Genomic DNA, 57,161 nt, shown 5'->3' on the forward strand with positions numbered 1-57,161 from the left:
CAGGTCGGATACCCGGGTGTGCACATCCAGCACGGTATTGACCGCGCTCAGCATGTACTCCCGCGGATTCTCGATGTAATCGACGAAAGTCTGTGGCAATTCGCGCTCATCGCGAGCGGAGCAATCGACCTCGACGCTGGAGGCGTCTTTCACCTTGTTCAGGCGATAGATACCCGACTCCACCGGCACCCATTGCAGCAAATGGGTCAGCCAGCGCGGCGTGATGGACGACATCTGCGGTACGGTGCGCGTCGCGATCGCAAGCTGACGTGCTGCTACGTCGCCAAGGGCGGTGTTCACTTCTGGTTTGCTGGCCATTTACATTTCCTGTGATCGAAAGTTGAGGGAAAAATCAGTCGTTGCGCATTTGCGCTTGCGAGACATTGCTGCCAGCCGCGACGCTGCGGGTCAACCAGACGTTGCCGCCTATGGTCGAGCCTTTGCCGATGGTGACGCGGCCGAGCACGGTAGCGCCGGCATAGATGACCACATCGTCTTCGACGATTGGATGGCGCTCATTGCCTTTGATCAGGCTGCCGTCTTCATCGGTCGGAAAGCGTTTGGCGCCGAGCGTTACAGCCTGGTACAGACGTACCCGCTCGCCAATGATGGTGGTTTCGCCAATCACCACCCCGGTACCGTGATCGATGAAAAAGCTGCCGCCGATTTGTGCCGCCGGGTGAATATCGATACCAGTGACGGAATGGGCGATATCGGCGATTAGACGCGCCAGCAGCGGCGATCCAAGACGGTGCAAGGCATGCGCCAGACGGTGGTAAATGATGGCAGTGGTGCCAGGGTAGCAAAGCAGTATTTCTGAAATGCTGGTGGCTGCAGGATCGCCGCTGAAAGCGGCCAGGATATCGCTTGCCAGAACATCGCGGATATCCGGCAGGCTGGCCGCGAAACGCCGGGTAATTTCGGCGGCCTGGCGGCTGACATCGGCCTCCGGCGTATTTTCCTCAAGCACGAACAGCAAGCCTCTGCGTACTTGCTCGGCCAGGATATGCAGGGTAAAACTGAGCGTGTTGCCGACAAAATAATCGATGGTTTCATCGTTCAGGTCGGTGCGGCCATAGTGGGTAGGAAAGAGCGCCGCCGATAGTCCCTGCAGCACTTCGGCCAATGCATCGCGCGAAGGCAGTTCGCGGATATCGCCCCGATGGCGGATCTTGTTGGTGACTTCGCGCGAGACGCGCAAGCCGGCGACCACTGCATCAAGCCCGAGGTTGGAGCTATCTATCAAAGCCTGTTGTTCAAACGAATTCCGAATGCTCATACGTGACAATGCTCATTGAAAAACTTCGATATCGGTGAGGCGGCGAAAGCAGAGTGAAGCGTCGCAAGTCCAGCCATTCTGGCCGCTGAGCCTGCGACTGACTACGAATTTTTATGTCGAAAAACAAATAAGCTAATTCGATAATCAAATATGAGGATCGTGTCCTGCTCTCGCGCCGCGTTGCTATTTCTATAGTTATTGCTGGTAACTCGGCTTAACAAATCCCTTGAAGTATTTATCCGTTACATCCTTGAATTCCTTTGACTGGTAGGCGGCCGCGATATCTTTTACATACTGCTTGTCCTTGTCCTCGGTACGCACCGCTACCAGGTTTTGATATTGCGCAGTGGTGTCCTCCAACGCCAGCGCTTGCGTCAGTTTCAGGCCGGACGCCAGCGCAAAATTGCCATTGATGAAGGAGTAGTCGGTGTCATCCAGTGAACGCGGCAACTGTGCAGCTTCCAGCGGAATGAACTTGATCTTGCGCAGATTGACCTCGATATCCTTCTCCGATGCGCGGATCGGATCGTAGCCAGGCTTGAACTTGATCCAACCGAATTTTTCCGCCAGCAGGAAGGCGCGCGCCTGGTTGGTCGGATCGTTCGGTAACGCCACCGTCGAGCCTTCCTTGGCTTCGCTCAATGATTTGTGTTTGTTGCTGTAGATCGCAATCGGTGCAGTCGGCACCTTGACCAATTCGCTCAGCTTCAGATTATTCTCTTTGGCAAATTTGGTCAGATAGATAATGTGCTGGAATGCATTGGCATCCAGCGCGCCTTGCGCCAGGGCGAAATTGGGTTGGATGTAATCGTTGAATTCGACGATCTTGACCTTGTACCCCTTCTTTTCCAGGATCGGCTTGATTCCCAGCTTGATCTGGTCGCTGTATGGGCCGGCGGTGGCGCCGAATACCAGTTCCTTCTTCTCCGCGTCAATCGCCCAGGCCTGGCTGGCCACCAGGCTGGCAACGCTTGCCAGCAGCACAAGCCGGCGCACGCCGGAAGTCAAAAATTTATTTGATGCCATGATTTATCCTTAACGTTTGTCTATGAGGCGGGAAATTTTATTGCCGGTGATTTGTATGATTTGCACCAACACCACAAGCAACGCGACGGTGGCGATCATGACGTCGGTCTGGAAGCGGTAGTAGCCATAGCGTATGGTCAGGTCACCAATGCCACCGCCACCGACTACGCCAGCCATCGCTGAATAGGAGAGGAAACTGATCGCCAGCACGGTCAAAGCCTGCACCAGGCCGGAACGCGCCTCGACCAGCAATACACGGAAAATGATCTGCAATTCCGACGCGCCCATCGCATGCGCCGCTTCGATCACGCCGCGCGGCACCTCCCGCAAGCATTGTTCGACCAGCCGCGCAAAATAGGGAATGGCGGCAAATGACAGCGGCACCGCGGCCGCCAGCGGACCGATCGATGTGCCCGCCAGGAAGCGCGTAATCGGCACCAGCGCGACCAAAAGAATAATGAACGGGAAGGAACGTACTGTGCTCACCAACCAGTCGAGTACGGAGAACAGCAGCGGATGCGCCAGCGACTGGCCTTTGCCGCTGAGGAACAACAGGATGCCGAGCGGACCGCCAAGCGCTAGTGCAGCCGTAACGGCGATCCCCAGCATCAGGAAGGTTTCGCCGACAGCCGTACGAATTTCCGGCAACAGGCTGATAACGTTATCAAGCATAGGCAACCTCGCGGGCCAACGGTGTTTGCAGGTCTCCCGGCGCGGTATCTACCGAGAACTGCTCAATAATCTTGCCCGCATCCATCACGGCTACCTGGCGGCAAATTGAGCGTACGACGGCCATTTCATGCGTGACGATAACAATCGTCACGCCGTAGCGAAGATTGATCTCTTTCAGCACATCCAGCACAGAACGCGTAGTTTCCGGATCGAGCGCAGAAGTCGGCTCATCGCACAGCAACACCGCCGGCCGGTTGGCGAGTGCGCGGGCAATGGCGACGCGCTGCTTCTGGCCGCCGCTCAATTGCGCAGGATAACTACCTGCCTTCTCGCTCAAGCCGACAACCTCCAGGCACTCAAGCACGCGCGCCTGGATTTCCTTGCGTGCTGCATGGTGGAGCCGTAACGGCAGGGCCACATTGTCTGCAACCGTCAGGTTCTGCAACAAGTTAAATTGCTGAAAAATCATGCCGATATGCTGACGCGCAGAGCGTAGCGCCACTTTCGATAATCCAGTCAGCTCTTGACCGGCAACGAACACCTGCCCGGCATCAGGCCGCTCCAGCAGATTGATAATGCGTAGCAAGCTCGACTTCCCGGCTCCGCTCTTGCCGATGATGCCGAATACTTCGCCACTGCGAATATGCAACGACACACCGTCGATCGCATGCAAGGAACCGGAGGAAGTGACGAACGATTTTCTGATCTGATCGAGCCGGATGATCGGCTCAATGGAGTGAATGGGATTCATGGCGCAGATCAGGTTATGAAGCCAGCGCGGCCATGGCGTCGGCACGTTTGTTCCTGATCTCGGCCCTGTCCGGGCATGGATTCAATGCGCTGCGTTTTGTGGATTTTGTGGATAGAGGTACTAAGCTCGCGTGATGGTCGATATGCAATTCGCGCCGAGCGTCGCGAGACGGCCTGCCATCGATAACGGTACTCATATCATCTTCCTTGATCAGCGGTTGTCAACAATATGCCTGCACGGCGCAACCACCGGCATTGCTCTGATCCGAGCTTAATGATGAGATGAGATTAAACAAACGAATAAATTCTTGTTCCTATAGTTGGAATTCAAATAAGCCGATTCCACCGAATCCGCATAAAAAAAAGCCCCCGGAGCAGACGCGCCGGGGGCAAAATCCTTTACCTTAGGGAGTGTAGGATGAGACAGATCGAAGCATAGCCGGCCCATGTGACCCGGTTGTGACATGCGTCTTCCCTACAACAAAATCCTTCGTCTTCAAATAAATATCGGTTCCGGCTCCAGCGCCACGCCAAACCTTGTCATTACATCACTCTGTACAGCCTGTGCCAGGTGCACCACATCCTGCCCACTGGCGCCGCCGCGATTGACCAGCACCAGCGCCTGTTTTTCATAGACCCCGGCATTCCCCAGGTTCTTTCCTTTCCATCCGCATTGGTCGATCAGCCAGCCGGCTGCCAGCTTGTAGCTACCATCGGCCTGTAGATAACTCACCAGTTGCGGATGCTGCGCCAGTAATGCGTCGCGCTGGGCGACAGGAATAATCGGATTCTTGAAGAAGCTGCCGGCGTTGCCCAGCAATAGCGGATCGGGCAGCTTGCGGGTACGGATCGCGATCACGGCATCGCTGATGTCGCGGGCAGTCGGATTGTCCAGGCCGCGCGCCGCCAGTTCTTGTGCGACATCGGCGTAGCGCAGATTCGGCTGCCAATCCTTGGGCAAGGCAAACGTCACATCCAGCACTACCGCCCGATCGCGCAGGCTTTGCTTGAAGATGCTATCGCGATAGGCAAATGCACAAGCCTCGCGGTCCAACTGCAATATCTCGCCGCTACCCATGTCGAGCGCGGTCAGGCTATGGAAACGATCCTGCAGCTCGCAGCCGTAGGCGCCGATATTCTGGATCGGCGCGGCGCCGACGCTGCCGGGGATCAAGGACAGGTTTTCCAGTCCGCCGAATCCTTGCGCCAGGGTCCATTGCACGAAATCGTGCCAGTTTTCACCGGCGGCAGCGCGCACATAGACAGCTTGCTCATCCGAGCCGACTATTTCCCGACCGCGATTACACATGTGCAACACCAACCCGGCGAAATCCTGAGTCAGCACCAGGTTGCTGCCGCCGCCCAACACCAGGCGCGGCATGCGAACAGCATCGGCATCGGACCGGAGCGCCTGCAGTGTCGCGAGCGAAGCCACGGGCAGATAGGCATGGGCGCGGGCATCGATACCGAAAGTATTATGCGAACGCAGCGAAAAGTCGTATTGGAGCGGCAGATTGGAGGTGTTGGAAGTCATAGCACCGGAATTATAGACGTAACTGCCTGCGGCGACCGTTTATGGCGGCTGCTGCTGGACCCGGAAATTATCCGGATTGCATGAAAATAGACCGCGGCGACCGACACCTCGGGTTTTTTGTCCGATAGAATGCGCATTAACCGAGGGCAGCGCCACATTGGGCTGCTGCCTGGATTTGATTGAACAAAGTAAAGGAATAGCAACATGCCATCATTCGACACCGTATCGGAAGCCAATCTGGTTGAAGTCAAGAATGCCAACGACCAGGCCAACAAGGAAATCACGACACGCTTTGACTTCAAGGGCAGCGACGCCCGCATCGAACTGAAGGAACGCGATCTGACCGCCTACGCCGACTCCGAATTCCAGCTCGGCCAGGTGCGCGATGTGCTGACCTCCAAGCTGGTCAAGCGCAACGTCGACGTGCGTTTCCTCGACATCGGCAAGATCGAGAAAATCGGCGGCGACAAGGTCAAGCAAGTCATCAAGATCAAGAACGGCATCGAATCCGAAGCCGCCAAGAAGATCGTGCGTATCGTCAAGGACAGCAAGATGAAGGTCCAGGCCAGCATCCAGGGCGACGCCGTGCGCATTACAGGCGCCAAGCGTGACGACCTGCAGGCTGCGATGGCGATGCTGCGCAAGGAAGTCGCTGACCTGCCACTGGAATTCAATAACTTCCGCGATTAAATCCCGCAATTAAATTGTGCCACGGCAACCTGTAGGGTTATCATTCAGCCACTGTTGCCGGCGGCCCATCAAACCAGCAGCGCCCTCTTCAACTCCTGCCACGAAAGTCGGATAACCATGCGCCTGCTTGCATTAACCCCTAGCCTGTTGTTGTTTGCTGCGCTTGCAGCCCAAGCTTCCGATATCGGCGTGGTCGGCCTGTTTCCGGGCAAAGCAGTGCTGGTGATTGACGGTTCCGCACCGAAGACATTCTCGGTCGGCAGCAAAGTGACGGATGACGTCAAGCTGGTGGAAGCCAACGGCTCGAGCGCTACGCTGGAGGTCAAAGGCAAGCGGCAAGTGATCGGCATCGGCGACTACGTCAGTCGCAGTGCGCCGGGAGCCACATCCAGCGTCACCTTGAAAGTCAATCCGCAAGGCCACTTTGTGGCGCAGGCCCAGATCAACGGCAGCATGGTCACCATGCTGGTCGATACCGGCGCCACCATGATCGCGCTGCCGGCGTCGGAAGCGACCCGGCTTGGCGTCGATTATAAAAAGGGCCAGATGACCATGGTCAGCACCGCCAACGGCGCTGCACCGGCGTATCGGGTCAAACTCAATACGGTCAAGCTGGGTGATATCGAAATGAATCAGGTCGATGCACTGGTTCAGGAAGGCGGACTGCCGTTTGCACTGCTAGGCATGTCGTTCCTGAACCGTACCGAGATGCGCCGCGAAGGCGAGATGATGGTGTTGACCAAGCGCTTCTGAGCGCTTGATCAATGGCCAATGGCCGGGAGGTTGATCCTCCGGCCTGCAGGGACCGACTCAGGCCGGGCTGCTGTTCAGCAAGCGGCGCTGTTTGACCGACTCGGCCAATCCTTCCAACACTGCCACGCTTTCTTCCCAATTGATGCAACCGTCAGTTACCGACTGGCCGTAAGTCAACTCCTTGCCAGGCACCAGATCCTGGCGTCCGCCGATCAAATGCGATTCCACCATGACGCCAACGATGCGGTCGTCGCCGGCGGCAATCTGGCGGCCGATGTCGGCGCAAACAGGAATCTGGTTTTCCGGCTTCTTCGAGCTGTTGGCGTGCGATGCATCGATCATCAGGCGCGAAGCCAGGCCACTGCTGGCGATATCCTTGCAAGCCGCATCAACGCTGGCCGCATCATAGTTCGGCGCCTTGCCGCCGCGCAGGATGATATGGCAATCTTCATTGCCGTTGGTCGAGACGATCGCCGAGTGGCCGCCCTTGGTCACCGACAGGAAATGATGCGGCTGCGAAGCGGCCTTGATCGCGTCAACTGCAATCTTGATGTTGCCGTCAGTGCCGTTCTTGAAACCGACCGGGCACGACAGGCCGGATGCCAACTCGCGATGCACCTGTGATTCAGTGGTGCGGGCGCCGATTGCACCCCAGCTGATCAGGTCGGCAATGTATTGCGGGCTGATCACATCGAGGAATTCGGTGCCGGCCGGCAGGCCCAGCTCGTTGATGTTGAGCAGCAGTTCGCGCGCCATGCGCAGGCCGTCGTTGATGCGGAAGCTGTTATCCATGTACGGATCGTTGATCAGGCCCTTCCAGCCGACCGTGGTGCGCGGCTTTTCGAAATAGACACGCATCACGATTTCCAGTTCACCCTTGAAACGATCGCGTTCACCGACCAGGCGACGCGCGTATTCCATCGCGGCCTTGGTGTCGTGGATCGAGCAAGGTCCGATGACAACCATCAAGCGGTCATCCTGGCCGTGCAGAATGCGATGCAGCGCAATCCGGGAATTGGCGGCGGTATCAGCCACTTTCTCGGAGCAGCCGAATTCGCGGATCAAATGTGATGGTGGGACTAATTCTTTCATTTCTCGTATGCGCAGATCGTCGGTGCGTAGCATGTTTTTCTCCTGGCTCAAAAGTGACTGGGTATAAAAAAACCGCCATCGCTGGCGGTTTTTTAGAAAATTTCGGTTTGGTTTCTACTTACGAACGCTTACCGCTTTTCACCGCCGTGGGGCTGGAATAGCTAAAGTAAAAAAAGAAGTAAGCGCGTGCGAAGGACATGTATTTAAGCTAAGTATGATTAAAACCAAGGCCAATAGTGCAGCAATTCCGGCGGTTTGGCAAGGCCAGTATTACCACATTATTCATATGCAACAAATCAACATTGCCCGTTTGCAAATTCAATGTCCGGCCACCGCATGTTGAGGACGCGCCAGCGGCGAGATGCCATCGCGCTGGTCCAAACGTCCTGCAAGCGATGTCAAACCCAGTGCCGCCAGCACCACGATGGCGCCGATCCACGGTGTCGCCATCAACCCCAGATGGCTGACGATCAAACCGCCGCCCCAGGCGCCAAGCGCAATGCCGACGTTGAAAGCGGCGATATTCAAGCCGGACGCCACATCTACTGCTTGCGGCGCATGCCGTTCCGCCTGTTGCACCACGTACACCTGCAATCCCGGCACATTGCCGAAAGCGAACGCGCCCCAAGCCAGTACAGTCAACACAGCCAGCCACGGATTCGAAGCCGTAAAGGTCAACACAAACAATACTAACGCCAACAACGCAAACACGATCTGCAGGGCGCGAATCGGGCCCTTCTTGTCGGCCAGCTTGCCACCCCAGATATTGCCGAAGGCGACCGAGACGCCGTACACCAGCATCACCAGGCTGACAGTAGAGGCCGAGAAGCCGGTGATTTCCTGCAGGATCGGCGCCAGATAAGTGAACGCGATAAATGAACCGCCATAGCCGAGCGCCGTGATCGCATAGACCAGCAGCAGGCGCGGCTTCTTCAACACCGCAGCTTGCGTCAGCAGCGAAGCAGGCTTGCTGCCTGCGATGTCATGCGGCACCAGCATCCAGCTGCCGATAAAGGCAACTACGCCCAGCAGCGACACCGCCAGGAAAGTCGACTGCCAGCCCCACATCTGGCCGATCCAGGTCCCCAGCGGCACGCCGGTCACCAGCGCTACGGTGAGCCCGGTAAACATGATGGCAATCGCGCTAGCCGCTTTTTCTTTCGGCACCAGGCTGGTAGCAATGGTGGAGCCGATCGAGAAGAACACGCCGTGCGCCAATCCGGTCAGCACGCGCGCCGCCATCAAGGCTTCGTACCCCGGCGCCATCCAGGCCACCAGGTTACCGACCGTGAACAGCGCCATCAGGCCCAGCAGCAAGGCCTTGCGCGGCACTCGCGCGGTCAACGCCGTCAGCACCGGCGCGGCAACCGCAACCCCCAGCGCATAAAGACTAACCAACAACCCAGCCGAAGGAACCGAAACTCCCAGGCTGGAAGCAATAGTCGGGATCAGCCCGACAATGACGAACTCCGTCGTCCCGATAGCAAAAGCGCTGAGCGTCAGCGCCCAAAGTGCGAGTGGCATGATGTTTTCCTATTCAATTAAACGCCACGCAGTTTGACCGCCCCGGCGCCAAAGAAAAACCGCTCTGCCCACAATACATATTTGACTTGAAATCACAAATTCATAGAATTTAGTACAAATTTTGCACAAAACATTCAAAAACACTCTAGTTCCTGTGTGTGCTCCGTGGTCCGTTAAATGGGGTCAGAGTAATTTTCGCGAAAAGCCGCGAAAAAAAACTCCGACCCCATTTAACTGCGCGGGGTTGGTTTTGACGTTGTTGTTGGTTTTGATGTTGGTTTTGTTGTTGGTTTTGTTGTTGGTTTTGATGTTGGTTTTGATGTTGCTTTTGAACTGGCTTTTGACGTTGCCGCTGCTTTTGACTTTTCGCATGCTGACGTTGCCAAATGAGACGGGTGACAGTCGGGAATTATGGGACACATGTTTGAGCGCAGCGAGTTTGTGTCCCATCCGACTGGCGCGCGTCTCATTTGGGAACCCGCCAACGGCGGGCAACGGCTGTGCGATCGCCTTCTTTTGGTTACTTTTCTTGGCGAAGCAAGAAAAGTGACTAGCTGCCGGGCTACCCCCGGCAAGCACCCACGGAGTAGCAACCGTTTTAAGTAACGTCAGACGAACAAGACTGATGCGCCACCGCACACACTCCGTAGTCCGTTAAAAGGGGTCAGAGTAATTTTCGCAAAAGACCGCGAAAAAAAACTCCGACCCCATTTAACTGCGCGGGGTTGGTTTTGACGTTGTTGTTGGTTTTGAACTGGCCTTTGACGTTGCCGCTGCTTTTGACTTTTCGCATGCTGACGTTGCCAAATGGGACGGGCGACAGTCGGGAATTATGGGACACATGTTTGAGCGCAGCGAGTTTGTGTCCCATCCGACTGGCGCGCGGCTCATTTGGGAACCCGCCAACGGCGGGCAACGGCTGTGCGATCGCCTTTCTTTGCTTACTTTCGGGCGCCCGGCTAGGGGCGAAGCAAAGAAAGTGAGTAGCTGCCGGGCTACCCCCGGCTAGCTTCCACGGAGTAGTAACCGTGTTAAGTAACGACATCCGCTCATTGCAGGTGCGCCACTAAACTCACTCCGTAGCCCGTTAAAAGGGGTCAGAGTAATTTTCGGCAAAACCCCGCCGAAAAAAAACTCCGACCCCATTTAACTACTGTCCCATTTAACTACCGCTCCATTTAACTACTACGCTCATTTAGCCACTGCACTCATTTAGCTACTGCCGCCCCTCTTTTTACTGCGTGACGCTGTAACTGAATTTGACCGCAAGACCCGGAGTGCGGCACCTCAGCACGATACCTAAACTGGAAGCCGTCAACATCCCCTCTCCGGAGAACTCATGAACACCTCGCACAACACAAGCACCACAAAACTCCATCTGCGCCAATCCGATGCAACAATAACGGACACGATCGAATACGCCATCGGCAACAACCCACTAGGAAATTTCCTGGTAGCCCAAACCACCCACGGCATCTGCGCCATCCTGTTCGGCGATGATCAGAAAACCATGGAAGCAGAACTGAAGCAACACTTCCCGCAAGCCAAACTCGCCGACAACACCAACACCCTTGGCGCATTACTCGAACAAGTCAACACCCTGATCGACTCACCCCAACAAGGCATCGATCAAAAGCTAGACCTCGGCGGCACCGCATTCCAACAGCAAGTATGGCAAGCCCTGCTCACCATCCCCGCAGGCAGCACCGCCAGCTACACCGACATCGCCAAGCGCCTGGGCCAACCCGACGCCGTGCGCGCAGTAGCCGGTGCTTGCGCCGCCAACATCGTCGCGCTGGCCATTCCCTGCCACCGCGTGATCAAACTCGACGGCACGCTGTCCGGCTATCGCTGGGGCGTAGAACGCAAGCGGACACTACTGCAACGCGAGGCGCAGGCATGAACGCGCGAACGCCTATGCAGCTTGCCGCAACAATCGAGGACCGTTTGCGGAATATCGTCTGGCCTGATGTGCAAGAAAACCTGGACAGCTACGGCAGTGCAATACTGCCCAGGCTGCTCACTCCGGATGAATGCGACACGCTGACGGCCATGTATCCGCGCAACGACATCTTCCGCAGCCGCGTCGTGATGGAACGCCACGGCTTCGGTCGCGGCGAATACAAATACTTCAGCTACCCGCTGCCAGATCTGATCGGCGACTTGCGCAGCGCGTTCTATCCGCGCCTGGCGCCGCTCGCCAACCGCTGGCACGACATGATGAATATCGATACCCGCTTCCCGCCACAGCACGCCGACTTCATCGCCCGCTGCCACGCCGCCGGCCAATTGCGACCGACGCCATTGCTGCTGCAGTACGGCGTCGGCGACTACAACTGCCTGCACCAGGACCTGTACGGCGAACACGTTTTCCCGCTGCAGGTGGCGATCCTGCTGTCTGAACCAGGCCGCGATTTCAGCGGTGGCGAATTCGTGATGACCGAGCAGCGGCCACGCATGCAATCGCGTCCCGAAGTGCTGCCGTTGACGCAAGGCGACGCGCTGGTGTTCGCGGTCCATCATCGTCCGGTACAAGGCCAGCGCGGCACTTATAGGGTAAATTTACGGCATGGCGTCAGCCGCATCCGATCCGGGGCGCGGCACACGCTAGGCGTGATTTTCCACGATGCCCAATGAAGAGTACTGCATGAACCTGGATTTGTTCGATACGCTGGAGCCAAGCGACAATCGTCAGCAGCAGCTGGCGCAAGATGCATTCGTATTGCGCGGCTTCGCCATTCCGTATGTGCCTGAACTGCTGCCGGCGCTGGCAGCCATCCAGCAAGCCGCACCGTTCCGGCATCTGGTGACACCCGGCGGCTTGCGCATGTCGGTGGCGCTTACCAATTGCGGCCGGCTCGGCTGGACCAGCGACCGCCACGGCTATCGCTATACCGCAACCGATCCCGACAGCGGCCGCCCGTGGCCAGCCATGCCGGCGGTGTTCCTGCGCCTGGCGCAAGCGGCAGCGGCACAAGCCGGCTTTGACGCATTCATGCCCGATGCCTGCCTGGTGAATCGCTATGAACCCGGCACCAAACTGTCGCTGCATCAGGACAAGGATGAGCAGGACTACAACGCGCCCATCGTTTCTGTCTCGCTCGGCATCCCCGCACTGTTCCAGTTCGGCGGCCATGCGCGCAGCGACAAGGCAGAGCGCGTACCGCTGTTCCATGGCGATGTGGTGGTGTGGGGCGGCGTCGACCGGCTGCGCTACCACGGCGTGCTGCCACTGAAGGAAGGCCAGCATCCGCTGCTGGGCCGGCAACGCATCAATTTCACATTTCGCAAGGCAGGTTAAATGCCTACATCAAGCAAGATCGCCGCGGATATTTCCGCAAAATCCTATCGCCGTGCCGAAGCTTTCCTGTCCGCACTGGACAATGACTGGGCGCGCCATATCGCCAACATCGGCCCTTGCCGCCACGCCGCCAAACCGGAGCGCGAACCATATCAGGCGTTAGTGCGCGCGATCGCCTACCAGCAGTTGCACGCACGCGCCGGCGACGCCATCCTGGGCCGCATGCTGGCGCTCTATGCCGATGCCGACTTCCCCAGCCCTCAGCAATTGCTGGATACCGAAGTCGCCACCTTGCGCGCCTGCGGCTTCTCCGCCACCAAGATCGCCACCATCCACGGCATTGCGCAAGCCGCGCTGGACGGCGTCATTCCGCTGCGCGCCACTGCACTAAAAATGCACGACGCGGATCTCATCGAGCGATTGGTGACGCTACGCGGCGTCGGCCGCTGGACCGTGGAAATGCTGCTGATTTATACGCTGGAGCGTTCCGACATCCTGCCTGCCGACGACTTTGGCGTGCGCGAAGGCTATCGCCGCCTGAAGCAATTGGAGCAGGCGCCGACCAGGAGGCAGATGGAACAAATCGGCCTGGCCTGGAGCCCCTACCGCACTGTGGCAGCCTGGTATTTGTGGCGCATGCCGAAAGAGCAAGTGCAGTAAGTGCAATGGCAAAGCGGGTATGATCGAAAATGATCGGAATTTGAAAGCAAGAGCCGGAGTGTCAACCGCAGCAAGCCGCAGTAAGGTGGATGCCAAGACCAACCATTGGAAGCAGATATGCGAACGCTGACGCAACACCAGCAAACCGACAAGCAAGCGGCGCAAAGCGATCCGCGCTGGGCCATGGTGCAGGCGCGCGATCCAGCTGCGGACACCTTGTTCGTGTATGCGGTCAAAACCACCGGCGTGTACTGCCGGCCAAGCAGCCCGACGCGCCTGCCGCGTCCGGAAAATGTTGAATTCTTCGATACCCCGGCAGCAGCGGAGGCCGCCGGCTACCGCGCCAGCAAACGTGCGGCCGACCAGACCTCGATCGCCGCCCAGCATGCCGCGCTCGTCGCCAAGGCCTGCCGTCACATCGAAAGCGCTGAGGAGTTGCCCAGCCTGGAAATGCTGGCGGCCGAAGCCGGCCTCAGCCTGTACCATTTCCATCGCGTATTCAAGGCCGTCGCCGGACTGACGCCGAAAGGCTACGCCGACGCCCATCGCGCCAAAAAAATCCGCGCCGGCCTCGACCGCAATCATTCGGTGACCGAAGCCATCTACGACGCCGGCTTCAACTCCAACAGCCGCTTCTATGAAGCTTCAGGCAAGGTACTGGGGATGACGCCGAGCGATTACCGCGCCGGCGGCGCCAACACCGAGATCCGCTTTGCGATTGGCGAATGTTCGCTGGGTGCGATCCTGGTGGCGCAAAGCGAACGCGGCGTGTGCGCAATCCTGCTGGGCGACGATCCAGACAAACTGGCGCATGACCTGCAGGATAAATTCCCGCGCGCCAGCCTGATCGGCGGCGACCGCCATTTCGAGCAACTGGTGGCGCAAGTGGTCGGCTTCATCGAAGCGCCGGCGCTGGGTCTGGACCTGCCGCTGGATGTGCGCGGCACTGCGTTCCAGGAGCGCGTGTGGCAGGCGCTGCGCGAAATTCCTATCGGCAGTACGGCAAGCTATGCGGAAATCGCCGCCCGCATCGGCGCGCCCAAAGCGGTGCGCGCGGTTGCCCAGGCTTGCGGCGCAAACTCGCTGGCGGTGGCAATTCCCTGCCACCGTGTAGTGCGCAGTGATGGCGCACTCTCGGGTTATCGGTGGGGAGTGGAACGCAAGCGCGCCCTGCTGGAACGTGAAAGCCAGGATTGACGCAGATGTGGAAACTTATCGGTCCCGACGGCATAAGCTATGACAGCGAAAGGATCGGCAGCCTAGGCGGTCATCGCCGCGGACGGATATACGGCCGCCTCGATTGCCGCGCGGCGCTGCAAGCTATTGCGCGTGGCGGCTATGTGGCGAACCGGGTGTTTTTTCTGAATGAAGAAGATGCGCGCAGCGCCGGCTACCGGCCCTGCGCGGTGTGCTTGCCAGAGGCCTACGCGCGCTGGAAAGCCGCCAATAAATAAATTAGCGTGACGGCTGCTGTGACAATGGCGGCGCGATCATGTGGATGTGCGAGATGCCGTCTTCGTCATACAACTCGCCGACCGGTTCGAAACCGAAGCTCCCGTAAAAGCGCTGCAGATGCGCCTGGGCGCCGATCTTGATGGCGTTACCGGGAAACAGCGCAGCGGTTTGCGCCATGGCCTGCTGCATCAGTTCGTAACCAGCTCTCTTGCCACGCAGTTCAGGTGCGGTCACCACGCGACCGATCGACGGATATTCAAACGCTTTACCAGGCGGCACGATACGCGCATAAGCGCCCAGCTCGCCGTTCGGCAAATAACCGAGACCATGCCAGGAGTGCACATCGATGCCATCCGCATCCTGAAATACGCAAGTTTGCTCCAGCACGAAAACGCGCTGCCGCAATTGCATTGCCTGGTACAACTGTAAAGTGTTCAATTCCTGGAATGACAGCCACTGCCATTCCATCTGCTGTTTTTCAACCAATGCTGCCACCGTCATCTTAAGCCGTACCTCCAACAGTCACGCCATCGATGCGCAAAGTCGGCTGGCCGACGCCGACCGGTACACTCTGGCCTTCCTTGCCGCAGACGCCGACACCTGGATCGAGTTTCATGTCGTTGCCGATCATCGAAACCCGGTTCAGCACATCAGGGCCATTGCCGATCAGGGTTGCACCCTTGACCGGATAAGTGACCTTGCCGTTTTCGATCATGTAGGCCTCGCTCGCCGAGAACACGAACTTGCCGTTGGTGATATCGACCTGGCCACCGCCGAAATTCACCGCGTACAAGCCGTTCTTGACCGATGCCAGGATTTCCGCCGGATCCTTGTCGCCGGCCAGCATGTAGGTATTGGTCATGCGCGGCATCGGCAGGTGGGCGAACGATTCACGGCGCGCATTGCCGGTCACCGGCATCTTCATCAGGCGCGCATTCATCGTATCCTGGATATAGCCTTTCAGGATGCCGTCTTCAATCAGCGTAGTGCACTGGCTTGGATTGCCTTCATCATCGATATTCAGTGAACCGCGCCGATCCGCAATGGTGCCGTCGTCGACCACGGTCACGCCCTTGGCGGCAACCCGTTCGCCGATACGGCCGGAGAATGTGCTGGAGCCCTTGCGGTTGAAGTCGCCTTCGAGGCCATGGCCGATCGCTTCGTGCAACAGGATGCCGGGCCAGCCCGGTCCGAGCACCACAGTCATCGGGCCTGCCGGCGCCGGACGCGCATCCAGGTTGACCAATGCCGACGCAACCGCATCGGCGGCATATTGTTCCAGCAATGCATCGCTGAAATAGCTGTAGCTGTAGCGTCCGCCGCCACCGCTGCTGCCGGTTTCGCGACGGCCATTCTGTTCGACGATAACAGTCACCGAGAGCCGTACCAGCGGCCGGATATCGGCGGCGATGACGCCGTCGCTGCGCGCCACCAGCACCACATCGTATTCGGCAGCCAGGCCAGCCATGACTTGCACCACGCGTGGATCCTTGGCCCGCGCCATGCGCTCGACGCGCTCCAGCAGCTTGACCTTCTCGGTCGCATCCAGCGACACCAGCGGATCGTGCGGCATATATAAGGAGCGACCACCGCTCTGTTGCATGCCGGCGGCGATCTTGATCTTGCCGGCGCCTTGGCGGGCGATGGTGCGCGTCGCCAGCGCGGCGTCGTGCAATGCGCGCTCGGAGATTTCATCGGAATACGAGAAGGCAGTCTTGTCGCCGGAGATGGCGCGCACGCCGACGCCCTGGTCGATCGAGAAGCTGCCGGTCTTGACGATGCCCTCTTCCAGGCTCCAGCCTTCGCTCTTGGTAAACTGGAAATACAGGTCGGCGTAATCAACCTTGTGCGTGAACATGGTCCCGAGCGCTTTCAGCAGGCTCGATTCGTCCAGGCCGAAAGGGGTCAACAGGATATCGCGAGCAATGGCTAAGGTGCCCAGGTTTGGTTCAAATGGCTTCATGGTAATTCGGCTTTGCAAATGGAGTAATGCGGATTGTAGAGCATCCGCCCGGGTATCGTGTAGTTGCGGCCGCACTGGCCGGGTCAGGAGTTGCGCTGCGCCAATCGGAAACACTCAAACAATTATCCGCGGCAATATCAAAACATGCTTGATTGCCAATGGTTGGCTATAGTTTGCGATGCTGCAATGCCGGCAAACTATCCCGCACTCCCTTAATGAAATGGGGATCAATCACACCGCTGACAAGCCCTTCGCCCTCGGCCAGCACCGATTTAATTTCACCCCAAGGGTCGATCAGCATGCTGTGGCCCCAGGTGCGACGGCCGTTTGGATGCTTGCCGCCCTGCGCTGCCGCCAGTACATAGCACTGGTTTTCGATGGCGCGGGCGCGCAACAATGTTTCCCAATGGGCATTGCCGGTAATGTAAGTAAATGCGGCCGGCACCACGATCAGCGCGCAATCGCCCATTGCCCGGTACAGCTCGGGAAAGCGCAGATCGTAGCAGACCGACAAGCCGACCTTGCCGAATGGCGCCTCGAAACTCCCGATTTCCTTGCCATAGGCGATGGTGCGCGCCTCGTCGTAGGATTCTTCGCCTTTGGTAAAACTGAATAAATGGATCTTGTCGTAACGGCTGACGCGTTGGCCGTCGGGGCCATAGACCAGGGTGGTGTTGAGCACTTTACCGGCCTCGCCGGCCACCATCGGCAAGGTTCCTCCGATCAGCCAGATCTTGTGTTCCGCGGCCAGCTCCGCCATGAAGGCCTGGATCTTGCCGTCATCGAGGGTTTCGGCGACGGCCAGCTTGTCGGTTTCCTTCATGCCCATGATCGGCCAGTATTCCGGCAGCAAGACCAGTTGCGCGCCTTGCCCCGCAGCTTGCGACACCAGGCGCCGCGCTGTCTTCAAATTTTCATCGATCACCGGCGTCGATACCATCTGGATGGCGGCGATCCCGAAACCGGTTGAACTGCCCTGCTGCGACGTGGTTTGACTCATGCTTGCGGACTCCTGCGCTGGAAAAATGAAGCGATCAACAATGCTGCACACCTCGACAGCATATCAGCGTCCGGAGGACAAGTCCGGACTGCTGGCCGGCGCTTCGCTCTTGTGATCCAGCTTGGTCACCACCGGATCGGTCCAGGCGCCGCTGATATTGTATTCAAAGGTAAATGCCTTCATCAGCGGATCGCGCAGGAACAGCTGCGCCAGGAAGGTGCCGATGCCGACCACCGGATTGATTGCCAGCGCCACGACGGAAGCGGTGCCGGCATTGATTTCCGGCAGCACCGCCACATGCAGGTCCTGGGTTTCGCGAGCGATGTCGGCAACACCGTCGATCAATACGGTGGCGCTGACGCCGCGCATCTTGAAGTTGTCGGTATGCGCCTTTCCCTGCGCAATCGTGGCGGTACCGACCACGCTGTCGAAGGCAAAACCTTCGGAGAAGATATCGCGGAAATCCAGCGTCAGCCGACGCGGCAGCGATTGCAGACTCAGCACACCCAGCAATTTGGCGGCGCCCGGATCGACTTTCAGGAACTGTCCGGAGGCCATGTCCAGGCTCACCTGGCCGGTCAACGACGGAATATCCATCGTGAACGGCAAACCCTTCCAGCTGACATCGCCATCCATACGCCCCTTGGCGCCGCGCAGCACATGCACAAACCCGAAGCGATCCAGCAGTTTCCCAGCGTCGACGATATCCAACGCATAGGTCAGGTTGGTGGCGTTGTCGTTATTGACGGTGGTCCATTTGCCAGCCGCCTTCAATTCGGCGTCCGGATTCTTGATCGACAATTGATGGATCCGCCATTCGCTCCCAACGTTGGCGCGGACGTTATTCGCAACCAGCTCGAGCCGTCCCAGCTTTTTACCCAACAGCTGGAAATCGTCGGCGACGATGTCCAGCCCCGGAATCTGGGTGGAGCCGCCCTTGCCTTCCAGGACTTCTCCCACATCCGATTCGCCGCCTTGCGGAATGATCAGCGACGACAGGCGCGCAGTCACCTTGCCAAGGCCGTGACCGGACGGCGATTCGCTCCAGGTCACGTAACCGGACGCTTGCTTCGAATCGATATTCACCTGCCATTGATTCTTCTGATGGGAAGCGCCGACCACCACATTATCCAATGTCTTGCCAAGCAAGATCAGCTGGGTGGCCCTGGCCGACACAAGGCTAGGTTCGGCGTATTGCGCCATGCCGGCCAGTGCCGACTCCTCGCCAGGTTTGGCAGCGCTACCCTCGTTCAGGGAACCGGCCAAGCTATTCCAGGCATCGACGTTCAGGACTTTGGCGTTGAGATTGATCGCCACGCCACTGTCCGGTTCGGGCACCGGGGCGTTGATACCGATCCCGCCACGCAGCAGTTTCCAATCGGCCGGCTTGACTGCCGGACTATTGGCCGGACCGCCCTCGGCTACGCTCTTGTTGATTGCTTTCTGCCGCTGATAACGTGCAACGATCGTCGAGCCAAGCGCCAGACGCAGTTCGTCGCGCGCAATCGATGCATCGTCGGATGCAACGCCAACCCATTCAAACTTGAGCGGCATCGGTTCGCTGGCGCTCTTGCGCAGCGGTTCCGGGAAATCCAGTCCGATTCCCTGCAAACTGGAGTCGATCAGCAATTCGGCATGATGCTCGCGTACGGTAACCGTTGCGTTGTAGCGGCTGTTACCACTGGCATGCGCCAGCAGCTTTTGCATCGCCGGGCTCGGATAACTGCTGCGCAAGCCATCGATGCCGGCTGTGCCATCGATCTTGATGACGGTCTGGTGATCGGCCTGGGTGCCGCCGCTGGCCTGCACCGGACCGCCCAGCATGCTGCCCTTGATGCCGTTCAGGTTGAAGCCTTTTTCATTGAACTCCAGCTTGCCGCTGGCATTGGCAATCGGCGGAATTTCCTTCTGCAGCACTACATCGTTGTTCAGGAACTGGAGTACGCCGGTGACCTTGCTATCCAACGGTCGCGCCAGCGGCAATTGCAGATTCAACTGCAGCTTGGCGTCGCCCTTGGCCTGCGATTCGGTGGTAAAGCCGTCGATCCAGTGCACCACCGGACTATCATTGGTGAATTGCACGAAATTCTGCAACGTGCCGGCCGCGCTGCCGTCGATCAGCAGCATCTCGTCGTGCGACGACAGATCGGGCACGGTCGCCGTCACATTGCTCAGGGCGACCGAGGAGGTCTGCGCGCTGTCGGCCTTGATCTGTAATCGGCTGCCGTCCAGCGCAATAGTGCCATTGATCTTTTCCAGCAGCGGCCATAGCGGCTGCTTGCCGTCCTGGCCGAAATGGCCAGGCTCGTATTCCAGGGTGCCGTTTTCTATCTTGCCGTTAACGCTGAACTCACCCTTCGGCTTGGCGTTGCCCGGCTCGGTACGGAACGGGAAATCGGCCAGGTCGCCCTTGACCCGGATCACCACATCCTTGGCTTTGCCATCCTTGAGCGCACCAACCAGCCAGTCGCGCAAATGATCAGGAGTATGGATCGGCAGGTAAGTGCCGATTTTTTTCAGATCGAATTCACTGATCTTGCCGGTCATGTCCATCACGCCCAATGCCACGCCGTGACGATCTTCCAATGGCAACAAATGGCTGCCCGACAGCGAACCCACCAGGCCATCCTGGATGAAATTCATGCTATCGATCTGCAGCAGCACGTTCTTGTCCTGGAAGTGCCAGCGCGCCTGCAGGTTGAGCTTGTCGAACGGCAGCACCGGTGTACTGAAATAACCCGGCAAATCCAGTTGCATCTTTTCCGACATCAGGCTCAAGACGCCGCCGTCCTGGTTGGCATTGATGCTGCCGGTCAGATTGTCGACGCCGGGAATGCCTGGCACCGCTGCTTGCGCCGGCTGGGTGGCGGTCTTCGGCTTGGCTTCGCGCGGCGCCTGGGCATTGATGGTAAGGCCGTCGAACTGGCCTTTGGCATTGTAGGAAACGATCGCCGGATAAGCACCCTGCCATTCAGCGGCAAAATCGCGCAACTGGCCACGCGGCGCAAAGTCGTCGACCATCTTGATTTGAGCGGCTGTCAACGGCAAGCGTTGGGCAAAGCTGGCCATGGTCTGCAAATCCAGCTGCTTGGCCTGCAGGCTGTATTTTTCCGGTTGCTTGCCCTTGGCCGGCAAATACGACTCACTGATCGTGGTACGCGGCAAACTCAGGCCATCGGCGGTTTTCAGCGAAAAATCGGTAAGCGTCAACGCATGGCCGTTGGCGCCGAAGGTTGGCTTGCCGTCCGCCGGCATCGCCCCCAATTCCTCATGGGCAGAAATGCGGCCGCTGATATTCTCCAGCTCCAACGGCTGCAAATCGTTGCGCAAGCGCATCGACAGGCCGTTCAACTGTAGGTCGGCGGTGAAATCGCGCACCCGGGATTGATCCAGGTCCAGCCAGGCCCGTACCGCGCCCTTGCCCTGATTCAGTTCCAGTGGGTAGTCGACGTAATCCTTCCACGCAGTCAGGTCGGCATCGTGCAGGTCAGCATACAAGGTGCCCTTCCAGCGGCTGACGTCGGAAGTCTTCTGAGCGAAAGCCGGGTGCACGAAGTTGGCCCGCACATCCACCGGCCCGGCAAACGATGCCGGCGGCGTCGCCCGCAGCGACAATTGATGGCGGCGCCAGCGGTTCTGCAGCACCAGGTCGATATTGGTCAGCGTCAACTCGGGCGCCTTGCGCAAATCGTCGCGCCAATGCAGGCGGCCGTCGCGGATGACGATTCGATGCTGCGCCAGCAACCACTCGGAACCGGAGCGGTCATTCTGCTCTTTGGAATTGATCAGGATGCCGGCGATGAACAGTTGGCCCTCGGCATCGCGCTGAATCTCCAGGTCGGGCTTGTCGATTTCCAGCGACGCCAGCCTGACGCTGCCCACCAGCAGCGAGCGCCAAGACAGGGAGGCCGCTACTTGCGGCAAGGTCAGCGCCGCCTGCCCATCCTTGTTGTGAATGACGACATTGTCCAGCTTCAGGCGTGGCTGCAGGCCATGCCAGGAGGCCTCGATGCCGCCAATCGAAATCGGATTGCCGACTTCCCTGCTCACCACTTGCTCAACCTCGGCCTTGTAATGGCCGACATTCGGCAGCACCACGTAGCGCAAACCCAGGAACAATCCACAAAACAGGAAATAGGCGACGATCAACAGCTTCAGCACGGCGCCGACAAGGTGGTGCGTCGCCAGGTTGATGTGGTTATAGGTGACAATCCAGGCACGCCAGCATAGGGCAAGTCGCGTAGTCGGCGGCAGAGATTTTGGTTGTTCTTCCAACATCAATCAGATTCGGTAAAATTAATCATTGTGAAGCAGAGTTCAAGAGTCGCCGGGCAAACCCTGCGGCGAATTACACTGCCCCCAACTGACTAGAGATAGAAACTCAAGGTAGAATAAATCGGCTGCATCTGATCGATTTCAGGGCGGCAAGCTGTCAGGTTCCGGGGTAACTGCTAAATCACGAAACCTTGGATGGTTCGACAGGCCACAAGCCCATATGTTCGCATGGATCGACGTACTCGTAGCTAAAAAAACCAATAGACGGTCGCCGGTCCTCTGATTTCCGATCAATTTTCCCTCATTTATTCGCCCAATCCGTGACTCCATCGCTCATCAGCACTACCGCCGCCTCCCGCTTTTACCAACGCTGGGTGAACGCCGAAGCCGGACGCGCCGCCCAGGTTGCCGAACTGGCCGCTCCATTGACAAGATTAACCTTCGGCCCAACGCAGTTCGGCCGCCTGTTACAAAATGAAACAGATTCCGGCATGCCGTTACCGCGCGCCATGCGTAGGCTGCGCAATCTGCTGGTGTGCACGCTGATCGAGCGCGATCTGCACGGCCGCGCCGACCTCGAAGAAGTGGTCAGCGCCATCACGTCTTTTGCCGAATTCGCAGTCAGAACCCATCTGGCAGCCCTGAGCGCCGACCTGGAAGCCTTGCATGGAACGCCGTACGGCGAGGAATCCGGCCAACCGCAAGAGTTGATCGTGCTCGGCATGGGCAAGCTGGGCGGCTGCGAACTCAACGTTTCTTCCGATATCGACCTCATCTTCGCCTATCCGGAAGATGGCGATACTCGCACAACAAACGATGAGCAACGTTCGCTATCGAACCAGGAATTCTTCACCCGGCTCGGTAAGAAGCTGATCGGCGCACTGTCTGAAATCACCGAAGACGGATTCACGTTCCGAGTCGACATGGCGCTGCGACCGAACGGCGCGTCGGGGCCGCTGGTGGCCAATTTCAACATGGTCGAAACCTACCTGGTGACGCAGGGCCGCGAGTGGGAACGCTATGCCTGGTGCAAGGCGCGCGCACTGACCGGCCGTGCCGACGACATCGCCGCGCTGGAAAGCATCAGCCGGCCGTTCGTGTTTCGCCGCTACCTGGATTTCGGCTCGATCGATGCAATGCGCTCGATGCACGCGCAAATCCGCAACGAAGTGAAACGGCTGGAAGCGTTGCATCCGGAGCGCAGCAACAACGTCAAGCTGGGACGCGGCGGCATCCGCGAGATCGAATTCCTGGCGCAAGTATTCCAGCTGATCCGCGGCGGCCGCGATAGCGACCTGCGCGACCGCTCCACCCGCGCCACATTGCGCACCCTGGCCAGCAAGAACCTGCTCGACGCCGAGGTGGTTGATAAATTGCTGCTGGCCTACGATTTCCTGCGCAACCTGGAACATCGGCTGCAATACCTGGACGATGCGCAAACCCATACTTTCCCGACCAATCCGGCCGATTGCCTGATCATCGCGCAAGCCATGGGATTTGCCGATGTGCCTTCGCTGATGCAGGTGCTGGATCAGCATCGGGCGCTGGTCGATGCCCAGTTCGACGACATCTTCAAGGACAAGCAGAGCAGCCACTCCAGCCAACAGGACTGGAGCAAGGAAGACAATGTGCTGCATACGCTGAGCGACACCGACAATCGCGAAACGATTGTCATCGTGCTCACCCATTGCGGTTTTTCCGACGCCTCCGCCGCCGCGCAGCGGCTGGTCACCACCTGGCAATCGACGCGTGTGCAGAACCTGCCGCTGGCCAGCCGCACCCGACTACTGGCGCTGGTCAATGCGGCGCTGCCGGTGATCGCCGCCATCCCGGAACCTGAACGCCATCTGCCGACCCTGAGCCGCCTGCTCGACTTCCTCGAAGCGATCGCGCGTCGCGCTGCATACCTGGCGCTGCTGACCGAATATCCGGCCACCCTGCATCGCGTGATCCGCATGATCAGCGCCAGCGGCTGGGCTGCCCAGTACCTGACCCAGCATCCGATCCTGCTGGATGAACTGCTCGATCCGCGCAGCTTGAATGCGGCTCCCGACTGGCCGGAATTCGCGCTGGAATGCCGCCGTCAACTGGACAGTGCCCCGGGCGACACCGAAAGGCAGATGGACCTGCTGCGTGAAATGCACCATGCCCAGCAGTTCCGGTTGCTGGCGCAGGATCTGGAAGGCGTCCTGAGCGTCGAGGCGCTGGCCGATCACCTGTCGATCCTGGCCGATATCCTGGTCGCCGCCACTGTGCAGGCAATCTGGAACATGATGCCGGGCCGCCACCGCGACACACCACGCTTCACCGTCATCGCCTACGGCAAGCTCGGCGGCAAGGAACTTGGCTACGTGTCCGATCTCGACGTCGTATTCCTGTATGAAGACGACGACCAGGACGGCCCGGCGCTCTACGCCAAGCTGGCGCAACGCTTCATCACCTGGATGACCAGCCACACCCCGGCCGGCATCCTGTTCGACATCGACATCGCGCTGCGCCCCGACGGCGCCAGCGGCCTGCTGGTATCGTCGTTTGCCAAGTTCGAAAAATACCAGCGCGAATCGGCATGGCTGTGGGAACACCAGGCACTGACCCGGGCCCGCTTTTGCGCCGGCGACGCCGCCATCGGCGAGCGTTTCGAAACCCTGCGCGAGGAAGTGTTGCGGCAAGAGCGCGATCCGATCGTGCTGCAACGCGAAGTGCAGGAGATGCGGCAAAAGATGCGCGACGCTCATCCCAACCGCAGCGACCGCTTCGACCTCAAGCATGACGCCGGCGGCATGATCGATATCGAATTCATCGTGCAGTACCTGATCCTGCGTCACGCTGCGGCGTACCCGCAGTTGACGGCCGACATCGGTAATATCGCCTTGTTGAAACTGTGTGGGGAATTGGGGCTGATCGATGCGGCTCTGTCGGTGGAAGTTGCGGATGCCTATCGGACCTTCCGCAAGTTGCAGCATCAGATCCGCTTGCAGGGTGAAGAGCGGGCACGTGTCGCCGCGACGCGCATAGCACACGAGATCGCTGTGGTGAAGCAGTTGTGGGCAGGGATTTTTAGCTAACTGCCACCCAGGAAAAATAGCAAGGCTGCGCCAAGCGCGCGGCCCCTGCGCTTGTCTTCCGACACGACGCTCTGCTCCTCCAGATTTTCGTGCGGCGCCTGGTCATCTTCCTCCAGCACCAGCTCGCCGGCAGCCAGGTCAGCCAAAATGCGCCGCGCCACAGTGGCATATTCAGAAGCCACCTGCAGCCGCGCACCGCCGGTCGCCACCGCAATCAGGAAATGCAGCTGATGGATGCCGCCATCGACGATGAACGCCGGTATCCGCTCGGATTCCAATAGCGCTTTCATCACGGCCAATTCGGACGGCACGGTCGAACGGGCAATCGTTTCAAAATCGCCGTGGCTATCTGCGCTGAGTGTCATACGGCCCCCTCGAAATAGGTTAGTTTATTCGCAACGGAATCAACTATAACTCAACCATGTAGGGTGGGCACAGTGTGCCCACGCGCAAATTCGCTTCACATATAAATTTGGTCCATTCTCCGCTTATTATTACGGTTACGCGTGGGCACGCTGTGCCCACCCTACAAAAAAAACGCCCCGACAAGCGGGGCGTTTTCGATATGCAAACTAGTCTTACTTGGCTGTCATCAGTGCAATCGTGGTATCCAGCATGCGGTTCGAGAAACCCCACTCGTTGTCGTACCAGCTCGACACCTTGACCAGGCGACCCGAAACCTTGGTCAGCGTGGAGTCGAAGTTCGACGATGCAGGGTTGTGGTTGAAATCAACCGATACCAGCGGCTCGACGTTGTAAGTCAGGATGCCCTTCAGTGCACCGGCTTCCGACGCTTCTTTCATGATGGCGTTGACTTCATCAACAGTGGTGTCGCGCGCAGCAACGAACGACAGGTCGACCAGCGAAACGTTGATGGTCGGCACGCGAATCGCGAAGCCATCCAGCTTGCCGTTCAGTTCCGGCAGCACCAGGCCGACAGCGGCAGCAGCGCCGGTCTTGGCAGGAATCATGCTCATGGTGGCGGAACGGGCGCGGCGCAGGTCTTCGTGATAAACGTCAGTCAGCACCTGGTCGTTGGTGTAGGAGTGAACGGTTGTCATCAGGCCGTTCAGTACGCCGATCTTGTCGTTCAGCGGCTTGACCAGCGGCGCCAGGCAGTTGGTGGTGCAGGATGCGTTGGAGATCACGGTGTCGCTGGACTTCAGCACGCCGTGGTTGACGCCGAACACGACAGTCGCGTCAACGTCCTTGCCGCCTGGTGCCGAGATGATGACTTTCTTGGCGCCGCCCTTGATGTGGGCGCTGGCCTTTTCCTTGGTGGTGAAGAAGCCGGTGCATTCCAGCACGACGTCAACGCCCAATTCGCCCCATGGCAGTTCTGCCGGATTGCGCTGTGCCAATACCTTGATACGGTCGCCATTGACCACGATCGAATCGCCATCAACTGTCACTGTGCCAGGGAACTTGCCGTGGGCAGTATCGTACTGGGTCAGGTGAGCGTTGGTTTTTGGATCGCCGAGGTCGTTGATGGCAACGATCTCGATGTCATGCTTTTTGCCGCCTTCGTAATGGGCGCGAAGGATGTTGCGGCCGATGCGGCCATAGCCATTGATGGCGACGCGAATAGTCATGGTTTTCTCCTAAGGTATTAACATTAACAATAAACTTGTGCTGCAATCAACGCCATTCAATCCGGCTTCAATTTACTCTGATAGTACGCCAGCCATAGCCGGCTTCCTGCAAATCCAGACCATCCCAGCTGAACGGTTGTTCGGCCAGCAATTCAGCGCCCAGCATCTCGTAAAACTGCCGCGCCGGACGATTCTCAGCCAACACCCAGACCAGCATGTTGTTGGCGCCGGCGGCGGCCAACGCTGCCGCCACATGCGCCACCAGCTTGCGGCCGATGCCGGCACGCTGCACCGACGGTTCCAGATAGATCGCGGTCAGCTCGGAATCGAAACCGAGCTTGGCTTCCTTGAGCGTCATGCCGGCAGCAAAACCCAGCACTTCTCCATCCACTTCAGCTACGAACACGTTGGCCGCATTCGAGGTCGCACCCAGGATACGGCTCCAGATGGCGGTGCTGTCTTCGATCTTCATGCCATCCAGATAGTCATCCGGAATGATGCCGCGGTAAGTGGCGCGCCAGCTGTCGATGCGCACCGCCGCGATCACTCCTGCATCGGCGACGGTGGCGCGACGGATGACGACATCACCAACGATGTTGGTGATGTCCATCTTGCCCATAGCCCGTGCTGCTCTTAAATTCATGCCAGTACCAGTTTGGTCTTGGCCACGACGTTTTCAACAGTGAAGCCGAAATGCTTGAACAACACAGGAGCCGGAGCCGATTCGCCGAAGGTATCGATACCGACCACAGCGCCTTCCAGGCCCACGTATTTGTGCCAGAACGCAGTCACGCCAGCTTCGATCGCCACACGTGGCAAGCCGCGTTGCAGCACGCTCGCCTTGTACGATGCTTCCTGGCGATCGAACACGTCGGCGCAAGGCATCGACACCACGCGCACCGCGATGCCTTCTTTTTCCAGTGCTGCCGCCGCTTGCATTGCCAGTTCAACTTCGGAACCGGTGGCGATCAGGATCGCCTTGGCGTCGGGCGCATCCTTGAGGATGTAAGCGCCGCGCTGGATGTTGGCGATCTGCGCCGCATCGCGTTCCTGGTATTGCAGGTTCTGGCGCGAGAAAATCAGGGTGCTCGGACCATTCTTGCGCAGCACAGCCTGTTGCCATGCCACAGCCGATTCGACGGTGTCGCATGGACGCCAGTTGTCCAGTTGCGGGATCAGGCGCAGGCTCGATACGTGCTCCACCGATTGGTGGGTCGGGCCGTCTTCGCCGAGGCCGATCGAGTCATGGGTGAACACGAAGATCGAACGGATCTTCATCAGCGCGGCCATGCGCAGTGCATTGCGGCTGTAGTCGGAGAAAGTCAGGAAAGTCGCGCCGAACGGGATGTAGCCGCCATGCAGGGCGATGCCGTTCATCATTGCGCTCATGCCGAATTCGCGCACGCCGTAGTTGATATGGTTGCCCGGCTGGTCAGCGCGCACGGCGACGCATTCTTTCCAGTTGGTCAGGTTGGAACCGGTCAGGTCGGCCGAACCGCCGAGGAATTCCGGCAACACCGGCGCCAGCGCCTGGATGGCGTTCTGGCTGGCCTTGCGGGTGGCGATGGTTTCTTTCTTCTCGACGCAGGTAGCGATGTAGGCGCTCACGGTCTGCTCGAAATTGCCTGGCAGCTCGCCCTTCATGCGGCGGGTGAATTCGCTGGCCTGTTGCGGGTATTCGGTCGCGTAAGCGGCGAACAATGCGTCCCAGTCACCTTCAAAGTGCTTGCCTTGCGCCTTGGCATCCCAGGCTTCGTAGACATCTGCCGGGATTTCAAATGGCGCGTAAGGCCAGCCCAGTGCTTCGCGCACAGCAGCGATTTCCTTGTCGCCCAGCGCTGCACCGTGCACCTTGTCGGTGCCGGCCAGGTTTGGCGACCCCTTGCCGATCACTGTCTTGCAGCAGATCAGGGTTGGCTTGTCGGACAGCTTGGCTTGGTGGATGGCGGCGCTGACGGCTTCCACATTGTGGCCGTCGACGGCGCGAATCACGTTCCAGCCGTAGGCTTCGAAACGCTTCGGGGTGTCGTCCTTGAACCAGCCTTCAACGTGGCCGTCGATCGAGATACCGTTATCATCGTACAGTGCGATCAGTTTCGACAGGCGCAATGTGCCGGCCAGCGAACAGGCTTCATGCGAAATGCCTTCCATCAGGCAGCCGTCGCCGACGAATGTGTAGGTGTAATGGTCAACGATCGGGAAATTGCCGCGGTTGAATTCCGCTGCCAGCAGGCGTTCCGCCAGCGCCATGCCGACCGCATTGGTCAGGCCCTGACCCAGTGGGCCGGTCGTGGTTTCGATCCCTGGCGTGACATCAACTTCCGGATGACCCGGAGTCTTCGAATGCATTTGACGGAAATTGCGAATCTCGTCCATCGACAGATCGTAGCCGGTCAGGTGCAGCAACGCATATTGCAGCATCGAACCATGCCCGTTCGACAAGACGAAACGATCGCGGTTGAACCAGTGCGGATTAGCCGGATTGTGACGATAATGCTTGGCCCACAGCGCAACCGCGATTTCCGCCATACCCATCGGCATGCCGGGATGGCCGGAATTGGCTTTTTGTACTGCGTCCATTGCCAGTGCGCGAATCGCATTGGCCATCTTGGTGGTCGGGAGTGTGGAAGTCATGGTGTGAGCGGTAGGCAATGGTTGTGAATTGGTCGGAGGCGAATCCGGAACCGTGCCTGACAGTGTCAGCACCGGTTATCAGAACAGCCACAAAGGCCGATATTTTACCAAAATGCGCCCGTCCCCGGTTCAAATCCGCACATCTTATGCGCGACGGGACAGTAAAATGCTGCCGCGCCGCATAAGACCGCAGTGTACGGCGAACTCGGATGAAATTGACATTTTCACAATTTACGTATCAAATCCGCCCCCTTGGACCACAACTCATCCATTTCCCCATGCAAGGTTTACATCTGACGGCTGATTGCCATGACTGCAGTTGCAGCGACGACTTGATGCTCGATCCGGAACAGTTGCGGCAACTCGTCGTAACAGAAACCGTCAGCGCCGGCCTCACCATCGTCGGCGAAAAATTCCATCCATTCCAGGCTGCCGATGGCAGCGCCGCCGGCGTTACCTGCGCCCTGCTGCTGGCCGAATCCCACTTGGCAATCCATACCTGGCCGGAACGCAAGGCGGTGACGCTGGATGTGTATGTGTGCAATTACACCGAAGATAACAGCGCCAAGGCCAACGGCTTGCTGGACCAATTGATCGCGGCTTTCGCGCCGAAGCAATGGCAAACCCATCGCTTGCAACGTGGCGAAGATGCGCGTGGTCACACACTGGCACTGGAGCATCTGACCCCAAACACCGCCTACGGCACGCGGCTGGCGCCGCCGCTGGTGCACACGCAATCGCCATTCCAGCGTATAGAAATTGCCGACTCCGCCGAGTTCGGCAAAGTGATGCGGCTGGACGGCGCCTATATGACGTCGGAGCGCGATGAATTCTTCTATCACGAATGCCTGGTGCATCCAGCCGCCATCACTCACCCGCAACCTCGCCGCGCACTGATCGTCGGCGGCGGCGACGGCGGCAGCAGCGAAGAATTGCTCAAACATCCTTCGATGGAAGAAATCACCTTGTGCGAAATCGATCCCGAGGTCATCGAATTATCGCGCCATCATCTGCAAAAAATCCATCGCGGCGCACTGAACGATTCGCGCGTCCGCCACGTAGCGCAAGACGGCTTTGCCTTTGTACAGCAAGCCGCACGCGACGCCGCCGGCCCGCGCTACGACTTGATCCTGCTCGACCTGACTGATCCACAAACCGCCGACGGCAGCGCCCTTGCTGCCGACTGCTACACGCTGGAATTCCTGCAGGCCTGCAAGGCGGCGTTGACGCCGGGCGGCGCACTGGTCATGCACCTGGGCAGCCCGTTTCATCATCCGCAGCGATTCGGCCTGCTGCGCCAGCGCCTCGACGCAACTTTCCGCCATGTCGCGCCGTACACCGTATACGTACCGCTGTATGGCGCGCTGTGGGGCATGGCCGTGGCTAGCGATTCCATCGATCCGCGCGATGTCGAGCGCAACACCGTCGCCGCCCGCTTGCAAGACCGGGCTGTCGGCGAGCTTCAGTATTACAACGCTGATGTGCATCCGGCACTATTCGCACTGCCCAATTTCGTGCAAAATCTTGGCGCTTATCTTGACACTTGTCTTGGCACTTGAGCCGTTGTCGCAAATTCACGCTTTTTGTGGTTTTGATGCCCTATTCATGTTGGGCAGTTGGAAAACATGGATCACCCGTCTGAACCAGGTTTCATCACATTCATGGAGAACCTAGTGCCAACCCGCAGTCCTCAGCATCAAACAAAAAAAACGCTGGAACCAATCGCGCGGCCGGGCCGCAAGAGCCACGCCGTGCCGCTGGTGCTGGCAGCATCGACCATGCTGGCCGGTTGCAGCCCCAAGCAGGCACGCGATGAATACCTGAGCCAGGAAGACTGCCAGAAGGATTGGGGCCGTCCCGAACTTTGCCAACCGGCGCCCACCAGCAGCAGCGGCAGCAGTTCAGGCGCCAGCGGGTACGGCTACTACCGTTACTACGGCCCGAGTTACGACCTGGGAGACCGCGACAACGCACAGCGCAGCGCGCGTATCGGCGGCCGCAGCTTCGGCCTGCAAAGCGGTGAAGTCAGCAATCACTCCGTAGCCCGTAGTGTGGCGCGCGGCGGTTTCGGCGGCGTCCATATCTCCGGCGGCGGTTGAGCATGATCCGCGAAAACCTGACCCCGCGACCCAACTGGCAGGCCCAGTTCGAGTCACTCGGTTTCACTTACCATTCGATCGATGATTTGTACTGGGACGAGCGCTATGCCTATCGCTTCACGGCAGCGCAGATCGATGTCGTCGAGGATGCCACCGCCGAGCTGCACCAGATGGCCCTGCAGGCGGTCGAGCATGTGATCGCCCACGAAAGGCTGGAACAATTTGCGATTCCAAAACCGTTCTGGTCGCTGGTAGAGGAAAGCTGGCGCGACAAGGAGTTCTCGCTGTACGGCCGTTTCGATCTCTCCTGGGATGGAAAAAATCCTCCCAAGATGCTCGAATACAACGCCGACACGCCGACCGGCCTGGTCGAGTCGAGCGTGGCGCAGTGGTATTGGCTGCAGGACGTATTCCCCAAGGCAGACCAGTTCAATTCGATCCATGAAAAGCTGATCGCACAATGGCAAGCCCTGGCGACACAACATCAAAGCAAGGGCCTGCTGCACTTTGCCTGTATCGGCGGCCATGAAGAAGACGAGGGCAATCTCGCCTATCTGCGCGATACCGCAATCCAGGCCGGCTTTGCCACCAAACAGATGGCCATCGAAAGTATCGGCTGGGATGAACAGCATGCTGAGTTCGTCGACGACTTCGACCTGAAAATCGACAACCTGTTCAAGCTCTATCCGTGGGAATGGCTATGCCGCGATGAGTTTGCCGCGCATCTGCTGGCGCGGCCGATGCGCCTGATCGAACCGGCCTGGAAGATGGTGCTCTCCAACAAGGCGATCCTGCCGGTACTGTGGGAATTGTTCCCCGGCCATCCGAACCTGCTGCCGGCATTTTTCGACGCCTGGCGCATCAGCGGCGATTTCGTCAAGAAGCCGTTGTATTCGCGCGAAGGTGAAAACATCACGATCTACGCCGGCGGCGAAGTACATCATCAACCTGGCCAATACGGCGCCGAAGGCTACATTTATCAGGCCTTTGCTGCCCAGCCGAAATTCGACGACGGCATCACGCCGGCTTATACATCGGTCGGTTCATGGGTGGTCGGCGATGCACCTGCCGGCATCGGCATCCGCGAAGATGTATCGCTGATTACCAAAGACACCAGCCGTTTCGTCCCGCATTATTTTGTTGATTAATTTTATTTATTAAGTACTGGCGACAAGCGCCTCCAACGCGCCCGTCCTTATCTTCAGGAGCCTCAATTTCATGGATCTTTCAATGCTGCCCGCCGGTCTGCCGGCCTTCTTGTCTCACTTCGGATTGGCACTGGTGCTGACCGGCGCCTTTCTTCTGATTTACATTTTCATCACGCCGTACCATGAGCTGGCATTGATCCGCGCCGGCAACCACGCCGCCACCGCCAGCCTGGCTGGTGCGTTGCTGGGTTATGTCGTGGCGCTGGCTTCAGCAATTTCCAACAGCATCAACCTGATGGATATGCTGATCTGGGGCATCGTCGCACTGGTGGTCCAGCTGCTGGCCTTCGGGATCGTCCGCCTGATGTTGCCAACGCTGCTTGCCGATATCCCCGAAAACAAGATTGCATCCGGCATCTTTCTTGGTACAGTCAGTCTAGGCTTGGGTTTATTGAGCGCTGCTTGCATGACTTATTAATCTGCCGACAACAACCACCCCGACTGCCACCGAATAACCCAAGGAATCTATTTACTTCATGCCGCGCTTCTACGTCTCCACTCCTCTCGAAATCGGCCAGCAACTGGCGTTGCCGGACCAGGTTGCACACCATGTGCAAGTCCTGCGCCTGCCCGCTGGCACGCCGATCACCCTGTTCAACGGCGAGGGCGGCGAATATACGGCAACCATCAGCAGCATCGAAAAAAAGCGCGTCGGCGTCGAGATCAAGACTTTCTCACCGCGCGAAGTCGAGCTGCCCTATGCGGTCACGCTGGCGCAAGCGTTGCCGGAGTCGTCGAAGCTGGACTGGATCATCGAGAAGGCTGTCGAACTGGGCGCGGCGGCGATCCAGCCTCTGGCGGCGCAGCGCTGCGTGGTGCGCCTGAATAGCGAACGCGCCGAAAAGAAGCAAAGCCATTGGCAAGCCGTGATCGTCGCCGCCGCCGAGCAGAGCGGCCGCAACCGCATGCCGAACCTGGCAACGTTGACGCCGTTTAACGACTGGGTGCGGCAGCAGGATTTGCACAAGCGCATCCTGCTGTCGCCACGCGGTGAGCAGTCACTCTCAGACTGGGCACGACACCATCCGCCGCAGGCGCTGACGTTGCTGATCGGCCCGGAAGGAGGCTTCACCGAAGCTGAGGAAGATACGGCCTGCGCGCAAGGCGCACTGATGCTGTCGATGGGGCCGCGCATCCTGCGCACGGAAACCGCCGGACTGGCGGCGCTGGCAGCGATCAACGCCATCTGGGGCGAGATGTAGCCGAAGCAAGCGCAAGGCGTCGCTCTATTTCCATGATTTTTCTATGATTTTTACAATTTGGTCTAAGCAATTATTCGAAGCCTGACTAAAATGATAAAGGTCGCCAAGACACAATCGTTTTCACTTTCGCAACTACTCAAAGCTCTTGCCGCGTTGTAATATCGATTTTCTGAACTACTTTGTATTTTTCGACGAAGTAACCTCTGCCTTGACGGCTTATCGCACTATTACTCTGGAGAATATTATGGGACTACTTGATTCGGTACTCGGCGCAATTGGCGGTGGCGGCCAGCAACAATCAAATGATCCGAAAGCCATGCTGATCGCGGCCGCATTGCCGTTACTGCTGAAGGCACTGCAAGGCGGCGGCGCGGCCGCAGGCCAGGCTGGGGGCGCGGCAGGTGCTGGTGGTGGCCTCCTCAGCGCATTCGAAGGTGCGGGCCTGGGCTCGGTTGTACAGTCCTGGATAGGCAACGGCCAGAACCAGGCAATTTCGCCAGACCAGATTCAACAAGTGCTGGGCGGCGGCCATCTGCAGGAACTGGCCCAAGCGGCCGGCATTTCCCCAAGCGAAGCAGCTGGGCACCTGTCGGAAATTCTGCCAGGCCTGGTCGACAAACTGACGCCTAACGGCCAGGTAGCGGCTCCGGCCGGTGGCCTCGGCGATCTGGGTGGCCTGTTGGGCGGCCTGCTGGGCGGCGACAAGAAAGCCTGAAAAGGCCAGAAAATCGGCATGGTACTAATTTGCCAATAATCTGCAATCGCCCTTCGGGGCGATTTTTTTTGGCAAATCGCATTGCAGCGATAGCGTTCGCCCATATCTAAAATACAATATACGTCGAATTGCCGAGAGCATATCCCCGCAACTACGGCATTTCTCCCTGCAAAATGACGAATTTGGCAATTTCGGGGCGGCCAAACCACTGCCGATCGACTTCTTCGCAGGGGTTGGACGCCGAAAGCATTTATAATCCAAGGTTTTTGCGACAAATATTCCGGTTACTTCAATGAAGGTATTTCGCGGACTTCCCAACGCCGAATCGCGCGCACCGTGCGCGCTCACTATCGGCAACTTTGATGGCGTGCATCGCGGCCATCAGGTGCTGCTTGCGCACGTCCGCAAGGCAGCCACGGAACTCGGCCTGGACGCCGCCGTGATGACGTTCGAGCCGCACCCACGCGAGTTCTTTGCGCGTCGCGCCGGACAACCCGACAACATGCCGACCCGCGTCGCCAATCTGCGCGACAAGCTGGAATCGCTGTCGCAGGCCGGCATCGACCGCGTCATCGTCGAACACTTCAATGCCAGCTTTGCCGCCATGTCGCCACAAGACTTCATCGAAAAGGTGCTGGTCGAGGGCTTGCATGTCAAATGGCTGATGGTCGGCGAAGATTTTTGCTTCGGCGCCCGCCGCGCCGGCAATATCGCGACCTTGGTCGAAGCCGGCAAGAAGTACGGCTTCCACGTTGAAACCTTGCCGACTGTCATGAATGAAGGCGCCCGCGTCTCGTCGTCCGCAGTGCGCGCGGCGCTGGCAGCCGGCGACTTCGACCATGCGCGCGCCCTGCTCGGCCACCCCTATTCAATTTCCGGACGCGTGGTGCACGGCAAGAAACTCGGCCGCACCATCGGTTTCCCAACCCTCAACCTGCGCGTCAACCACAAGCTGCCGGCGCTGTCAGGCATCTTCGTGGTCAATGTCCATGGCTTGAGTGAGCAACCACTGCCTGCCGTCGCCAGCATCGGCATCCGCCCGACCGTCGACGATAGTGGCCGGGTGCTGCTGGAAAGCTATATCCTTGACTTCACCGGCGACTGCTATGGCAAGCTGATCCAGGTCGAGTTCTTGCAAAAGCTGCGCGACGAAGAGAAATATGTCGACCTGCCAACCCTGACCGCCGCGATCAGTCGTGATGTGGACAATGCGCGCGCCTATTTCCGCCAGCACGCCGGCAAGTCGATGAATCCCGCGACGCGTGCGCCGACTTCGGCCACAGACCGAATTTGACGCTGTTCGGCAGTACCTCATTCCGCTCTGCCCGCCGAAGGGCAGGCTCCACTGAATTCCATTGAAGAAAATTATGTCCGATCAGCCAAGCAAACCAGAAAACAATAAAGCCGCCAAGCCGCAAGGCAAGCCGCAGAGCAAGTATCCGGTCAACATGACCGAAACTGCGTTCCCGATGCGCGGCGATCTCGCCAAGCGCGAGCCGCAGTGGGTCAAGCAATGGCAGGAAAAGAAAGTCTACGAACGGATCCGCAAGGCCTCCAAAGGCCGCCCGAAATTCATCCTGCATGATGGCCCGCCGTATGCCAACGGTGAAATCCACCTGGGTCACGCTGTCAACAAGATCCTCAAGGACATGATCGTCAAGGCCCGCAACATGGCCGGATTCGATGCGCCTTACGTGCCGGGCTGGGATTGCCACGGCATGCCGATCGAGATCCAGATCGAAAAGAAATACGGCAAGAACCTGCCGGTGGCCGAAGTGCAAGCCAAGGCGCGTGCTTACGCCAACGAACAGATCGACCTGCAGCGCAAGGACTTCATCCGCCTTGGCGTCCTCGGCGAATGGGACAATCCGTACAAGACCATGGCCTTCGGCAATGAAGCCGATGAATTGCGCGCGCTCGGCACGATCCTGGAAAAAGGCTATGTGTATCGCGGCCTGAAGCCGGTCAACTGGTGCTTCGATTGCGGTTCGGCGCTGGCCGAAGCGGAAGTCGAATACCAGGACAAGCGCGATCCGTCGATCGATGTCGGCTTCCCATTTGCCGAACCGGCCAAGATCGCCGCAGCATTCGGCCTGGCATCGCTGCCGGTCGAGCAAGGCTATGTGGTGATCTGGACCACCACGCCGTGGACCATCCCGTCCAACCAGGCGCTCAACGTGCATCCGGAAGTCGACTACGCGCTGGTCCAGACCGAGCGCAATGGCGCACCGCTGCTGCTGATCCTGGCACAGGACCTGGTTGAGAGCAGCCTGCAACGCTTTGGCCTCGAAGGCAAAATCATCGCCACCTGCAAGGGTGAAGCGCTGTCGCTGATCAATTTCAAACACCCGCTGGCCGCCACCGATCCAGGTTACGACCGCCTGTCGCCAATCTATCTCGGCGACTACGTCACCACCGACAGCGGCACCGGTATCGTCCACTCGGCGCCGGCCTACGGTATCGAAGACTTTATCTCATGCAAGGCGCATGGCATGAAGGACGACGACATCATCAGCCCGGTCATGGGCGACGGCAAATTTGCATCGTGGCTGCCGTTCTTTGCCGGCATGACCATCTGGGAAGCATCGAAGCCGATCTGCAGCAAGCTGGAAGAAGTTGGCGCGCTGTTCAAGCTGGTCATGTTCGACCACAGCTACATGCATTGCTGGCGCCACAAGAGCCCGATCATCTATCGCGCCACCTCGCAGTGGTTCGCCAGCATGGACAACCTGCCGAAGGATGGCCATCCGAGCTTGCGCGCCACCGCGCTGGAAGCGATCGAAGCCACTGCATTCTTCCCTAGCTGGGGCAAGGCGCGCCTGCACGGCATGATCGCCAACCGTCCGGACTGGACGCTGTCGCGGCAACGCCAATGGGGCGTGCCGATGGCGTTCTTCGTGCACAAGGAAAGCGGCCAGTTGCACCCACGCACACCGGAACTGCTGGAACAGATCGCCAAGCGCATCGAGCAGCACGGCATCGAAGCCTGGCAAGCCCTTGATCCACGCGAACTGCTGGGCGACGACGCCGACAATTACGTCAAGAACAAGGACACGCTGGACGTCTGGTTCGATTCCGGCAGCACGCACCAGACCGTATTGCGCGGTTCGCATGCGGCCCAGTCGAAATTCCCGGCTGACCTCTACCTGGAAGGTTCCGACCAACATCGCGGCTGGTTCCATTCGTCGCTGCTGACCTCGGCCATGTTGAACGGCCGCGCGCCTTACGACGCCTTGCTGACGCACGGCTTCGTGGTCGATGGCGAAGGCCGCAAGATGTCGAAGTCGTTGAAGAATGGCGTCGAACCGCAAAAAGTGGCGGACTCGCTGGGCGCGGAAATCCTGCGCCTGTGGGTCGCTTCCAGCGATTACTCCGGCGAAATCACGATCTCCGACGAAATCCTGAAACGTGTCACCGAGTCGTATCGCCGCATCCGCAACACGCTGCGCTTCCTGCTGGCGAATACCTCGGATTTCGATCCGCTGAAAGATGCAGTGCCGATCGCCGACCTGCTGGAAATCGACCGCTATGCGATCGCCAGCATGACGCAGCTGCAAGCCGACATCCTGCAGCACTACCAGACTTATGAATTCCACCCGGTGATCTCGAAACTGCAGATGTACTGCTCAGAAGATTTGGGCGGCTTCTACCTCGACATCCTGAAGGATCGCCTGTACACCAGCGGCGCCACTTCGCAAGCGCGCCGTTCTGCGCAAACCGCGATCTGGCATATCACGCAAGCGTTGTTGCGCGTGATGGCGCCGACCTTGTCCTTCACCGCGGAAGAAGCCTGGTCGTTCTTCGCCAGCCCGGAAGCATTTGCGGCCAGCGATGAAACCATTTTCACGCAAACCTACTATGCGCTGCCGGAAATCAGCGATGCTGCGGCACTGATCGAGAAATTCAATGCCGTACGCGCAGTCCGCGCCGACGTCACCAAGCAACTGGAAGAAGTGCGGGTGGGCGGCGGCATCGGATCCTCGCTGCAGGCCGAAGTCGAGATCAAGGCTAGCGCCGCCAAGTACGCACTGCTCAACAGCCTCGGCGACGACTTGAAATTCGTCCTGATCACTTCCAGCGCTGTCGTCACGCAAGTGGCGACGGAAGCCGAAGAAGCGATCCTGGTAACGCCGTCGACGCAACAGAAATGCGAACGCTGCTGGCACTATCGTGCCGATGTCGGCAGCCATCCGGAACACCCGGGGCTGTGCGGACGCTGCGTCGCCAATCTGTTCGGCAGCGGCGAGCATCGTCACTTTGCGTAAGGTGGGCACACAGTGCCCACGTGTGACCGCGGCAACCGGAGTACAAACCCGCGCAGCGCCGAAAGCGGCGTGTGCGTGGAGTGAGTTCACGCGTGGGCACGATGTGCCCACCCTACGAAATTTTCTGAGACCCAACAGATCTTAATAATATGGCCACTAAAAAACGCTCTTCCGCCGCAGCCTCCTCTTCCAAATACGGCCTGGCGCCGTGGCTTGGCATTGCCGCCCTGGTATTGCTGATCGACCAATTGACCAAGATCACGATCGTGCGCCTGTTCAGCTACGGCGAATGGCATCCGGTGACCTCGTTCTTCAACCTGGTGCTGGTGTATAACAAGGGTGCTGCGTTCAGTTTCCTGTCGTCGGAATCCGGCTGGCAGCGCCACCTGTTCACCGCCATCGGTATCGCCGCCGCCGTGTTCATCATTTTCCTGTTGAAACGACACGCCGGACAACGCATGTTCTGCGCCGCACTGGCATTGATCCTCGGCGGCGCCATCGGCAATGTGGTCGATCGCATCGCCTACGGCCATGTCATCGATTTCCTCGACTTCTATGTGGGCAACTGGCACTGGCCGGCATTCAACGTCGCCGACAGCGCGATCTGCGTCGGTGCGGTATTGTTCATTATTGATGAGCTGCGGCGCGTCAATAAATAGTCCATTGAAATAGGCCATTGAAATAGGTCATTTAGGCAGGCCAATTTTTACAAAACACCAACTGGTGTCGTCCCCTCCAGGAGCAGAGATGGATCTCGCGGGTAAAAAAATCGTGCTGGGACTGACCGGCGGCATCGCCTGCTACAAGGCGGCGGAGTTCACGCGCGCACTGATCAAGGCTGGCGCTTCGGTACAGGTGGTCATGACCACCGCGGCCACGCATTTCATGACACCGGTGACCATGCAGGGCTTGTCCGGCAAGCCGGTATTTACCGATCAATGGGATGCGCGCATCGGCAACAACATGCCGCACATCGATCTCACCCGCGACGCCGATGCCATCGTGATCGCGCCCTGCTCCGCCGATTTCATGTCGAAGCTGGCGCACGGCGCCTGCGACGATTTATTGTCGACCTTGTGCGTAGCGCGGCCGGCGACGGTGCCGCTGTTGATCGCACCGGCGATGAACGTCGAAATGTGGCAAAACCCCGCCACCCAGCGTAACGCCAACCAGTTACTGGCGGACGGCATTCAGCTGCTCGGCCCTGATGCCGGCGAGCAGGCCTGCGGCGAAGTCGGCATGGGACGCATGCTGGAAGCCGATCAATTGCTGGCGGAAGTGATTGCTGCGTTCCAGCTCAAACTACTCAAGGGCAAACGCGTGCTGTTGACCGCCGGCCCGACTTTCGAGCCAATCGATCCGGTACGCGGCATCACCAATCTGTCATCGGGAAAAATGGGCTATGCAGTTGCCCGCGCCGCCTATGAAGCCGGCGCCGAAGTGACGCTGGTGTCGGGACCAACCGCACTTGCCACGCCATATGGCGTGCGCCGCATCAGCGTCCAGACTGCACAACAGATGCACGATATCGTCATGGCCCAGCTCACCGCCCAAAGCGCCAGCAGCGCCACCGACATATTCGTCGCCGTCGCTGCGGTTGCCGACTGGCGCGTAGCCAATGCCAGCACCCAGAAACTGAAGAAGAATGCCGACGGCAGCGCGCCGGAATTGGTATTCGAACAAAACCCGGATATTTTGGCAACAGTTGCAGCGCTGCCCAAACCACCGTACTGTGTCGGTTTTGCTGCCGAATCGGAAAAGCTGTTGCAATATGGCGAGGCCAAACGCGCCAGGAAAAATGTACCACTGTTGGTCGGCAATATCGGCCACGATACCTTTGGCAAGGATGACAACCAATTGGTGTTGTTCGACGCGAACGGTCATACCGATCTGCCGCGTGCCGGCAAACAGCAGCTGGCGCGGCAGTTGATCGCTGCCATTGCTGCGCGTCTTGGTGCATAGTTGCTGCATAGTTGCTGCATAGTTCATCGTCGGCCTGAAGGCCGGCGAGCCGCATCGAAATCAGAATTGGTTACATGAATTCCAGACAGGCCTGCGCTTGTCATGCCGTTCATTTGCCGCACGTACCCGAATTATTTTATTTATATAGATTGTTACAAAATTCAATGAATATCATCGACGTCAAAATCCTCGACCCACGCATGCAAGATCAATTGCCGGCCTACGCCACCGAAGGCAGCGCCGGACTCGACCTGCGCGCCTGCCTGGATGCGCCTGTGACGCTCAAACCCGGTGAAACCCACCTGATCCCGACCGGCCTGGCAATCCACATCGGCGACCCGGCTTACGCCGCCATGATCTTGCCGCGCAGCGGCCTCGGTCACAAACATGGCATCGTGCTGGGGAACCTGGTCGGCCTGATCGACTCTGATTACCAGGGTCAGCTGATGGTTTCCACCTGGAACCGCGGCCAAACCGAATTCACCCTCAACCCGATGGAACGGCTGGCGCAATTGATTATCGTGCCGGTCGCACGGGTCCGTTTTAATGTTGTACAAGATTTCGAGAGCAGCGAACGCGGCGCAGGCGGCTTCGGCAGCACCGGAAAACATTGATGGAGAAATTAATGAGATTGACACGTCGCTCCCGATGGCAGGGAGTCAAGCGTTACGCAGCAGTGACATTGCCAGTGCTGTTCCTGGCGGCCTGCGCTACGCAAGAACCAACCACGTCCGGCACGCAAAATACCGCCAGCGCCGGCAAACCGACGCTGGCTCCCAAGCCAGCCGTTCCCGCCGTAACGCCGCAGCAGGCCGAGCTGAAAAGCCTGGTCGCACTGCAAGACCGGCTCTACGACGTGGCAGCCCCGCTGCTGGTGAATAATGCAGTCCTGTGCCGCAACAACGCGCGCAACCTGCTCGGCTTCACAGCCAAGACAAAATTCTCTTACACCGCAGAATTCATCGACGCCGCCACTTCACTCGGCCTGACCGATCAATTGCAAGTGACCGGCGTGCTGGCAGGCAGCGGCGCGGCCAAAGTTGGCCTGCAACGCGGTGATCTGCTGGTGGCAATCCAGGACAAACCGGTGCCGACCGGCGCCGATGCAGAACGTCAGACGGCCTTGATGCTCGGCCCGTTGGTTAATGGCCGCAACAACATCAAGGTGACGATCGCCCGCAACGGCAGCAACCAGACCCTGAACGTGCCGCTGACCCGCGCTTGCGCCTTCGGCATCGAACTAGGCAACACCGACAACGTGATCAGCTATGCCGACGGCCGTCGCGTCCTGATCAGCGCCGGCATGATGAAATTCGTGCGCAGCGACGATGAACTGGCCTACGTGATCGCCAAGGAAATGGCGCACAACACGCTGACCCATCCAGCCAGGCAACGTCTCACCGCGACCTTGTCCGGCGTGATCGACAACCTGGTTCGCCTGCGCCCGGATACCGCGCCATTGAGCGGCGCCGCCGGCGTCAAGCCATATCCGCAGCAGCTCGATGCGGCAGCCGACAAGCTGGCCTTGTACATGGTGGCGCGCGCCGGCTACAAGGTCGACGACGCCTCGGCATTCTGGCAACGCCTGGCGACGCAATATCCAGTCACGGTACTCAACGGGTATACGGCGATCCATCCTGCCACTACCTACCGCATCGCTGCCATCGAGCAAGCCGTCTCGGATATCCAGGCCAAACAAGCGAGCGGCAGCACGGTCCTGCCCTAAGCCACAAGTTGCTGCCAGCGCTTCACCAGCCGGTGAAACGCTGGCAGCAAAACAATGATGTAGATTCAAACATCCAAGCGTAAAAAAGCCTGAATCACTTTCGTGGATTCAGGCTTTTTGTTTTGGCTGAAGCAAAAGCCAAAAGCGGATTTACTCCACTTCGACCGTTTCTTCCGGCGCCGACGGCGAGGATGCATCTTTCTCGGCAAAGTCGAGACTGATCTGATCCTTGTCGTCGAGATCGACTGTCACGCGGCCGCCAGTCACCAGCTTGCCGAACAACAGCTCGTCGGCCAGCGCCTTGCGGATCATGTCCTGGATCAGGCGCGACATCGGCCGCGCACCCATCAACGGATCGAAGCCCTTGCGCGCCAGGAACTTGCGCAGGTTCTCGGTGAAGATCGCTTCCACTTTTTTCTCATGCAACTGCTCTTCCAGCTGCATCAGGAACTTGTCGACCACGCGCAGGATGACTTCTTCATCCAGTGCGCGGAAGCTGATGATGGAATCGATACGATTGCGGAACTCTGGCGTAAACATACGCTTGATATCCGCCATCTCGTCGCCGGCTTCCTTCTTGTCGGTAAAGCCGATCGAACGCTTCTGCAGGCTTTCCGCACCGGCATTGGTGGTCATGATAATGATCACGTTGCGGAAGTCCGCCTTGCGCCCGTTGTTGTCGGTCAACGCGCCATGGTCCATCACCTGCAACAGGATATTGAAAATATCCGGATGCGCCTTTTCGATTTCATCGAGCAGCAATACCGCATGCGGCTTCTTGGTGACGGCCTCGGTCAGCAAACCGCCTTGGTCGAAACCGACATAACCCGGCGGCGCACCGATCAGGCGGCTCACTGCATGGCGTTCCATGTATTCCGACATGTCGAAACGAATCAGGTCGATGCCCATGATGAACGCCAACTGCTTGGCCACCTCGGTCTTGCCAACCCCGGTCGGACCGGAGAACAGGAAGGAACCGATCGGACGGTCCGTCTTGCCCAAGCCGGCACGCGCCATCTTGATGGCCGACGCCAACGCATCGATCGCCGGATCCTGGCCGAACACGACATTGCGCAAATCACGGTCAATGGTTTGCAGTTTGCTGCGGTCGTCCTGGTTGACCGATTGCGGCGGAATCCGCGCAATCTTGGCGATGATGTCTTCGATCTCGCCTTTGCCGATAGTCTTCTTCTGCTTCGACTTCGGCAGGATGCGTTGCGCCGCACCGGCTTCGTCGATCACATCGATGGCCTTGTCCGGCAGATGCCGATCATTGATGAACCGCGCCGCCAGTTCCGCAGCACTGGTCAGTGCCGAAGCGGAATACTTGACGCCGTGATGTTCTTCAAAGCGCGACTTCAGGCCGCGCAGGATCTGCACGGTTTGCTCGACGGTCGGTTCGTTGACATCGATTTTCTGGAAGCGCCGCGACAACGCGTGGTCTTTCTCGAACACGCCGCGGAATTCAGTATAAGTAGTCGCGCCGATGCACTTCAACTGCCCGCTCGACAATGCCGGCTTGAGCAGGTTGGAGGCATCCAGCGTACCGCCCGACGCCGAACCGGCGCCGATGATGGTATGGATTTCGTCGATGAACAGGATGCCGTGCGGGCTGTCCTTCAATTGCTTGAGGACCGCTTTCAAGCGCTGTTCGAAATCACCGCGATATTTGGTGCCGGCCAGCAGCGCGCCCATGTCGAGCGAATACACGATGGCATTCTGCAGGATCTCAGGCACTTCGCCCTGGGTGATGCGCCATGCCAAGCCCTCGGCAATCGCGGTCTTGCCGACGCCGGCTTCGCCGACCAGCAATGGATTGTTTTTGCGACGGCGGCACAAGGTCTGGATCACGCGTTCGACTTCGTACTCGCGGCCGATCAGTGGATCGATCTTGCCTTCGGTAGCCAGCTTGTTCAGGTTTTGCGTGAACTGGTCGAGCGGACTTTCCTTGGCCTGGCCTTCGGCCTGCACTTCTTCCGCGCCTTCCGAGGATTTCTGCGCATCGGTCTGCTGATCCTTGCGCACGCCGTGCGAAATGAAGTTGACCACGTCCAGACGCGTCACACCCTGCTGATGCAGGTAGTACACCGCGTGCGAATCCTTCTCGCCGAAGATCGCCACCAGCACATTGGCGCCGGTGACTTCCTTTTTGCCGTTGGAAGCCGATTGCACATGCATGATGGCGCGTTGGATCACGCGCTGAAAACCGAGGGTCGGCTGGGTATCAACCTCATTCGAACCCGGGACGGTCGGCGTATTGTCGCCAATAAAGATCGTCAGCGTCTTGCGCATATCGTCAATATTGACGGCACACGCCCGCAGCACTTCAGCCGCGGACGGATTGTCGAGCAAGGCCAACAGCAAGTGTTCAACCGTGATGAACTCATGCCGTGCTTGTCGTGCTTCGACAAACGCCATGTGCAAACTTACTTCCAATTCCTGCGCAATCATGCTTCCTCCATCATGCATTGCAGGGGGTGCCCTGCTTTGCGTGCGTGCGTTAATACCAGTTCAACTTTTGTGGATGCAATATCCTTCGGATACACACCACACATGCCTTTGCCATCGCGATGCACCTTCAGCATTATCTGCGTTGCGGCTTCGCGATCCTTGTTGAAGTATTCCTGGAGGATGGCAACCACAAATTCCATTGGCGTGTAGTCATCATTCAACAGAAATACCTGATACATGGGAGGCGGCTTGAGCTTCTGCTCTTGCCGCGTCGCTACTGTCCCGTCTTCGTGCTTGGTTACCATGCGCCTATTCTAAAACCTTCCGACAAATGCGCAACGCGCAACGCTGATTAATTAATGTGTATATCGATATTACGCGTTTTCTGAATGCTATGCAGATGACGTTAAAACGGATTAAATCAAGAGGGGTAAAACATTTCAAAACAACAAATTTAATTGCATATTGGAAATTACTTGACTTTTTTATTTTTAACGAGAACAATGACATTCATTGATAAGTGTGTTTTTGCTTGTTAATAGAAGTGAGCAAGTTCTAGAAGGGGCAGCGTTACGCGAGGCTTCTTGCTTTTACGGCTCGTGTGATTAGTCATTATTTGAAAGACGCTATTTTATGGCAACAGGTACAGTCAAGTGGTTCAACGATTCTAAGGGCTTCGGCTTTATCACTCCGGATGACGGCGGTGAAGATTTGTTTGCTCACTTTTCGGCAATCCAGATGAACGGCTTCAAGACTCTCAAAGAAGGTCAAAAAGTCCAGTTCGAAGTCACGCAAGGCCCTAAAGGCAAGCAAGCTTCTAACATCCAAGCTCCTTAATTTCATAATTAAGCAGCTTTTACGAAAAACCTCACTTCGGTGAGGTTTTTTTATGGCCAAACGGCAACAAGCAGGCGTAAAAAAAGCCAGAACACGTTCTGGCTTTTTTAAAATAACAATGAATTACATATTCGAAATCATGACCTCGCCGAAGCCGGAGCACGAAACCTGCGTCGCACCTTCCATCAGGCGTGCGAAGTCGTAAGTCACCTTTTTCGAAGTGATCGACTTTTGCATCGATTCGATGATCAGGTCAGCAGCTTCCAGCCAGCCCATGTGACGCAGCATCATTTCCGCCGACAGGATCAGCGAACCAGGGTTCACGTAGTCTTTGCCGGCATATTTTGGCGCTGTGCCGTGGGTAGCTTCAAACATCGCTACCGAATCCGACAGGTTGGCGCCCGGAGCGATGCCGATGCCGCCGACTTGTGCCGCCAGCGCGTCGGAAATGTAATCGCCGTTCAGGTTCAGGGTTGCGATCACGCTGTATTCGTTTGGACGCAACAGGATTTGTTGCAGGAACGCATCAGCGATCGAATCCTTGATGACGATGTCGCGGCCGGTCTTCGGATTCTTGAATTTCGCCCATGGGCCGCCGTCGATCAGCTCGGCGCCGAATTCCTTTTGCGCCAGTGCATAGGCCCAGTCACGGAAGCCGCCTTCGGTGAACTTCATGATGTTGCCCTTGTGGACAATCGTCACGGATGGCTTGTCATTGTCGATCGCGTACTGGATCGCCTTGCGCACCAGGCGCTCGGTGCCTTCGCGCGAAACCGGCTTGATGCCGATGCCGGAAGTGTTGGGGAAACGGATTTTCTTGACGCCCATTTCCTTGATCAGGAAGTCGATCAGTTTCTTGGCGCCGTCGCTGCCCTCTTGCCATTCGATACCGGCATAGATGTCTTCCGAGTTTTCGCGGAAGATGACCATGTCGGTCTTTTCCGGCTCACGCACCGGCGATGGCACGCCCTTGAAGTAACGCACCGGGCGCAGGCAGACATACAGATCGAGTTCTTGACGCAAAGCCACGTTCAACGAACGAATGCCGCCGCCGACTGGCGTCGTCAACGGACCCTTGATCGAAACAACATAATCACGAACCGCAGCCAAGGTCTCTTCAGGCAGCCAGACATCCGGGCCGTAAACTTTGGTCGACTTCTCGCCGGCAAACACTTCCATCCAGCTGATCTTGCGCTTGCCGCCATAAGCTTTGGCAACCGCAGCGTCAACAACCTTGATCATGACCGGGCTGATATCCAGGCCGGTGCCATCGCCTTCGATATAAGGAATGATCGGGTTGTCTGGGACGTTGATCGAGAAATCGGCGTTGACGGTGATTTTTTTGCCTTCTGCAGGCACTTTGATATGTTGGGACATCAGAATCTCCGGAGTTGAGGCGATAAAGTCGGCTCGGCGGGTCAAATTTCAAAACTATCAAGTCTTATATAAGACATAAGACATCGTTTTGTATTATGCACTAGTATTTTACTAGACGCTATGTTTTTGCGACACTACGGGTATATGCCTCTGATCCTATTCAATAAACCCTTCCAGGTCATGTGCCAGTTCTCTGCACATCCCAGCCGCGAAACGCTGGCCAATTACATTAACATCCCCAACATCTATCCGGCGGGACGCCTGGATGCCGATAGCGAGGGATTACTGCTGCTGACCGATGACGGCCAGCTACAACACAATATTAGTCACCCGGCGCTGAAACAGCCAAAGACATATTTGAGCCAGGTCGAGGGCATTCCCGACCAGGCGATGCTGGCGCGCTTGCGAAATGGTGTCGACCTCGGTGATTTCGTGACGTTGCCTTGCCGGGTCAGTCAGGTCGAAGCACCGGATTGGTTGTGGCCGCGCGACCCGCCGATTCGTGAACGCCACGACAAGCCAACCAGCTGGCTGGCGCTGACGCTGACCGAAGGAAAAAACCGCCAGGTGCGGCGCATGACCGCGGCTGTCGGATTACCGACGCTGCGCCTGGTCAGGGTGGCAATCGGCCAGGTGTCGTTGCAAAGCCATCCGTTGTGGCCAGGCGAATCAATGGAAATCGATCCCGCCGATCTGACTACGCCGGCAAAATAATATGCTGCCAGCCCTGCCATCGCAGCCAGCAACGCAGATACATTTGGAAACATATAAACGATTTATTTAGAAAATGATGTCAACCATCTGTTTTCGAGCGTCGTTAATCGTAGTGATTCAAGTGAATCATGGATTGATTAACTCGCTAACTGAATGGAATACAAAATGACTAAACTGATCGCTGCTCTGGTTGCCGGCCTGTTCGCTACTTCCGTTTTCGCCGCTGACGCAGCTCCTGCTGCACCAGCAGCACCTGCTGCCGCTGCTGCTGAAGCATCGGCACCTGCAGCCAAGAAGACTACACACAAAGTCAAGAAAGCAAAGAAAGCAACCAAGGCTGCAAAAGCCGAAGCTCCAGCAGCTGACGCTGCTCCTGCTGCCAAGTAATTTCGGCATCAGCTTCAACAAAAAGGCAGGCGCGTCCTGCCTTTTTTTACGTCCTGAAACAATATTCTCCGGCACTGAGGACCACCCGTCGATTTGGCTCTCTGTATAATCGCGATACCCCAAAGGAGCCTTGAAATAACATGAAAAAAAATCGCCTGATTCCCGCCGCCGCAGTCATTTCTGCAGCGATCGCCGCCTGCGCTTTTGCGTCGCTGCCGGCTACAGCACAAGAATATCAAACACTCCCGACCACGCCGCTCAACATCGGCATCCACGTCATCAAGGCCGAAGTCGCACGCAGCGAAGCGGATCGCGAGCAAGGCCTGATGTTCCGCAAGAAAATGGGCGCCAATGAAGGCATGGTATTCGTATTCGATGCGCCGGCAGGCATCTGCATGTGGATGAAAAACACATTGATTCCGTTGTCGGTCGCTTTCATCGACAAAAAGGGCGTGATCCTGAACGTTGAGGAAATGAAGGCGCAGACGCTCGATTCGCATTGCGCCGCGGGCGCCGCATCTTACGCACTGGAGATGAACAAAGGCTGGTTCAAGGAAAAGAACATCAAGCCTGGCACCGTCATCGACGGCTTGCCGCAATAACAAGCATCAACGTCGACCGGCAATGCATGCCGGAAATTTGCTTGCCTCGCCACTCCCCCCAACGCGGAACTGGTGAAGGCAAGTGCTTCAGTTTAATGGCTTGCGCGGGATCAAACAACTTGGCCGCCTCCCACCTGAACGATTAAAAACGGAATCAAACAGAAAAACCCTGCATGACATGCGCCATGCAGGGTTTTTCTTAATCCAACAACAAGCTAGTAATGCAGGCGGCCAGGCCGCCCGGCAAATACTATTAAGCTGCCAGCGCTTTCAGAGCTGCGTTCAAACGGCTCTTATGGCGTGCTGCCTTGTTCTTGTGGATGATTTTCTTGTCAGCGATACGGTCGATAACCGATACGGAGTTCTGCAGAACCACGGCTGCTGCAGCCTTGTCGCCACCAGTGATTGCCTTGCGAGCAGCTTTGATTGCTGTGCGCAGGGTCGAACGTTGGCTGGAGTTGTGCAGGTTTTGCTGAACTGCTTGACGAGCACGCTTACGTGCTTGTGCGGTATTTGCCATTTATATTTCCTAAAACGAGGTCGGGAATGCTTACGCGGCATAAACAAACCAGACCGCGACGCAGAATTCTGTAAAGCCACGGATTATAACCGTCTTTTGAAAAACAGGCAAACTGCTCTTGCTTCCGTAGCAATTCTGTCGCAAGAAAGCACATTTTCAGACATGACAGGCAGCAACTGTCGCATTCTCGCAACCTTTTACCAGGCACCCAAGGCTCGCAGTTGCGGCAAAACGTCTGAAACATTGCTCCTGAATCAAGCAATTCCCGCGAAGCTACGGCTGGCCTTCGGCTACCGCTATAATGCCGCTCCATGAACTTGCATAAAACGCTTGCCACCGTGTCTGGCATGACCATGTTGTCGCGTGTGACGGGACTGATTCGAGAAATCCTGTATGCGCGCGCATTCGGCGCCGACGGCTATACCGATGCATTTGCCATCGCCTTCCGTATTCCAAACCTGCTGCGCCGGCTATTTGCCGAGGGCGCCTTCTCACAAGCTTTCGTGCCGATCCTGGGCGAATACAAAAACCAGAAAGGCGACCTGGTGACCAAGGACCTGGTCGATCATGTCGCGACGGTACTGACCTGGGCCATGGTGCTGACCTGCATCATCGGCATTCTCGCCTCGCCTGTATTTGTATATTTCATCGCTTCGGGCTTGAAAGGCAATCAACAGGTATTCGATGCTTCGGTATTCATGACCCGGGTCATGTTTCCGTATATCGGATTCATGTCTTTCGTGGCGCTGGCGGGCGGCATCCTTAATACCTGGCGCGAATTCAAGATTCCCGCTTTCACTTCGGTGCTGCTTAACCTGGCGTTCATTGTCGCCTCGCTATTCGTGGCGCCGTATCTCGAACATCCTATTTATGCGATGGCGTTTGCGGTGCTGGTCGGCGGCGTGCTGCAAGTGGCGCTGCAAGTCCCGGCGCTGCTCAAGATCGGCATGCTGCCGCGGATTGCCTTTAATCCAATGACCGCCTTGCGCGATGTCGGCGTGCAACGAGTCTTGAAAAAAATGGGCCCGGCAGTATTCGCCGTGTCGGCGGCTCAACTCAGCCTGCTGATCAACACCAACATCGCTTCGCGCCTGGGTAACGGCAGCGTCTCGCTACTGACCTATGGCGACCGCCTGATGGAATTCCCGACCGCCCTGCTGGGCGTGGCGCTGGGCACCATCCTGCTGCCTAGTTTGACCAAAGCCAACGCCGACAATGACCGACTCGAATACTCGTCGCTGCTGGACTGGGGCCTGCGCCTGACGTTCCTGCTGGCGCTGCCGTCCGCGGTTGGCCTGGCGACCCTGTCGGTGCCGCTGACGGCTACCCTGTTCCAGCACGGAAAATTCGACGCCGCCTCGGTCGCCATCACCAGCCAGGTGCTGATCGCCTATGGCGTCGGCCTGATCGGACTGATCGTGGTGAAGATCCTGGCGCCCGGTTTTTATGCCAAGCAGGACATCCGGACTCCGGTCAAGATCGCCATCGGCGTGCTGATCGCAACCCAGGCCATGAATTACATCTTCGTGCCGATCTTCGCTGTCGCCGGACTGGCGCTGTCGATCAGCATCGGCGCTTGCCTGAACGCCGGCTTCCTACTGTGGAGCCTGATGCGGCGCGGCATCTACAAACCCGAAAAGGGCTGGATCCAATACCTGGTCCGACTGTTCACGGCATTGCTGCTAATGGCGGCGGTTGCGCTGTGGAGCGCCGGCCAGTTCAACTGGGTCGGCCCGCACACCAGTTCGCTGGTGCGCGTCGGCGCCTTGCTGGCTGTGCTGGCGGCCTGTGGCGCTACCTACTTCGGCGCCTTGTTGGCCATGGGTTTCCGCTTCCGCGACTTCAAGCGCATTGCACATTGAGCAATCGACAAGGGAACGTTGTAAATGTCACGGCGGGGAATTTATTTTGCTAGGATAGAGCCATGACGACGATCACATCTCTAGACTACTTTACCTCGCTGGTGCAGCAAGCCAACGACGTACCCTTGTTTGAGGCGGCGCTGGCGATTGCGCAGGATGCCTATCCCAAGCTGGATTTCGACGCACCGCAAAACGAGCTTGACCGTCTGGCGAATACCCTGCGGCAACGCCTGCCATCGGATGCATCGGCAATTCAGAAGTTGCGTTTGTTGAATCACTTCTTCTTCCAGGAGTTGGGATTTGCGATCAACGTCAATCATTACTACGACGTCGATAACAGCTATCTGCAGCGGGTGATTGCCAAGCGGCGCGGAATCCCGATTTCGCTGGCGCTGGTGTACATGGAACTGGCGCAGCAGATCGGTCTCGCAGTCAAGGGAGTGTCGTTCCCTGGACATTTCCTGATGAAGCTGACGATTCCGTCGGGCGACATCATGATCGACCCGGCCAATGGCGCCAGCCTGTCGCGCGAGGAACTGGAAGAACGGCTTGAACCTTATCTGCCGACAGGCAACGATGCCGAGCGCGCCGCCAGCCGCGTTTCCCTGATCACGTATCTGCAGGCCGCCCATCCACACGACATCCTGGTGCGCATGCTGCGCAACCTGAAAGCGATCTTCCAGCAAAACAATCAATGGCAGCGCTTATTGGAAGTGCAGCAGCGGCTGTTGATCCTGCTGCCAGGCGACGCCATCGAGCGGCGTGATCGCGGACTGGCCTTTGCGCAGCTGGATTGTCCGCAAGCGGCACTGGACGACCTGGAAAATTATCTGGCACAGCGGCCGCAGGCGGCGGATGCTGAGCAACTGCAGCAGCAAGCCGCCGAACTACGCGAGGCGTGCCGGCGCTTGAATTGATTGCATGCCTGTCAGGACTGCTGCCACTCGCCACGCAGCAGCGAGAATTGCAGCAAGTCGTGATATTGCCCGCGCCAGTAACCGGCCTGACGTAAACGGCCTTCCTCCACAAATCCCAAACCTTGTACCAGCTTGAGCGAAGCATGGTTGTCCGGGTGGATCTGCGCTTCAACCCGATTCAATTCCATGTGCGTGAAACCCCACGACAGTGCGGCACTTACGGCTTCTTTCATCACGCCCTGCTTCTGGGCTTGCGCCGCCAGTTCATAGCCGAGCATGCATTTGCGCCAGTTGCGGTCCCAACGAAACAATCCGCATGTGCCTAGCAGCTGCGGCTGCCCTTTGATCTGGATGCCCCAGCGCGCACCAGGATTTTCTTGCAGACGCCATCCAGCAAAGACCTTGATCAAACCATGCGCAGCGGCGACATCCTTGAGCGGATCGGTGCCGAACCAGCGCATCAGCTCCGGATCGCCGTGAATGGCAAACAGATCATCGGCATCTGTGGCGACGATTTCGCGCAATAACAGCCGATCGGTTTGGATCGATGGAAATTCTGCTGGATTGGTCGTCACTATTCAAACTCCCGGAAATCTGTGCAAACGATAAACATCATAAAAAAGGCGCCACTACTGGCGCCCTTCCCTTGTCCATCCGTTGCCGGCGATGCTAGCCGCCGACCTGAATCAAGCCTTGCTACGGGCTTCAATAATTTCCCACTTCTCCAGGCTCTCAAGCAGCAAGCCATCGATTTCTGCAAAGCGGTCATTCAAGCGCTTCACTTCTTCCGGCTTTTTCTTGTACAGGTCCGGATCTTCCAACTGGCTGGAAATTTCCTTCTGCTCCGCTTCCAGCTTGGCGATCAGCACCGGCAACTCTTCGAGTTCGCGCTGCTCTTTGTAGCTCAGCTTCTTCTGCTTCGGTGCGGCCGCCGGCGCAGCTTCTGTCTTGACTTCGACCTTGGCTTCGCTCTTGGCCTTGGCAATCAATGCTGCCTGGCTTGGGCGCACGCGCTCCCAATCGGTATAGCCGCCGACATATTCGCGCCACATGCCGTCGCCTTCGGCGGCAATCACTTGCGTCACGACATTGTCGAGGAAGGTACGGTCATGGCTGACCAGGAACACTGTGCCTTCGTAGTCTTCCAGCAGTTCTTCCAGCAGTTCGAGCGTATCGATGTCGAGGTCGTTGGTCGGCTCATCCAGCACCAGCACATTGGCCGGCTTGGCGAACAGGCGCGCCAGCAACAGCCGGTTACGCTCGCCACCCGATAGCGACTTGACCGGCGAACGGGCGCGTTCCGGCGCAAACAGGAAGTCGTTCAGGTAAGTCATCACATGCTTGCGCTGGCCATTGATTTCGACCCAGTCGCTACCCGGGGCAATGGTGTCGGCCAGGCTGGCGTCTTCATTCAGTTGCGCGCGCATCTGGTCGAAGTACGCGATCTGCAATTTGGTGCCCTGCTTGACGGTGCCGCTGTCAGGCTGGTCGACGCCCAGAATCAGTTTCAGCAATGTGGTCTTGCCGGCGCCGTTCTGGCCGATCAGGCCGACCTTGTCGCCGCGCATGATGGTGGCGGTAAAGTCGCGCACGATGACTCTGTCGCCATACGCCTTGTTGACGTTGGTCAGCTCCGCCACGATCTTGCCGGAGCGTTCGCCGGACGATACGTCCAGCTTGACCTGGCCCTGCTGATCGCGGCGTGCGCTGCGCGCCAGGCGCAATGCTTCCAGGCGTCGTACACGGCCTTCGTCACGGGTACGGCGCGCCTGCACGCCTTTGCGGATCCAGATTTCTTCCTGCGCCAGGAATTTGTCGAACTTGGCGTTTTCGATTTCTTCGATTTCCAGCTGCTCGGCCTTGCGTACCTGATACGCCGTGAAGTTGCCCGGGAAAGACAGCAAACGACCGCGATCGAGTTCGATGATGCGAGTGGCGACGTTGTCGAGGAAGCTGCGATCATGGGTGATGAACAGCACGCTGCCCTTGTAGTCGCGCAGCAGGCCTTCGAGCCACATGATCGAGCTGAAATCCAGATGGTTGGTCGGCTCATCGAGCAGCAACACGTCCGGCGTGCTGACCAGTGCGCAAGCCAGCGCCACCCGCTTCTGCATACCGCCGGAAAGCTGGCCCATCAGCAGGTCTTTATTCAGGTTCAGGCGATCCAGCGTGGTCTCGACCTTGTTGGTCAGGCTCCAGGCGTCGGCGGCATCGAGCTTGCTCTGGATCTCGTGCATACGCTCCATGATGGCGTCGTCGTTATCGCCGCCGAACTGTCCAGTCAATGCGTCGTATTCGTTCAGCAATGCCTGCATCTCGCCCATGCCCGAAGCCACAGCGTCGAAGACCGACATCGACTCGTCAAAATGCGGTTCCTGATCGACATACGCGATCTTGATGCCTTGCTGCATGACCATCAGGCCGTCATCCAGCTTGGAGACACCGGCGATGGTTTTCAGCAGCGACGACTTGCCGGTACCGTTGCGACCGATCAGGCCGACCCGCTCTCCCGCTTCCAGGGAAAATTCCGCGCGGTCCAGCAACGCGACGTGACCGAATGCGAGTTGCGCATTGGTGATAGAGATGACTGCCATAATTTGGATGAGACCAGAAAAAGAAAGATCTGCGGTAGCGTCGTGTCCGCATTCGGCGGCGCACTACGCTGGCAACGCGCAGTCAATAGGATGAATGAACCGCGTATTGTACCTTACCTGCACCACGCAATATTCCCGCCACCCCACACTAATTTAGTCATCGCGGCCTATTCGTAGCCGTCGCCGACAAGACCAGTACTTCCGATGCCGCAATGTTCGGCAGCAATGCCATTCACCGCTCCTTTGCACAAAAATCAACTGCTTCTAGCACAAGTCAAAACCAGTTGCTACGAAGAAATTTTAGACCTATATTATTTCTACATGGAAATGTTTGGAATCAATATCAAGCAGCATTCTCCATGGGGCATTCATCTTTACTGAGTTAGAAAAATATTGTTTTAAAGACAAACCCAAGAGATGCAACAACGCAGCTCTTGTCATTCAGTTTGATTAACCAGGGAGAAGGTTATGGATCCACTGCTGGGCCAGTTGCTGACGCCAAAATACGATGCCACCTTAGTTCTGTTGTCTTACATGATTTCTTTCTGGGGCGCGCTACTTGCCCTGCAATGCGCCAAATCGATGTTCCGCAAGGATGGCAGCCTGGACTGGGGAATGACAGTCTGCGCGGCGGCATCGCTGGGCGGGATCGGCATCTGGTCGATGCACTTCCTTGCCATGCAGGCGTATCGCCTGTCCGTCCCGATTTCGTATGACGCCGTGCTGACCGCGGCATCGCTGATCGCGGCCATTGTGATTTCCGGGATTGCGCTGTATCTGGCCGGCGGCCACGGTCAATTCAAAGTCTCCGGCTGGCTGGCCGGCAGCCTGCTGGCAGGCATTGGCGCTTGCGTGATGCACTACATGGGCATGTATGCGATGAACCTGCGCGCCACCATGGCGCTGAATCCCGCCACCGTCGCCATTTCGGCAGTGATCGCGGTAGTCGCTGCCGCTGCAGCGCTATGGCTGGCCTTCCATCTGACCCGGGTATTGCATCGCGTCGCCGCCGCCTTGGTGATGGCGCTGGCGGTTTCCAGCATGCATTATGTCGGCATGTACGCCGCCAATATGATCTGCACTTCCGATGCACCGTTGATTCCATTAAAAATCGGCGGCAATTACCTCGATGTCTCGGTATACGCCGTCGCGGGCATACTGTCGTTGTGCATTTTCTGGGTGGTATTGGGACGCAGCATGGATGACAACAAACTTGCCGACAGTTTTCGCTAAACAAGATCGACGGCCGGCGGCAGAATGTCGATAATAATCATCCTGCTGCCGGCCGGATTCGCCACATAAGCACGGTTAAAAATCAAAACGCCTGCTCAAGCCGATCGTCATCAGGTCGGCATCATTCTTGTTCGTGAAGGTGACTGCCCTGCCGAAACTGCCGAAGATCTTCCAGTTTCTACCTAAGTTGCGGTCGATCTGAATCGTGAACAAACCGTTCAACGTGCTGCTGTCGGACTGGCGCTTGTTGGTCGCCAGATAAGGGCTGACCCCGGCGCTGAGCGACCAGTTCTCGCTGATCGGCTGTACATACCAGCCTTGTGCGGCAATCCCCCTGCGATTTACGCGTACGCCATCGTCGCCCTCTTCAATTCCCGACACCGAGGCCGCCCGCCGCCAAGTTACAGATCGAGATGCGGCTGCAGCCGCTTGCAGAAAACCATTTGCAGCGCGTAGCCAATATGAAAAGTGATCGAATAGTTCGTGTTTGAATTCGTGTTTGATTTATCCTATTAAAAATCTTTCCAGATAGCATGGAGAATCATGCTCGCAACACCAACCATCTTTGCGCAGCAAAGTACATAAAAAGGAGAACACGATGAAGTTCCGCTTTACACGTCCCGCATTGATCTCAGGCCTGAGCCTCGGTATTGTCCTTGGCGCCGCCTTCCCGGCGGCATCGGCTGAGCCGTATCAGCCGGTGTATGAGAAAGCCGAGCAATCCAAGGATGACGCCTTGAAATTGCTGGAGCGCCTGGTCAATATCGATTCCGGCACCGGCGATGAACAAGGTCTGCAGCAAGTCGGCGCGATCGTGATCGAGGAATTGAAAAAGCTCGGTGCGCAAGTCGACACCTATCCGGCCACACCTGCGGTCGGCAACAACATTGTTGCGACATTGCGTGGCAGCGGCAAGGTCAAGATCCTGTTGATGGCGCACATGGATACCGTGTTCAAGGCCGGCGCCGCCAAAGCCAGGCCGTTCTATATCAAAGACAAGCGCGCTTACGGTCCTGGCGTAATGGATGACAAGGGTGGTGTGGTCGCCGGCCTGTATGCGCTGAAAATCCTGCAGCAGTTGCACTTCACCGATTACGGCCAGATCACCTTCCTGCTCAACACAAATGAAGAGACCGGCTCGAGCGGCTCACGCGCATTGATCGAGAAAATCGCCAAGCAACACGATGTCACCTTGAACCTGGAGCCGGGCCGTCCCGCTGACGGC

53 protein-coding genes (2 of these 53 cut by a window edge) are annotated in these 57,161 nt (G+C 57.9%); 29 read left to right on the forward strand and 24 right to left on the reverse strand.

Annotated features, from left to right (window positions below):
- From ACIPF8_RS07330 to murB, 6 genes are all read right to left on the reverse strand, one after another.
- Window positions 1-318 carry the 5' portion of a family 2A encapsulin nanocompartment shell protein gene (locus ACIPF8_RS07330; RefSeq protein ID WP_400418936.1) on the reverse strand. Its footprint begins 600 nt before the window's first position, so the window shows 318 of its 918 coding nt (coding positions 1-318); it begins with the start codon at window positions 316-318; its stop codon lies beyond the left edge, outside the window.
- A 34-nt stretch (window positions 319-352) separates the two neighbouring features.
- Window positions 353-1,279 (reverse strand): serine O-acetyltransferase EpsC, encoded by a 927-nt coding sequence (gene epsC / locus ACIPF8_RS07335; protein WP_400418939.1) that lies wholly within the window; start codon window positions 1,277-1,279, stop codon window positions 353-355.
- Window positions 1,280-1,474: 195 nt separating this feature from the next.
- The gene (locus ACIPF8_RS07340) at window positions 1,475-2,305 is read right to left on the reverse strand and encodes a MetQ/NlpA family ABC transporter substrate-binding protein (protein WP_400418942.1); all 831 of its coding nucleotides are present in this window, start codon (window positions 2,303-2,305) and stop codon (window positions 1,475-1,477) included.
- 9 nt (window positions 2,306-2,314) lie between these two features.
- Window positions 2,315-2,977 carry a methionine ABC transporter permease gene (locus ACIPF8_RS07345; protein WP_400418944.1) on the reverse strand — a complete coding sequence of 221 codons (663 nt, stop codon included), beginning with the start codon at window positions 2,975-2,977 and terminating at the stop codon, window positions 2,315-2,317.
- Window positions 2,970-3,728, reverse strand: a complete 759-nt coding sequence (locus ACIPF8_RS07350) for a methionine ABC transporter ATP-binding protein (protein ID WP_400418947.1) — start codon at window positions 3,726-3,728, stop codon at window positions 2,970-2,972. Before ACIPF8_RS07350 ends, ACIPF8_RS07345 begins: the two co-directional genes overlap by 8 nt.
- Before the next feature lie 495 nt (window positions 3,729-4,223).
- Window positions 4,224-5,261: a UDP-N-acetylmuramate dehydrogenase gene (gene murB, locus ACIPF8_RS07355; RefSeq protein WP_400418949.1), complete on the reverse strand. Its 1,038-nt coding sequence runs from the start codon at window positions 5,259-5,261 to the stop codon at window positions 4,224-4,226.
- A 204-nt stretch (window positions 5,262-5,465) separates the two neighbouring features.
- Between murB and ACIPF8_RS07360 the strand changes: the two genes are divergently transcribed.
- Both ACIPF8_RS07360 and ACIPF8_RS07365 read left to right on the forward strand, forming a co-directional pair.
- Window positions 5,466-5,951 carry a YajQ family cyclic di-GMP-binding protein gene (locus ACIPF8_RS07360; RefSeq protein ID WP_061532624.1) on the forward strand — a complete coding sequence of 162 codons (486 nt, stop codon included), beginning with the start codon at window positions 5,466-5,468 and terminating at the stop codon, window positions 5,949-5,951.
- Window positions 5,952-6,068: 117 nt separating this feature from the next.
- Window positions 6,069-6,704 carry a TIGR02281 family clan AA aspartic protease gene (locus tag ACIPF8_RS07365; RefSeq protein ID WP_400418952.1) on the forward strand — a complete coding sequence of 212 codons (636 nt, stop codon included), beginning with the start codon at window positions 6,069-6,071 and terminating at the stop codon, window positions 6,702-6,704.
- 57 nt (window positions 6,705-6,761) lie between these two features.
- On the opposite strand, the gene aroG is transcribed toward ACIPF8_RS07365, so the two are convergent.
- The 3 genes from aroG to ACIPF8_RS07380 all read right to left on the reverse strand — a co-directional run bounded on the left by aroG (window position 6,762) and on the right by ACIPF8_RS07380 (window position 9,959).
- Window positions 6,762-7,829 (reverse strand): 3-deoxy-7-phosphoheptulonate synthase AroG, encoded by a 1,068-nt coding sequence (aroG, locus tag ACIPF8_RS07370; protein WP_061532622.1) that lies wholly within the window; start codon window positions 7,827-7,829, stop codon window positions 6,762-6,764.
- Window positions 7,830-8,114: 285 nt separating this feature from the next.
- Window positions 8,115-9,320, reverse strand: coding sequence for an MFS transporter (locus tag ACIPF8_RS07375; RefSeq protein ID WP_400418956.1), 1,206 nt, complete (start codon window positions 9,318-9,320; stop codon window positions 8,115-8,117).
- A 183-nt stretch (window positions 9,321-9,503) separates the two neighbouring features.
- Window positions 9,504-9,959: a hypothetical protein gene (locus ACIPF8_RS07380; RefSeq protein WP_400418958.1), complete on the reverse strand. Its 456-nt coding sequence runs from the start codon at window positions 9,957-9,959 to the stop codon at window positions 9,504-9,506.
- Window positions 9,960-10,659: 700 nt separating this feature from the next.
- Here ACIPF8_RS07380 and ACIPF8_RS07385 point away from each other — a divergent pair.
- From ACIPF8_RS07385 to ACIPF8_RS07410, 6 genes are all read left to right on the forward strand, one after another.
- Window positions 10,660-11,223, forward strand: a complete 564-nt coding sequence (locus ACIPF8_RS07385; protein ID WP_400418961.1) for a methylated-DNA--[protein]-cysteine S-methyltransferase — start codon at window positions 10,660-10,662, stop codon at window positions 11,221-11,223.
- Window positions 11,220-11,957, forward strand: coding sequence for a 2OG-Fe(II) oxygenase (locus tag ACIPF8_RS07390; RefSeq protein WP_400418964.1), 738 nt, complete (start codon window positions 11,220-11,222; stop codon window positions 11,955-11,957). The genes ACIPF8_RS07385 and ACIPF8_RS07390 overlap by 4 nt, the downstream gene beginning before the upstream one ends.
- A gap of 10 nt (window positions 11,958-11,967) precedes the next feature.
- Entirely contained in the window at window positions 11,968-12,621 is a 654-nt protein-coding gene (gene alkB, locus ACIPF8_RS07395) for a DNA oxidative demethylase AlkB (protein WP_400418967.1), read from the forward strand.
- A complete protein-coding gene (locus ACIPF8_RS07400; protein WP_400418970.1) occupies window positions 12,622-13,281 on the forward strand; it encodes a DNA-3-methyladenine glycosylase family protein in 660 nt (219 codons plus the stop codon). It begins immediately after the preceding gene.
- Window positions 13,282-13,398: 117 nt separating this feature from the next.
- Window positions 13,399-14,478 (forward strand): bifunctional DNA-binding transcriptional regulator/O6-methylguanine-DNA methyltransferase Ada, encoded by a 1,080-nt coding sequence (ada, locus tag ACIPF8_RS07405; RefSeq protein ID WP_400418972.1) that lies wholly within the window; start codon window positions 13,399-13,401, stop codon window positions 14,476-14,478.
- A 5-nt stretch (window positions 14,479-14,483) separates the two neighbouring features.
- Entirely contained in the window at window positions 14,484-14,735 is a 252-nt protein-coding gene (locus ACIPF8_RS07410) for an Ada metal-binding domain-containing protein (protein WP_400418975.1), read from the forward strand.
- Between the two features lies 1 nt (window position 14,736).
- Here the strand turns inward: ACIPF8_RS07410 and ACIPF8_RS07415 are convergent, their stop codons facing one another.
- The 4 genes from ACIPF8_RS07415 to ACIPF8_RS07430 form a co-directional block, all read right to left on the reverse strand.
- Window positions 14,737-15,255 carry a GNAT family N-acetyltransferase gene (locus ACIPF8_RS07415; protein WP_400418977.1) on the reverse strand — a complete coding sequence of 173 codons (519 nt, stop codon included), beginning with the start codon at window positions 15,253-15,255 and terminating at the stop codon, window positions 14,737-14,739.
- Window positions 15,239-16,699 carry a metalloprotease TldD gene (gene tldD / locus ACIPF8_RS07420; protein WP_400418980.1) on the reverse strand — a complete coding sequence of 487 codons (1,461 nt, stop codon included), beginning with the start codon at window positions 16,697-16,699 and terminating at the stop codon, window positions 15,239-15,241. Before tldD ends, ACIPF8_RS07415 begins: the two co-directional genes overlap by 17 nt.
- Before the next feature lie 166 nt (window positions 16,700-16,865).
- On the reverse strand, window positions 16,866-17,699 hold the full coding sequence (locus ACIPF8_RS07425; RefSeq protein ID WP_400418983.1) for a carbon-nitrogen hydrolase family protein: 834 nt from the start codon (window positions 17,697-17,699) through the stop codon (window positions 16,866-16,868).
- Window positions 17,700-17,762: 63 nt separating this feature from the next.
- Window positions 17,763-21,977, reverse strand: coding sequence for a YhdP family protein (locus tag ACIPF8_RS07430; protein ID WP_400418986.1), 4,215 nt, complete (start codon window positions 21,975-21,977; stop codon window positions 17,763-17,765).
- Between the two features lie 317 nt (window positions 21,978-22,294).
- On the opposite strand from ACIPF8_RS07430, the gene glnE reads away from it, so the two are divergent.
- Window positions 22,295-25,039 (forward strand): bifunctional [glutamate--ammonia ligase]-adenylyl-L-tyrosine phosphorylase/[glutamate--ammonia-ligase] adenylyltransferase, encoded by a 2,745-nt coding sequence (gene glnE, locus ACIPF8_RS07435; protein ID WP_400418988.1) that lies wholly within the window; start codon window positions 22,295-22,297, stop codon window positions 25,037-25,039.
- Here the strand turns inward: glnE and ACIPF8_RS07440 are convergent.
- The 4 genes from ACIPF8_RS07440 to tkt all read right to left on the reverse strand — a co-directional run bounded on the left by ACIPF8_RS07440 (window position 25,036) and on the right by tkt (window position 29,265).
- A complete protein-coding gene (locus ACIPF8_RS07440) occupies window positions 25,036-25,404 on the reverse strand; it encodes a hypothetical protein (RefSeq protein WP_400418991.1) in 369 nt (122 codons plus the stop codon). The genes glnE and ACIPF8_RS07440 overlap by 4 nt on opposite strands.
- 213 nt (window positions 25,405-25,617) lie before the next feature.
- Entirely contained in the window at window positions 25,618-26,631 is a 1,014-nt protein-coding gene (gene gap / locus ACIPF8_RS07445) for a type I glyceraldehyde-3-phosphate dehydrogenase (protein ID WP_400418994.1), read from the reverse strand.
- Between the two features lie 67 nt (window positions 26,632-26,698).
- A complete protein-coding gene (locus tag ACIPF8_RS07450; RefSeq protein WP_400418996.1) occupies window positions 26,699-27,274 on the reverse strand; it encodes a GNAT family N-acetyltransferase in 576 nt (191 codons plus the stop codon).
- Complete coding sequence (tkt, locus tag ACIPF8_RS07455) at window positions 27,271-29,265, reverse strand: transketolase (RefSeq protein WP_400418999.1); 1,995 nt, start codon at window positions 29,263-29,265, stop codon at window positions 27,271-27,273. The genes ACIPF8_RS07450 and tkt overlap by 4 nt, the downstream gene beginning before the upstream one ends.
- A gap of 278 nt (window positions 29,266-29,543) precedes the next feature.
- Here tkt and speE point away from each other — a divergent pair, with 278 nt between their 5' ends.
- The 12 genes from speE to ACIPF8_RS07515 all read left to right on the forward strand — a co-directional run bounded on the left by speE (window position 29,544) and on the right by ACIPF8_RS07515 (window position 42,442).
- Window positions 29,544-30,824, forward strand: a complete 1,281-nt coding sequence (speE, locus tag ACIPF8_RS07460) for a polyamine aminopropyltransferase (RefSeq protein WP_400419001.1) — start codon at window positions 29,544-29,546, stop codon at window positions 30,822-30,824.
- A 66-nt stretch (window positions 30,825-30,890) separates the two neighbouring features.
- Entirely contained in the window at window positions 30,891-31,364 is a 474-nt protein-coding gene (locus tag ACIPF8_RS07465) for a hypothetical protein (protein WP_400419004.1), read from the forward strand.
- A gap of 2 nt (window positions 31,365-31,366) precedes the next feature.
- Complete coding sequence (locus tag ACIPF8_RS07470; RefSeq protein ID WP_400419007.1) at window positions 31,367-32,512, forward strand: glutathionylspermidine synthase family protein; 1,146 nt, start codon at window positions 31,367-31,369, stop codon at window positions 32,510-32,512.
- Between the two features lie 70 nt (window positions 32,513-32,582).
- Complete coding sequence (locus ACIPF8_RS07475; RefSeq protein ID WP_061532607.1) at window positions 32,583-32,990, forward strand: DUF350 domain-containing protein; 408 nt, start codon at window positions 32,583-32,585, stop codon at window positions 32,988-32,990.
- Between the two features lie 58 nt (window positions 32,991-33,048).
- Window positions 33,049-33,774, forward strand: a complete 726-nt coding sequence (locus ACIPF8_RS07480) for a 16S rRNA (uracil(1498)-N(3))-methyltransferase (RefSeq protein ID WP_400419010.1) — start codon at window positions 33,049-33,051, stop codon at window positions 33,772-33,774.
- A gap of 244 nt (window positions 33,775-34,018) precedes the next feature.
- A complete protein-coding gene (locus ACIPF8_RS07485; RefSeq protein ID WP_400419013.1) occupies window positions 34,019-34,489 on the forward strand; it encodes a YidB family protein in 471 nt (156 codons plus the stop codon).
- A 292-nt stretch (window positions 34,490-34,781) separates the two neighbouring features.
- Complete coding sequence (locus tag ACIPF8_RS07490; RefSeq protein ID WP_400419014.1) at window positions 34,782-35,783, forward strand: bifunctional riboflavin kinase/FAD synthetase; 1,002 nt, start codon at window positions 34,782-34,784, stop codon at window positions 35,781-35,783.
- 73 nt (window positions 35,784-35,856) lie between these two features.
- Window positions 35,857-38,754: an isoleucine--tRNA ligase gene (ileS, locus tag ACIPF8_RS07495; protein WP_400419016.1), complete on the forward strand. Its 2,898-nt coding sequence runs from the start codon at window positions 35,857-35,859 to the stop codon at window positions 38,752-38,754.
- Between the two features lie 149 nt (window positions 38,755-38,903).
- Window positions 38,904-39,413 carry a signal peptidase II gene (gene lspA, locus ACIPF8_RS07500; protein WP_400419025.1) on the forward strand — a complete coding sequence of 170 codons (510 nt, stop codon included), beginning with the start codon at window positions 38,904-38,906 and terminating at the stop codon, window positions 39,411-39,413.
- Between the two features lie 88 nt (window positions 39,414-39,501).
- Complete coding sequence (coaBC, locus tag ACIPF8_RS07505) at window positions 39,502-40,716, forward strand: bifunctional phosphopantothenoylcysteine decarboxylase/phosphopantothenate--cysteine ligase CoaBC (protein ID WP_400419027.1); 1,215 nt, start codon at window positions 39,502-39,504, stop codon at window positions 40,714-40,716.
- A 164-nt stretch (window positions 40,717-40,880) separates the two neighbouring features.
- Window positions 40,881-41,330: a dUTP diphosphatase gene (dut, locus tag ACIPF8_RS07510; protein WP_061532600.1), complete on the forward strand. Its 450-nt coding sequence runs from the start codon at window positions 40,881-40,883 to the stop codon at window positions 41,328-41,330.
- 11 nt (window positions 41,331-41,341) lie between these two features.
- Window positions 41,342-42,442 (forward strand): M48 family metalloprotease, encoded by a 1,101-nt coding sequence (locus tag ACIPF8_RS07515; RefSeq protein WP_400419031.1) that lies wholly within the window; start codon window positions 41,342-41,344, stop codon window positions 42,440-42,442.
- Between the two features lie 150 nt (window positions 42,443-42,592).
- Here the strand turns inward: ACIPF8_RS07515 and clpA are convergent, their stop codons facing one another.
- Both clpA and clpS read right to left on the reverse strand, forming a co-directional pair.
- Window positions 42,593-44,893, reverse strand: a complete 2,301-nt coding sequence (gene clpA, locus ACIPF8_RS07520; RefSeq protein ID WP_400419034.1) for an ATP-dependent Clp protease ATP-binding subunit ClpA — start codon at window positions 44,891-44,893, stop codon at window positions 42,593-42,595.
- Window positions 44,890-45,198, reverse strand: a complete 309-nt coding sequence (gene clpS / locus ACIPF8_RS07525; protein ID WP_014007243.1) for an ATP-dependent Clp protease adapter ClpS — start codon at window positions 45,196-45,198, stop codon at window positions 44,890-44,892. The genes clpA and clpS overlap by 4 nt, the downstream gene beginning before the upstream one ends.
- A gap of 328 nt (window positions 45,199-45,526) precedes the next feature.
- Here clpS and ACIPF8_RS07530 point away from each other — a divergent pair, with 328 nt between their 5' ends.
- Entirely contained in the window at window positions 45,527-45,730 is a 204-nt protein-coding gene (locus tag ACIPF8_RS07530) for a cold-shock protein (RefSeq protein WP_009665919.1), read from the forward strand.
- 123 nt (window positions 45,731-45,853) lie between these two features.
- Here ACIPF8_RS07530 and icd read toward each other — a convergent pair whose 3' ends face one another.
- A complete protein-coding gene (icd, locus tag ACIPF8_RS07535) occupies window positions 45,854-47,107 on the reverse strand; it encodes an NADP-dependent isocitrate dehydrogenase (protein ID WP_400419039.1) in 1,254 nt (417 codons plus the stop codon).
- Window positions 47,108-47,251: 144 nt separating this feature from the next.
- On the opposite strand from icd, the gene ACIPF8_RS07540 reads away from it, so the two are divergent.
- From ACIPF8_RS07540 to ACIPF8_RS07550, 3 genes are all read left to right on the forward strand, one after another.
- The gene (locus ACIPF8_RS07540) at window positions 47,252-47,821 is read left to right on the forward strand and encodes a pseudouridine synthase (RefSeq protein ID WP_400419042.1); all 570 of its coding nucleotides are present in this window, start codon (window positions 47,252-47,254) and stop codon (window positions 47,819-47,821) included.
- Window positions 47,822-47,986: 165 nt separating this feature from the next.
- The gene (locus tag ACIPF8_RS07545; protein ID WP_400419045.1) at window positions 47,987-48,208 is read left to right on the forward strand and encodes a hypothetical protein; all 222 of its coding nucleotides are present in this window, start codon (window positions 47,987-47,989) and stop codon (window positions 48,206-48,208) included.
- A gap of 140 nt (window positions 48,209-48,348) precedes the next feature.
- Window positions 48,349-48,810, forward strand: coding sequence for a DUF192 domain-containing protein (locus ACIPF8_RS07550; RefSeq protein ID WP_400419047.1), 462 nt, complete (start codon window positions 48,349-48,351; stop codon window positions 48,808-48,810).
- Between the two features lie 253 nt (window positions 48,811-49,063).
- On the opposite strand, the gene rpsT is transcribed toward ACIPF8_RS07550, so the two are convergent.
- The gene (rpsT, locus tag ACIPF8_RS07555) at window positions 49,064-49,330 is read right to left on the reverse strand and encodes a 30S ribosomal protein S20 (protein ID WP_061532594.1); all 267 of its coding nucleotides are present in this window, start codon (window positions 49,328-49,330) and stop codon (window positions 49,064-49,066) included.
- Window positions 49,331-49,641: 311 nt separating this feature from the next.
- Here rpsT and murJ point away from each other — a divergent pair, with 311 nt between their 5' ends.
- Both murJ and ACIPF8_RS07565 read left to right on the forward strand, forming a co-directional pair.
- Window positions 49,642-51,192 carry a murein biosynthesis integral membrane protein MurJ gene (gene murJ / locus ACIPF8_RS07560; RefSeq protein WP_400419050.1) on the forward strand — a complete coding sequence of 517 codons (1,551 nt, stop codon included), beginning with the start codon at window positions 49,642-49,644 and terminating at the stop codon, window positions 51,190-51,192.
- A gap of 62 nt (window positions 51,193-51,254) precedes the next feature.
- Window positions 51,255-52,109 carry a SirB1 family protein gene (locus tag ACIPF8_RS07565; RefSeq protein WP_400419053.1) on the forward strand — a complete coding sequence of 285 codons (855 nt, stop codon included), beginning with the start codon at window positions 51,255-51,257 and terminating at the stop codon, window positions 52,107-52,109.
- 11 nt (window positions 52,110-52,120) lie between these two features.
- Here ACIPF8_RS07565 and ACIPF8_RS07570 read toward each other — a convergent pair whose 3' ends face one another.
- Together ACIPF8_RS07570 and ACIPF8_RS07575 are read right to left on the reverse strand one after the other, a co-directional pair.
- Window positions 52,121-52,684 carry a GNAT family N-acetyltransferase gene (locus ACIPF8_RS07570; protein ID WP_400419055.1) on the reverse strand — a complete coding sequence of 188 codons (564 nt, stop codon included), beginning with the start codon at window positions 52,682-52,684 and terminating at the stop codon, window positions 52,121-52,123.
- A gap of 111 nt (window positions 52,685-52,795) precedes the next feature.
- Window positions 52,796-54,703: an ATP-binding cassette domain-containing protein gene (locus ACIPF8_RS07575; RefSeq protein ID WP_400419058.1), complete on the reverse strand. Its 1,908-nt coding sequence runs from the start codon at window positions 54,701-54,703 to the stop codon at window positions 52,796-52,798.
- 468 nt (window positions 54,704-55,171) lie between these two features.
- Here ACIPF8_RS07575 and ACIPF8_RS07580 point away from each other — a divergent pair, with 468 nt between their 5' ends.
- Complete coding sequence (locus ACIPF8_RS07580) at window positions 55,172-55,936, forward strand: MHYT domain-containing protein (protein WP_400419061.1); 765 nt, start codon at window positions 55,172-55,174, stop codon at window positions 55,934-55,936.
- A 75-nt stretch (window positions 55,937-56,011) separates the two neighbouring features.
- Here ACIPF8_RS07580 and ACIPF8_RS07585 read toward each other — a convergent pair whose 3' ends face one another.
- Window positions 56,012-56,317, reverse strand: a complete 306-nt coding sequence (locus ACIPF8_RS07585; protein WP_400419064.1) for a hypothetical protein — start codon at window positions 56,315-56,317, stop codon at window positions 56,012-56,014.
- 217 nt (window positions 56,318-56,534) lie between these two features.
- Here ACIPF8_RS07585 and ACIPF8_RS07590 point away from each other — a divergent pair, with 217 nt between their 5' ends.
- Window positions 56,535-57,161, forward strand: the 5' portion of a protein-coding gene (locus ACIPF8_RS07590; RefSeq protein ID WP_400419066.1) for a M20/M25/M40 family metallo-hydrolase. The gene runs 618 nt beyond the window's last position; only the first 627 of its 1,245 coding nucleotides appear in the window; its start codon is at window positions 56,535-56,537; its stop codon lies off the right edge, out of view.

Source organism: Collimonas sp. NPDC087041 (genome assembly GCF_044745265.1).
Lineage (GTDB): Bacteria > Pseudomonadota > Gammaproteobacteria > Burkholderiales > Burkholderiaceae_D > Collimonas.

What these genes read in the sequence shown, in the direction of transcription:
- ACIPF8_RS07430 (WP_400418986.1), bottom strand. Translation starts at nt 21,977, where the DNA reads ATGTTGGAAGAACAACCAAAATCTCTGCCGCCGACTACGCGACTTGCC.
- ACIPF8_RS07485 (WP_400419013.1), top strand. Translation starts at nt 34,019, where the DNA reads ATGGGACTACTTGATTCGGTACTCGGCGCAATTGGCGGTGGCGGCCAG.
- ACIPF8_RS07410 (WP_400418975.1), top strand. Translation starts at nt 14,484, where the DNA reads ATGTGGAAACTTATCGGTCCCGACGGCATAAGCTATGACAGCGAAAGG.
- ACIPF8_RS07580 (WP_400419061.1), top strand. Translation starts at nt 55,172, where the DNA reads ATGGATCCACTGCTGGGCCAGTTGCTGACGCCAAAATACGATGCCACC.
- tldD (WP_400418980.1), bottom strand. Translation starts at nt 16,699, where the DNA reads ATGAAGCCATTTGAACCAAACCTGGGCACCTTAGCCATTGCTCGCGAT.
- ACIPF8_RS07470 (WP_400419007.1), top strand. Translation starts at nt 31,367, where the DNA reads ATGATCCGCGAAAACCTGACCCCGCGACCCAACTGGCAGGCCCAGTTC.
- ACIPF8_RS07440 (WP_400418991.1), bottom strand. Translation starts at nt 25,404, where the DNA reads ATGACACTCAGCGCAGATAGCCACGGCGATTTTGAAACGATTGCCCGT.
- coaBC (WP_400419027.1), top strand. Translation starts at nt 39,502, where the DNA reads ATGGATCTCGCGGGTAAAAAAATCGTGCTGGGACTGACCGGCGGCATC.
- ACIPF8_RS07480 (WP_400419010.1), top strand. Translation starts at nt 33,049, where the DNA reads ATGCCGCGCTTCTACGTCTCCACTCCTCTCGAAATCGGCCAGCAACTG.
- ACIPF8_RS07390 (WP_400418964.1), top strand. Translation starts at nt 11,220, where the DNA reads ATGAACGCGCGAACGCCTATGCAGCTTGCCGCAACAATCGAGGACCGT.
- rpsT (WP_061532594.1), bottom strand. Translation starts at nt 49,330, where the DNA reads ATGGCAAATACCGCACAAGCACGTAAGCGTGCTCGTCAAGCAGTTCAG.
- ACIPF8_RS07345 (WP_400418944.1), bottom strand. Translation starts at nt 2,977, where the DNA reads ATGCTTGATAACGTTATCAGCCTGTTGCCGGAAATTCGTACGGCTGTC.
- ACIPF8_RS07365 (WP_400418952.1), top strand. Translation starts at nt 6,069, where the DNA reads ATGCGCCTGCTTGCATTAACCCCTAGCCTGTTGTTGTTTGCTGCGCTT.
- ACIPF8_RS07350 (WP_400418947.1), bottom strand. Translation starts at nt 3,728, where the DNA reads ATGAATCCCATTCACTCCATTGAGCCGATCATCCGGCTCGATCAGATC.
- epsC (WP_400418939.1), bottom strand. Translation starts at nt 1,279, where the DNA reads ATGAGCATTCGGAATTCGTTTGAACAACAGGCTTTGATAGATAGCTCC.
- ACIPF8_RS07575 (WP_400419058.1), bottom strand. Translation starts at nt 54,703, where the DNA reads ATGGCAGTCATCTCTATCACCAATGCGCAACTCGCATTCGGTCACGTC.
- speE (WP_400419001.1), top strand. Translation starts at nt 29,544, where the DNA reads ATGCAAGGTTTACATCTGACGGCTGATTGCCATGACTGCAGTTGCAGC.
- ACIPF8_RS07550 (WP_400419047.1), top strand. Translation starts at nt 48,349, where the DNA reads ATGAAAAAAAATCGCCTGATTCCCGCCGCCGCAGTCATTTCTGCAGCG.
- lspA (WP_400419025.1), top strand. Translation starts at nt 38,904, where the DNA reads ATGGCCACTAAAAAACGCTCTTCCGCCGCAGCCTCCTCTTCCAAATAC.
- ACIPF8_RS07360 (WP_061532624.1), top strand. Translation starts at nt 5,466, where the DNA reads ATGCCATCATTCGACACCGTATCGGAAGCCAATCTGGTTGAAGTCAAG.
- ACIPF8_RS07340 (WP_400418942.1), bottom strand. Translation starts at nt 2,305, where the DNA reads ATGGCATCAAATAAATTTTTGACTTCCGGCGTGCGCCGGCTTGTGCTG.
- ACIPF8_RS07530 (WP_009665919.1), top strand. Translation starts at nt 45,527, where the DNA reads ATGGCAACAGGTACAGTCAAGTGGTTCAACGATTCTAAGGGCTTCGGC.
- ACIPF8_RS07400 (WP_400418970.1), top strand. Translation starts at nt 12,622, where the DNA reads ATGCCTACATCAAGCAAGATCGCCGCGGATATTTCCGCAAAATCCTAT.
- ACIPF8_RS07545 (WP_400419045.1), top strand. Translation starts at nt 47,987, where the DNA reads ATGACTAAACTGATCGCTGCTCTGGTTGCCGGCCTGTTCGCTACTTCC.
- ACIPF8_RS07540 (WP_400419042.1), top strand. Translation starts at nt 47,252, where the DNA reads ATGCCTCTGATCCTATTCAATAAACCCTTCCAGGTCATGTGCCAGTTC.
- murJ (WP_400419050.1), top strand. Translation starts at nt 49,642, where the DNA reads ATGAACTTGCATAAAACGCTTGCCACCGTGTCTGGCATGACCATGTTG.
- clpS (WP_014007243.1), bottom strand. Translation starts at nt 45,198, where the DNA reads ATGGTAACCAAGCACGAAGACGGGACAGTAGCGACGCGGCAAGAGCAG.
- ACIPF8_RS07450 (WP_400418996.1), bottom strand. Translation starts at nt 27,274, where the DNA reads ATGAATTTAAGAGCAGCACGGGCTATGGGCAAGATGGACATCACCAAC.
- ACIPF8_RS07565 (WP_400419053.1), top strand. Translation starts at nt 51,255, where the DNA reads ATGACGACGATCACATCTCTAGACTACTTTACCTCGCTGGTGCAGCAA.
- ACIPF8_RS07515 (WP_400419031.1), top strand. Translation starts at nt 41,342, where the DNA reads ATGAGATTGACACGTCGCTCCCGATGGCAGGGAGTCAAGCGTTACGCA.
- gap (WP_400418994.1), bottom strand. Translation starts at nt 26,631, where the DNA reads ATGACTATTCGCGTCGCCATCAATGGCTATGGCCGCATCGGCCGCAAC.
- ada (WP_400418972.1), top strand. Translation starts at nt 13,399, where the DNA reads ATGCGAACGCTGACGCAACACCAGCAAACCGACAAGCAAGCGGCGCAA.
- ACIPF8_RS07465 (WP_400419004.1), top strand. Translation starts at nt 30,891, where the DNA reads ATGGATCACCCGTCTGAACCAGGTTTCATCACATTCATGGAGAACCTA.
- ACIPF8_RS07385 (WP_400418961.1), top strand. Translation starts at nt 10,660, where the DNA reads ATGAACACCTCGCACAACACAAGCACCACAAAACTCCATCTGCGCCAA.
- tkt (WP_400418999.1), bottom strand. Translation starts at nt 29,265, where the DNA reads ATGACTTCCACACTCCCGACCACCAAGATGGCCAATGCGATTCGCGCA.
- ileS (WP_400419016.1), top strand. Translation starts at nt 35,857, where the DNA reads ATGTCCGATCAGCCAAGCAAACCAGAAAACAATAAAGCCGCCAAGCCG.
- ACIPF8_RS07490 (WP_400419014.1), top strand. Translation starts at nt 34,782, where the DNA reads ATGAAGGTATTTCGCGGACTTCCCAACGCCGAATCGCGCGCACCGTGC.
- icd (WP_400419039.1), bottom strand. Translation starts at nt 47,107, where the DNA reads ATGTCCCAACATATCAAAGTGCCTGCAGAAGGCAAAAAAATCACCGTC.
- clpA (WP_400419034.1), bottom strand. Translation starts at nt 44,893, where the DNA reads ATGATTGCGCAGGAATTGGAAGTAAGTTTGCACATGGCGTTTGTCGAA.
- murB (WP_400418949.1), bottom strand. Translation starts at nt 5,261, where the DNA reads ATGACTTCCAACACCTCCAATCTGCCGCTCCAATACGACTTTTCGCTG.
- alkB (WP_400418967.1), top strand. Translation starts at nt 11,968, where the DNA reads ATGAACCTGGATTTGTTCGATACGCTGGAGCCAAGCGACAATCGTCAG.
- ACIPF8_RS07425 (WP_400418983.1), bottom strand. Translation starts at nt 17,699, where the DNA reads ATGAGTCAAACCACGTCGCAGCAGGGCAGTTCAACCGGTTTCGGGATC.
- ACIPF8_RS07375 (WP_400418956.1), bottom strand. Translation starts at nt 9,320, where the DNA reads ATGCCACTCGCACTTTGGGCGCTGACGCTCAGCGCTTTTGCTATCGGG.
- ACIPF8_RS07475 (WP_061532607.1), top strand. Translation starts at nt 32,583, where the DNA reads ATGGATCTTTCAATGCTGCCCGCCGGTCTGCCGGCCTTCTTGTCTCAC.
- aroG (WP_061532622.1), bottom strand. Translation starts at nt 7,829, where the DNA reads ATGCTACGCACCGACGATCTGCGCATACGAGAAATGAAAGAATTAGTC.
- dut (WP_061532600.1), top strand. Translation starts at nt 40,881, where the DNA reads ATGAATATCATCGACGTCAAAATCCTCGACCCACGCATGCAAGATCAA.